Source organism: Bordetella sp. FB-8 (assembly GCF_000382185.1).
In the GTDB taxonomy this organism is placed as follows: Bacteria; Pseudomonadota; Gammaproteobacteria; order Burkholderiales; family Burkholderiaceae_B; genus Bordetella.
Genome location: NZ_KB907784.1, coordinates 1,085,367 through 1,141,751, shown reverse-complemented (window position 1 = coordinate 1,141,751; position 56,385 = coordinate 1,085,367). Strand labels below are relative to the sequence as shown.

Annotated in this window: 51 protein-coding genes, 1 pseudogene and 1 riboswitch (2 of these 53 running past the window's edge); of the genes and pseudogenes, 15 read left to right on the top strand and 37 right to left on the bottom strand. The window is 66.2% G+C overall.

From position 1 onward, the window contains the following. A protein-coding gene (cas9, locus tag H143_RS0105385; protein WP_019937213.1) for a type II CRISPR RNA-guided endonuclease Cas9 crosses the window boundary here: on the bottom strand, nt 1-1,406 show its 5' end (the start). Its footprint begins 1,927 nt before the window's first position; the window shows 1,406 of its 3,333 coding nt (coding positions 1-1,406); its start codon is at nt 1,404-1,406; the stop codon falls past the left edge of the window. Nucleotides 1,407-1,672: 266 nt separating this feature from the next. Next, nucleotides 1,673-1,793: riboswitch (S-adenosyl-L-homocysteine riboswitch) on the top strand. Nucleotides 1,794-1,889: 96 nt separating this feature from the next. On the opposite strand from cas9, the gene ahcY reads away from it, so the two are divergent. From ahcY to metF, 3 genes are all read left to right on the top strand, one after another. Then, entirely contained in the window at nt 1,890-3,290 is a 1,401-nt protein-coding gene (gene ahcY / locus H143_RS0105380) for an adenosylhomocysteinase (protein ID WP_019937212.1), read from the top strand. Nucleotides 3,291-3,486: 196 nt separating this feature from the next. Further along, nucleotides 3,487-3,822 (top strand): phage holin family protein, encoded by a 336-nt coding sequence (locus tag H143_RS0105375; RefSeq protein WP_019937211.1) that lies wholly within the window; start codon nt 3,487-3,489, stop codon nt 3,820-3,822. A gap of 8 nt (nt 3,823-3,830) precedes the next feature. Continuing rightward, entirely contained in the window at nt 3,831-4,727 is an 897-nt protein-coding gene (gene metF / locus H143_RS0105370; RefSeq protein WP_019937210.1) for a methylenetetrahydrofolate reductase [NAD(P)H], read from the top strand. On the opposite strand, the gene H143_RS0105365 is transcribed toward metF, so the two are convergent. The 11 genes from H143_RS0105365 to H143_RS0105315 all read right to left on the bottom strand — a co-directional run bounded on the left by H143_RS0105365 (nt 4,705) and on the right by H143_RS0105315 (nt 19,038). Next, nucleotides 4,705-5,469 (bottom strand): GGDEF domain-containing protein, encoded by a 765-nt coding sequence (locus H143_RS0105365; RefSeq protein ID WP_026349752.1) that lies wholly within the window; start codon nt 5,467-5,469, stop codon nt 4,705-4,707. The genes metF and H143_RS0105365 overlap by 23 nt on opposite strands. A 6-nt stretch (nt 5,470-5,475) precedes the next feature. After that, nucleotides 5,476-5,865, bottom strand: a complete 390-nt coding sequence (locus H143_RS0105360) for a DUF1987 domain-containing protein (RefSeq protein WP_019937208.1) — start codon at nt 5,863-5,865, stop codon at nt 5,476-5,478. Nucleotides 5,866-5,879: 14 nt separating this feature from the next. After that, nucleotides 5,880-6,452 (bottom strand): SiaB family protein kinase, encoded by a 573-nt coding sequence (locus tag H143_RS0105355; RefSeq protein WP_019937207.1) that lies wholly within the window; start codon nt 6,450-6,452, stop codon nt 5,880-5,882. 50 nt (nt 6,453-6,502) lie between these two features. Beyond that, nucleotides 6,503-7,630 (bottom strand): SpoIIE family protein phosphatase, encoded by a 1,128-nt coding sequence (locus H143_RS0105350; RefSeq protein WP_019937206.1) that lies wholly within the window; start codon nt 7,628-7,630, stop codon nt 6,503-6,505. 245 nt (nt 7,631-7,875) lie between these two features. Continuing rightward, complete coding sequence (locus H143_RS20010; protein ID WP_019937205.1) at nt 7,876-8,814, bottom strand: transglutaminase family protein; 939 nt, start codon at nt 8,812-8,814, stop codon at nt 7,876-7,878. An 8-nt stretch (nt 8,815-8,822) separates the two neighbouring features. After that, nucleotides 8,823-11,456, bottom strand: coding sequence for a circularly permuted type 2 ATP-grasp protein (locus tag H143_RS0105340; RefSeq protein ID WP_019937204.1), 2,634 nt, complete (start codon nt 11,454-11,456; stop codon nt 8,823-8,825). Between the two features lie 17 nt (nt 11,457-11,473). Further along, the gene (locus H143_RS0105335) at nt 11,474-14,809 is read right to left on the bottom strand and encodes a DUF2126 domain-containing protein (protein ID WP_019937203.1); all 3,336 of its coding nucleotides are present in this window, start codon (nt 14,807-14,809) and stop codon (nt 11,474-11,476) included. Nucleotides 14,810-14,819: 10 nt separating this feature from the next. Further along, entirely contained in the window at nt 14,820-15,629 is an 810-nt protein-coding gene (locus H143_RS0105330) for a transglutaminase family protein (protein ID WP_019937202.1), read from the bottom strand. Nucleotides 15,630-15,648: 19 nt separating this feature from the next. Further along, a complete protein-coding gene (locus H143_RS0105325) occupies nt 15,649-16,611 on the bottom strand; it encodes an alpha-E domain-containing protein (RefSeq protein ID WP_019937201.1) in 963 nt (320 codons plus the stop codon). A gap of 66 nt (nt 16,612-16,677) precedes the next feature. After that, complete coding sequence (locus H143_RS0105320) at nt 16,678-18,108, bottom strand: circularly permuted type 2 ATP-grasp protein (protein ID WP_026349750.1); 1,431 nt, start codon at nt 18,106-18,108, stop codon at nt 16,678-16,680. Nucleotides 18,109-18,366: 258 nt separating this feature from the next. Further along, a complete protein-coding gene (locus tag H143_RS0105315) occupies nt 18,367-19,038 on the bottom strand; it encodes a 5-formyltetrahydrofolate cyclo-ligase (protein WP_019937199.1) in 672 nt (223 codons plus the stop codon). A 9-nt stretch (nt 19,039-19,047) separates the two neighbouring features. Here H143_RS0105315 and H143_RS0105310 point away from each other — a divergent pair, with 9 nt between their 5' ends. Then, nucleotides 19,048-21,276 carry a lytic transglycosylase domain-containing protein gene (locus H143_RS0105310; protein WP_019937198.1) on the top strand — a complete coding sequence of 743 codons (2,229 nt, stop codon included), beginning with the start codon at nt 19,048-19,050 and terminating at the stop codon, nt 21,274-21,276. Then, nucleotides 21,273-22,376: a hypothetical protein gene (locus H143_RS0105305; RefSeq protein WP_019937197.1), complete on the top strand. Its 1,104-nt coding sequence runs from the start codon at nt 21,273-21,275 to the stop codon at nt 22,374-22,376. The genes H143_RS0105310 and H143_RS0105305 overlap by 4 nt, the downstream gene beginning before the upstream one ends. Nucleotides 22,377-22,381: 5 nt before the next feature. Here H143_RS0105305 and H143_RS0105300 read toward each other — a convergent pair whose 3' ends face one another. Further along, nucleotides 22,382-23,578 carry a class I SAM-dependent methyltransferase gene (locus H143_RS0105300; protein WP_019937196.1) on the bottom strand — a complete coding sequence of 399 codons (1,197 nt, stop codon included), beginning with the start codon at nt 23,576-23,578 and terminating at the stop codon, nt 22,382-22,384. 198 nt (nt 23,579-23,776) lie between these two features. On the opposite strand from H143_RS0105300, the gene H143_RS0105295 reads away from it, so the two are divergent. After that, nucleotides 23,777-24,805, top strand: coding sequence for a hypothetical protein (locus H143_RS0105295; RefSeq protein WP_019937195.1), 1,029 nt, complete (start codon nt 23,777-23,779; stop codon nt 24,803-24,805). Nucleotides 24,806-24,946: 141 nt separating this feature from the next. On the opposite strand, the gene H143_RS0105290 is transcribed toward H143_RS0105295, so the two are convergent. From H143_RS0105290 to H143_RS0105245, 10 genes are all read right to left on the bottom strand, one after another. Continuing rightward, the gene (locus tag H143_RS0105290; RefSeq protein WP_019937194.1) at nt 24,947-26,833 is read right to left on the bottom strand and encodes a DEAD/DEAH box helicase; all 1,887 of its coding nucleotides are present in this window, start codon (nt 26,831-26,833) and stop codon (nt 24,947-24,949) included. 443 nt (nt 26,834-27,276) lie between these two features. After that, nucleotides 27,277-28,284 (bottom strand): peptide ABC transporter ATP-binding protein, encoded by a 1,008-nt coding sequence (locus H143_RS0105285; protein WP_019937193.1) that lies wholly within the window; start codon nt 28,282-28,284, stop codon nt 27,277-27,279. After that, nucleotides 28,281-29,267 (bottom strand): ABC transporter ATP-binding protein, encoded by a 987-nt coding sequence (locus tag H143_RS0105280; protein ID WP_026349748.1) that lies wholly within the window; start codon nt 29,265-29,267, stop codon nt 28,281-28,283. Before H143_RS0105280 ends, H143_RS0105285 begins: the two co-directional genes overlap by 4 nt. Before the next feature lies 1 nt (nt 29,268). Next, nucleotides 29,269-30,120, bottom strand: a complete 852-nt coding sequence (locus H143_RS20005; RefSeq protein ID WP_019937191.1) for an ABC transporter permease subunit — start codon at nt 30,118-30,120, stop codon at nt 29,269-29,271. Between the two features lie 8 nt (nt 30,121-30,128). Next, entirely contained in the window at nt 30,129-31,142 is a 1,014-nt protein-coding gene (locus tag H143_RS0105270; protein WP_019937190.1) for an ABC transporter permease subunit, read from the bottom strand. Between the two features lie 131 nt (nt 31,143-31,273). After that, nucleotides 31,274-32,905: an ABC transporter substrate-binding protein gene (locus tag H143_RS0105265; RefSeq protein ID WP_019937189.1), complete on the bottom strand. Its 1,632-nt coding sequence runs from the start codon at nt 32,903-32,905 to the stop codon at nt 31,274-31,276. A gap of 150 nt (nt 32,906-33,055) precedes the next feature. After that, on the bottom strand, nt 33,056-33,820 hold the full coding sequence (locus H143_RS0105260) for a uracil-DNA glycosylase (RefSeq protein WP_231378458.1): 765 nt from the start codon (nt 33,818-33,820) through the stop codon (nt 33,056-33,058). 15 nt (nt 33,821-33,835) lie between these two features. Further along, nucleotides 33,836-34,597, bottom strand: a complete 762-nt coding sequence (locus H143_RS20000; protein ID WP_033365382.1) for a 5'-methylthioadenosine/adenosylhomocysteine nucleosidase — start codon at nt 34,595-34,597, stop codon at nt 33,836-33,838. Nucleotides 34,598-34,641: 44 nt separating this feature from the next. Then, nucleotides 34,642-36,114, bottom strand: a complete 1,473-nt coding sequence (gene pap / locus H143_RS0105250) for a polyphosphate:AMP phosphotransferase (protein WP_019937186.1) — start codon at nt 36,112-36,114, stop codon at nt 34,642-34,644. Nucleotides 36,115-36,186: 72 nt separating this feature from the next. Then, entirely contained in the window at nt 36,187-36,921 is a 735-nt protein-coding gene (locus H143_RS0105245; RefSeq protein WP_019937185.1) for a YggS family pyridoxal phosphate-dependent enzyme, read from the bottom strand. A gap of 111 nt (nt 36,922-37,032) precedes the next feature. Between H143_RS0105245 and H143_RS0105240 the strand changes: the two genes are divergently transcribed. Further along, on the top strand, nt 37,033-38,271 hold the full coding sequence (locus H143_RS0105240) for a PLP-dependent aminotransferase family protein (RefSeq protein WP_019937184.1): 1,239 nt from the start codon (nt 37,033-37,035) through the stop codon (nt 38,269-38,271). 73 nt (nt 38,272-38,344) lie between these two features. Here H143_RS0105240 and H143_RS0105235 read toward each other — a convergent pair whose 3' ends face one another. Both H143_RS0105235 and dprA read right to left on the bottom strand, forming a co-directional pair. Beyond that, on the bottom strand, nt 38,345-39,253 hold the full coding sequence (locus tag H143_RS0105235; protein WP_019937183.1) for a hydroxymethylglutaryl-CoA lyase: 909 nt from the start codon (nt 39,251-39,253) through the stop codon (nt 38,345-38,347). An 86-nt stretch (nt 39,254-39,339) separates the two neighbouring features. Next, the gene (gene dprA / locus H143_RS0105230) at nt 39,340-40,476 is read right to left on the bottom strand and encodes a DNA-processing protein DprA (protein ID WP_026349747.1); all 1,137 of its coding nucleotides are present in this window, start codon (nt 40,474-40,476) and stop codon (nt 39,340-39,342) included. 225 nt (nt 40,477-40,701) lie between these two features. Here dprA and def point away from each other — a divergent pair, with 225 nt between their 5' ends. After that, nucleotides 40,702-41,214, top strand: a complete 513-nt coding sequence (def, locus tag H143_RS0105225; RefSeq protein ID WP_019937181.1) for a peptide deformylase — start codon at nt 40,702-40,704, stop codon at nt 41,212-41,214. Nucleotides 41,215-41,295: 81 nt separating this feature from the next. Here def and H143_RS0105220 read toward each other — a convergent pair whose 3' ends face one another. From H143_RS0105220 to H143_RS0105205, 5 genes and pseudogenes are all read right to left on the bottom strand, one after another. Further along, the gene (locus H143_RS0105220) at nt 41,296-41,667 is read right to left on the bottom strand and encodes a VOC family protein (protein ID WP_019937180.1); all 372 of its coding nucleotides are present in this window, start codon (nt 41,665-41,667) and stop codon (nt 41,296-41,298) included. 65 nt (nt 41,668-41,732) lie between these two features. Next, nucleotides 41,733-42,146, bottom strand: coding sequence for a YafY family protein (locus H143_RS0105215; RefSeq protein WP_019937179.1), 414 nt, complete (start codon nt 42,144-42,146; stop codon nt 41,733-41,735). Between the two features lie 7 nt (nt 42,147-42,153). Then, nucleotides 42,154-42,288: a hypothetical protein gene (locus tag H143_RS23120; RefSeq protein ID WP_019937178.1), complete on the bottom strand. Its 135-nt coding sequence runs from the start codon at nt 42,286-42,288 to the stop codon at nt 42,154-42,156. Nucleotides 42,289-42,325: 37 nt separating this feature from the next. Further along, nucleotides 42,326-42,415, bottom strand: a pseudogene (locus H143_RS22875) (AraC family transcriptional regulator); the annotation flags it as partial. 7 nt (nt 42,416-42,422) lie between these two features. Beyond that, the gene (locus H143_RS0105205) at nt 42,423-43,274 is read right to left on the bottom strand and encodes a GyrI-like domain-containing protein (protein WP_019937177.1); all 852 of its coding nucleotides are present in this window, start codon (nt 43,272-43,274) and stop codon (nt 42,423-42,425) included. 112 nt (nt 43,275-43,386) lie between these two features. Here H143_RS0105205 and fmt point away from each other — a divergent pair, with 112 nt between their 5' ends. Further along, the gene (gene fmt / locus H143_RS0105200; RefSeq protein ID WP_019937176.1) at nt 43,387-44,316 is read left to right on the top strand and encodes a methionyl-tRNA formyltransferase; all 930 of its coding nucleotides are present in this window, start codon (nt 43,387-43,389) and stop codon (nt 44,314-44,316) included. Nucleotides 44,317-44,322: 6 nt separating this feature from the next. Here fmt and H143_RS0105195 read toward each other — a convergent pair whose 3' ends face one another. From H143_RS0105195 to H143_RS22640, 5 genes are all read right to left on the bottom strand, one after another. Beyond that, complete coding sequence (locus H143_RS0105195) at nt 44,323-44,949, bottom strand: pyridoxamine 5'-phosphate oxidase family protein (RefSeq protein WP_019937175.1); 627 nt, start codon at nt 44,947-44,949, stop codon at nt 44,323-44,325. A 22-nt stretch (nt 44,950-44,971) separates the two neighbouring features. Next, nucleotides 44,972-45,547, bottom strand: a complete 576-nt coding sequence (locus tag H143_RS0105190) for a hypothetical protein (RefSeq protein WP_019937174.1) — start codon at nt 45,545-45,547, stop codon at nt 44,972-44,974. 2 nt (nt 45,548-45,549) lie between these two features. After that, complete coding sequence (locus H143_RS0105185) at nt 45,550-46,134, bottom strand: TIGR00730 family Rossman fold protein (RefSeq protein WP_019937173.1); 585 nt, start codon at nt 46,132-46,134, stop codon at nt 45,550-45,552. Nucleotides 46,135-46,139: 5 nt separating this feature from the next. Then, nucleotides 46,140-47,468, bottom strand: a complete 1,329-nt coding sequence (rimO, locus tag H143_RS0105180) for a 30S ribosomal protein S12 methylthiotransferase RimO (protein WP_019937172.1) — start codon at nt 47,466-47,468, stop codon at nt 46,140-46,142. 69 nt (nt 47,469-47,537) lie between these two features. Then, nucleotides 47,538-47,732, bottom strand: coding sequence for a hypothetical protein (locus H143_RS22640; protein WP_019937171.1), 195 nt, complete (start codon nt 47,730-47,732; stop codon nt 47,538-47,540). Here H143_RS22640 and rsmB point away from each other — a divergent pair. The 5 genes from rsmB (at nt 47,731) to H143_RS0105155 (ending at nt 54,189) form a co-directional block, all read left to right on the top strand. Continuing rightward, nucleotides 47,731-49,065, top strand: a complete 1,335-nt coding sequence (gene rsmB, locus H143_RS0105175) for a 16S rRNA (cytosine(967)-C(5))-methyltransferase RsmB (protein ID WP_026349745.1) — start codon at nt 47,731-47,733, stop codon at nt 49,063-49,065. The genes H143_RS22640 and rsmB overlap by 2 nt on opposite strands. Before the next feature lie 19 nt (nt 49,066-49,084). Next, complete coding sequence (locus H143_RS0105170; protein WP_019937169.1) at nt 49,085-49,696, top strand: DUF4390 domain-containing protein; 612 nt, start codon at nt 49,085-49,087, stop codon at nt 49,694-49,696. Next, nucleotides 49,693-51,936, top strand: coding sequence for an ATP-binding protein (locus H143_RS19995; RefSeq protein WP_019937168.1), 2,244 nt, complete (start codon nt 49,693-49,695; stop codon nt 51,934-51,936). The genes H143_RS0105170 and H143_RS19995 overlap by 4 nt, the downstream gene beginning before the upstream one ends. Before the next feature lie 112 nt (nt 51,937-52,048). Next, nucleotides 52,049-52,735 (top strand): response regulator, encoded by a 687-nt coding sequence (locus H143_RS0105160; RefSeq protein WP_019937167.1) that lies wholly within the window; start codon nt 52,049-52,051, stop codon nt 52,733-52,735. 260 nt (nt 52,736-52,995) lie between these two features. Further along, nucleotides 52,996-54,189, top strand: a complete 1,194-nt coding sequence (locus H143_RS0105155) for a YbdK family carboxylate-amine ligase (RefSeq protein ID WP_026349744.1) — start codon at nt 52,996-52,998, stop codon at nt 54,187-54,189. A 24-nt stretch (nt 54,190-54,213) separates the two neighbouring features. Here H143_RS0105155 and H143_RS0105150 read toward each other — a convergent pair whose 3' ends face one another. Both H143_RS0105150 and H143_RS0105145 read right to left on the bottom strand, forming a co-directional pair. Further along, entirely contained in the window at nt 54,214-54,801 is a 588-nt protein-coding gene (locus H143_RS0105150; protein WP_019937165.1) for a hypothetical protein, read from the bottom strand. A 153-nt stretch (nt 54,802-54,954) separates the two neighbouring features. Then, nucleotides 54,955-55,881 (bottom strand): methyltransferase domain-containing protein, encoded by a 927-nt coding sequence (locus H143_RS0105145; protein WP_019937164.1) that lies wholly within the window; start codon nt 55,879-55,881, stop codon nt 54,955-54,957. Between the two features lie 79 nt (nt 55,882-55,960). On the opposite strand from H143_RS0105145, the gene H143_RS0105140 reads away from it, so the two are divergent. Further along, nucleotides 55,961-56,385: the start of a ComF family protein gene (locus H143_RS0105140; protein ID WP_019937163.1), read on the top strand. Its footprint extends 448 nt past the window's final position; 425 of the gene's 873 nt are visible here — the first part of the coding sequence; its start codon is at nt 55,961-55,963; its stop codon lies beyond the right edge, outside the window.

Here is a 56,385-nt window from a genome sequence, read left to right as displayed (position 1 = left end):
AACAGTTGACTATGGTGGTAGCCAGCCTGTACGCAGGCTTCGTCGTAACGCAAACCTGCTTCCATATGCGGAACGATCTTGCGCAAGGCCTTGAACGACAGGTTGTGGAATTTGTCGAAGCTGATTCCACTCAATGCTTCGATCATGCGCTCTGCGCCGGGTAAGGGCAGTTTGCGTAACTCTCGCTCCACCTCATCACCGTCTTTGAATACGCTGAGCGTCCAGGCAATCTGATCGAGCAGGTCTGGTTGACTGGCAATGCTTTGCCACTCGGTTTCCAGCGCTGCGTCTTTGAGGACCTTGCGCAGCTCTTGCCAAGCGGGAAGCCTGATTAGGCGTTCGGATTCAGGGTCTTTTGTTTTGCTTTCGCCTTGTTGTATGGGATAGGACAGGCCGGCGAACTTCGTGTCGTCTGGAATCAGCCCGTGCTTGATCAAAGCGGACTTCAACTGCTTGTACGTAAAATCGCCAACTTGTTTATAAGGCAGGGGCAACGCGGCTTGTCTTTCCGCTTCATTCAGAGGGCGTGCGTTGCCATCGATGATGATGCGCAGATTGTTCAGCCGTGTCAGCCAGACATGGCGTTCTGCCGCGTAGCTGGCCTTGGGGGCGCGGTATTCGGATTTTTCGAAGGTGCAGTGCCCCAGCATTTTGAGCAGGTCGTTGCCGGATAGGGGCGGTTTTTGTTCCCAGAACAAGCCGCTCTTGCGGTCGCCATTGCCAGCGATGCGCGCTTCGAGGTCCGGCGTCGCATGTGGATTGCCGTATTCACGCTGGCGCTCGAAAAGCAAGATAAGCTCATCTCCGAGCAGCAATCGGGATAACGCCTTGTTGTATTCGCCCTGCTTATTGCGCTGCGCTTCGGGGAATTCGGTCAGCACCATTTCGGCTGCGCTGCGATAGTTCTTTTCAGACATGCGGTGCTTGGTATCGGCGAGGCCTTGCTTGACTCGGCCACCTTCGGCGCTGTCCGACTCTGCTTTCTTTTGCTCCGCTTTGCTGATCCAGTGAAATCCACGGTGTTTGCAAAGGTGGTACAGCACACGCGCCCATTCATTCGGATCAAGCTTTCGGTCGAGACCCTCCACGCGCAACTGCCATGGGGAGGTTTCCGCGGGGCGTTGCAATGCCTGGGTATCGTCGATTAGCCCTGCCTGGTTCAAGAGGCGGACGAGCTTGGTCAGGCGCCATGCGCGTCGGCGCAAGCGCCGGCGCATCAGCCGCGCGGTACGACGGGCAAGATTGAGAGATTCGCCTCTGTCGGCAGTTTCCGCTTTGTCGAAACAGCGTACGCCTAGGTCGATGATTCGGCTCGTCCCGAGGACGCACCAGCCGACCGAAGCGACGCCGATGTCGAATCCGAAGGTCAGTGGCCCGAGATTTATTGTCCAAGGCTTGTCAGCCATTTATTCCTCCTCCATAATCGACCCCACTGTAGCTATCCGGGGTGAGAGCCGTTGCTACAATAAAGGTGAATAACCTGTATCCAGCCCAGCGGCGACCCCGCTGGGCTTTTCATTTGCCGGAACAGCGTGGGGGTCGTCTTTGCCTGGTTTCGCATAAAAATCTCACATGTGAAAGCAGTTTGCAAGATTTTGTCTGAGCTTGGGGTCCGTGTATACGGCAATCGACCCCAGTTTTGCGCTGTCCGAATCCCCCAGTACAATCTTTAAATCCTGAGGAGCGCTGCAACGTTTCCCACCGACGGCTCGATCCGTTCCGGGACCGCCAGGCTCAGGAAGTCTCTTTGGAACGTGGCGTCTGCCGCGTTTCAGCAACGGCGCTCACCTTTGTCGCATTGGCGTAAAGGTGGGCCTGTACATGTGTGTGCCTCCTATGCCGCCGGCGCGACGCCGAGTGTCGACTAATCTTTACCGGAGCACGAAACCATGACCAAATCCATCGACTACCTTGTTGCCGACATGGCGCTAGCCGATTGGGGCCGCAAAGAACTGGCCATCGCCGAAACCGAGATGCCCGGCTTGATGGCCATCCGCGAAGAGTTCGGACCCAAGCAGCCCCTGAAGGGCGCGCGCGTCGCCGGCAGCCTGCACATGACCATCCAGACCGGCGTGCTGATCGAGACGCTGGTGGCTCTGGGCGCCGAAGTGCGCTGGGCGTCGTGCAACATCTTCTCGACGCAGGACCATGCCGCCGCGGCCATCGCCGCCACCGGCACGCCGGTGTTCGCCGTCAAGGGCGAGACGCTGGAACAGTATTGGGAATACACCCACAAAATCTTCGAATGGCCCGGCGAGCAAGCCAACATGATCCTGGACGACGGCGGCGACGCGACGCTGCTGCTGCACCTGGGCACCAAGGCCGAGCAGGACGCCTCGGTGCTGGCCAACCCCGGCAGCGAAGAAGAACGCGTGCTGTTCGCGGCCATCAAGAAGACGCTCGAGCGCGATCCGAAGTGGTATTCCACCCGCCTGTCGCAGATCAAGGGCGTGACCGAAGAGACCACCACCGGCGTGCATCGCCTCTACCAGATGTCGCAGAAGGGCGACCTGGCCTTCGCGGCCATCAACGTCAATGACTCGGTGACCAAGTCCAAGTTCGACAACCTGTACGGCTGCCGCGAATCGCTGGTGGACGGCATCAAGCGCGCCACCGACGTGATGATCGCCGGCAAGATCGCCGTGGTGGCGGGTTTCGGCGACGTGGGCAAGGGCTGTGCCCAGGCCCTGGCCGCGCTGCGCGCGCAGGTGTGGGTGACCGAGATCGATCCGATCTGCGCCCTGCAGGCCTCGATGGAAGGCTACAAGGTCGTGACCATGGACGAGGCGGCCGCGCACGCCGACATCTTCGTCTCGGCCACCGGCAACTACAACGTCATCACCCGCAAGCACATGGACGCCATGAAGGACCAGGCCATCGTGTGCAATATCGGTCACTTCGACAACGAAATCGACGTCGCCTCGATCGAAGACCTCAAGTGGGAAGAGATCAAGCCGCAGGTCGACCACGTGATCTTCCCGGACGGCAAGCGCATCATCCTGCTGGCCAAGGGCCGCCTGGTGAACCTGGGCTGCGCCACGGGCCATCCTTCGTTCGTGATGTCCTCCTCCTTCGCCAACCAGACCATCGCGCAGATCGAGCTGTTCACGCGCAACGAGGCCTATGCCAAGGGCCAGGTCTATGTGCTGCCCAAGCACCTGGACGAGAAGGTTGCGATGCTGCATTTGAAGAAGTTGGGCGTGAAGCTGACGACACTGACCCCGCAGCAGGCCGACTACATCGGCGTGCCGGTGCAAGGTCCGTTCAAGGCCGATCACTACCGTTATTGATGCAGGCGGGGCGGTGTGCATGGCATGCCGCTTCGCAAGCCGGGGATCCCGGAGCAATCCCAAGCGTGGGGCGTGCGAACGCATCCGCTGCCAGCGGCGCGCATCGGAATTGCGCAGGGCAGCCTCGGCGCCTCAAGAAGCTTGTTTTTTTGACGCAGCCTTGTCATTCAATCAAGAACCCTGAAGGAGCATCGTTATGAATTTGATCCTGGTCTGGATACTGAACGCCGTGGCCCTGCTGGTCGTGGCCTACATATTGCCCGGCATTGCCGTCGCCAGCTTCGGCTCGGCGTTGATCGCGGCGCTCGTGCTGGGCCTGCTCAACATGCTGGTCAAGCCGGTTCTGGTGCTGCTCACCCTGCCCATCACTATCGTCACGCTCGGCCTGTTTCTGATCGTGCTCAATGCCTTGCTGTTCTGGCTCGCCGGCTCCATCTTGCGCGGCTTTCAGGTCAGCGGCTTCTGGTGGGCCGTGGGCGGCGCCTTTCTCTACAGCATTATTTCGGGCCTCCTGTCCCGCATCATTCCCTGACGGCCATCATGACCGATACGAATCCTGCCTACAGCCTTGAATTCTTTCCGCCGCGCGACCCGGCCGGGCACGAACGCCTGGTCGAGACCGCGAAGCGGCTGCTGGCGGTACAGCCCAAGTACGTCAGCGTTACCTTCGGCGCGGGCGGTTCGACCCAGGCCGGCACGGTCGAGGCCGTGCGCGCGCTGCGGGCGCTGGGCTGCGACGCGGCCCCGCATTTGTCGTGCATCGGTTCCACGCGCGCCCGGCTCAGCGAGATCCTGCAGGCCTACAAGTCCGAGGGCATCAAGCGCCTGGTGGCGCTGCGCGGCGATCTGCCTTCGGGCATGGGCGGCGACGGCGGCGACCTGCGTCATGCCAGCGACCTGGTGGCCTTCATCCGCGAACAAACCGGCGATTGGTTCCATATCGAAGTGGCGGCCTATCCCGAAATGCATCCGCAAGCGCGGGATGCCGCGAGCGATCTGAGGCACTTTGCCGCCAAGATCCAGGCGGGCGCCGACTCGGCCATCACGCAGTATTTCTTCAATGCCGACGCCTATTTCAATTTCGTCGAGCGCGCGCAGGCCGCCGGCGTGAGCGCGCCCATCGTGCCGGGCATCATGCCCATCACCAACTCCAGCCAGCTGCTGCGTTTCTCCGACGCTTGCGGCGCGGAAGTGCCGCGCTGGATACGCCTGCGCCTGGCCGAGTTCGGCGACGATAAGGCGTCCATCCGCGCCTTTGGCCACGATGTGGTGACGAGCTTGTGCGCGCGCCTGCTCGACGGCGGCGCGCCGGGCGTGCATTTCTATACCTTGAACCAGGCCGATGCCGCGCTGGGTATCTGGAAGGCGCTGACCGGCAAGGCTTCAAGCGCGCCCGGCTTGCTGACCGCTGCGCTCAGGCCAATGTCTGGAGCCTAGGGTCGAAGATTTCGACGCGGTTGCGCCCAGCCCGCTTGGCGGCATACAGGGCGGCGTCGGCCTGGTTGTAAGCCGTGTCGAAGTCGGTGCCGCGGGGATTGGCGCTCAGGCCGAAACTGGCGGTAACGGGGCGCTCGACCGGCGCGCCGAATGCGTGGCCGGTGATGGCCGTGCGCAGCGTCTGCGCGATGCCCAGCGCGTCTTCGGCGGGCACGCGTGGCAGCAGAACGGTGAATTCTTCCCCACCCACGCGGCCGACGATGCCCGTCTCGCCTATCGTGCCGCGCAGGCACTCGGTGACGCCCAGAATGACCCTGTCGCCCACGGGATGGCCGAACTCGTCGTTGATGCGCTTGAAATGGTCGATGTCCAGCACGATCATGACGGCGCTTTCCAGGGAAAAGACCTTGTTGGTCTGCTCGATGACCGCCCGGCGGTTGAAAATGCCCGTCAAAGCGTCGTGGGAGGCGTGGTATTCGAGCTTTTGGGTGAGCGTCTGCAGCTGGATGTTGAGCTCGTGCATCTCGCGCTCGGCGCGGTCGCTGTGGCCGATCATGCGCCGCGTCTGGCGCATCATGCGCTCGAAATGTCCGATCAGTTCGCCCAGCGCCTGCCGGTAGATCTGTTCGCCGGCATCGGACGCGTCGTGGATTTCGCGGGCCTTGCGCAGCACCTGCATCTCGCTTTCGAAGAGATCCGGCGGATTTCCTGCCGAGAGGTTTGAAGAGGCGCTGGATGTCATGGATGATTATTGCGCGGAAACGGGGCAATAGCTGATTTCGATCGCGGTGAAGTCGGCCTGCAGCTCCTGGCCGAACTCCAGGATCGTCTCGTCCTCGTCGTCGTGGTACCAGTTGAGCAGCACCGTGTTGCCGGCCTGTGCGGCCAGGTCCAGCGCCTCGAAGATGCTGAACAGCATCTTGGTGCTGGAGCTGTTGAAATACGACAGCGCGACATTCACGACGATTTCGGCGTTCTCGCGCAGGGCCAGGTAGGCATTCAAGGATTGGATGATCGGCGCATAGAACGCCGCGGAGTTTTCCGGATAGGATTCGCCGGTGATCGAAAGCTGGTTCTGGTCGAATCGAAAATCGATTTCGGGTGACGTTGCCGTAGCGGCGATGTAGAGGTTTTCCATGCGCGTATAACTGCCTAGATAATGGCTTTCAGGTGGAAAAGCGTCGTGTCTGGGTCGTCGTCCAGCGGGCGGAAAGCGAATTCCAGTGGCGCGCTCGCGTCGCGCGCCATGGTGAGAAAGCCCAGCCCGGCGCCTTTGCTGCTTTCCGGTGCTTCTTCGCGCAAGGATACCTTGTAGGCCTGCTTGATCTGGTCCAGCGTCATGCTGCGCAGGGGTTCGAGCTTGTCGTGCAGCGCCTCCACGCTGGCCGTCGCCATGGGGTTGATGCACAGCATCAGGTAATGTCCGTTCTCGACGCTGATGCATACGGTGCCCGCGCGCGCGATGCCTGGGGCGGTGCCCTCCGGCGGCAGGGCATCGGACGAATAATGCATGATGTTCTGCGCCAGTTCGACGAAGGACGAAAAGAGCCTGCGGCGCGTCGGCCCGGCAATGCCGGTGACTTCGAGCTGCAGCCTTACCACCTCGGCCATGGCCGCGATGATATTGTGCGAGAAATATCCCTTGTGATAGAAGAGCACATTGCGGCGCTGGGCCAATGTGAAGAATTCTTCGTTCTTGCCGAAAATGGGCTGGGGGCTCGTCATGATGCTTGATGGTCCTCGGTAATGCTAGGGCCTGTTAGTGGCGGCAGGCGCTAAATACGGGCGAAAAACAGGGTGAGGTCGTCGCGCCGGTTTTGAGGTTCTCGGCCTGTGTTCTGCCATTGCGCCAGCGCCTGCTGGAGTTTTTCGCAGATGAGCGTGGCGGGATCGGCGCGATGCGCCAGGATGATGTCGGCGGTGCGGCGCTTGCCAAAGGCGATCTGACGCGGGCCTCCGATCTGATCCGTCAATCCGTCGGTCGTGATGAAGAGCAGGCTGCCCTCGGGCAGTGCGGTGGTGCTTTGCGTCCAGACGTGATCGGCAGGGCTGTCGATATAGCCCACGCCCTTGCGCTGGCCCGGCAAGACTTCGAACTGCTCCTGGCCCGGCTTGAGGATATGCATGGCGATGCGCGCGCCGGAAAAGCACAGTTCGCGGCGTTGCGCGTCGAACCAGAAGAAGGCGGCATCCAGGCCGTCGTCCGACTGAGGGGTGCTGACGCTGTCGCGCACCTGGCTCAACAGCGTCTTGACGCTGCGGTTCACCGCGGCCAGGAGCGCCGCCGGATCGCGCGGGCCGAGCTGCTCGATGGCCTTGATCAAGGCCGACGATGCGATCAGGGTCATGAAGGCGCCGGGCACGCCGTGGCCGGTGCAGTCGGCCACGGCGCCGAACCAGCCGTTCTCGTGAGCCGAAAAATGATAGAAATCTCCGCCGACCACATCGCGCGGTTCCCAGGCCAACGCGCAATCCTTTGCCGCCGCCGCCAGGGTTTCGCTCGGCGCGCGCAGCATGGCGCGCTGGATCACGCTGGCGTATTCGATGCTCTGCATGGTCTGGCGGTTTTTCTCGGCCTGTATTCCGGCCACCGCGCGCATGAGACTCAGGCCGTTGCCCAGGCCGACGAAGCGGTTTTCGCGGGTGACGATGAAACCGTCGGTCAGCGCCTTTTCCCCGTATTCGATCGTCCTGCCGGTGAGGGTGTCGATATCCATGTCCTCATCGACGATGAGCGGTTCCTTGTCCATGAATGCGATGCAGCTTTTCTTGTCGTAGAGCTCCCGATGGAAGGGCTTGCTCATCTGCAGCAGGAAGATGTTGCGGTTGATCAGGCCGATGGGGCGCTGGTCTTCGATCACCGCCAGGCTGATCATGCCGCGATGGGCCGAAAACAGTTCCATGACCAATTCGTTGGTGCTCGACGCATCGATGGTTGGCACGGTGTCGCACAGATCGCCCGCGCGGCGGTGGCCTGTCGGTGTGATCCTGCGATGGAGAGGGGAGGGTGCTGTGCTGCGCATGCTGTGCGACGCTATCGAACCAGCCAGGAGCAGATGCTAATTCCTGGATATGTAGCAGATATGACAGTTTTGTTGTGATGCCGCCGTGCCGCCGTGCCGGCGCCCGATGCCGGTGCGGGGCGGCGCTATTGCGGCAGGCCCAACTGCGCCGGCGCGTCGTCCCAGGGCATCACGGTCACGTGCACGCTCAGCTCGTGCCCGCCGCCGCCGCGGATCACACCGCGCAGCGGCGTCACGTCGCCGTAGTCGCGCCCGTAGGCCAGGATGACGTGCTCGGTGCTTGGAATCAGGTCGTTGGTGGGGTCCAGGTCGAGCCAGCCGCCGTTGTCCGGCAATCCCGGGCAATGCACCGCCAGCCAGGCATGCGAGGCATCGGCGCCGATCAGGCGCGGCCGGCCCGCGGGCGGCTTGGACAGCAGGTAGCCGCTGACATAGCGCGCCGCCAGGCCCAGCGCGCGCAGGCAGCCCAGCATGACGTGGGCGTAGTCCTGGCAGACGCCGCGCTTTTCCTCGAAGGCTTCGATCATGGGCGTGGTGAGCTGCGTGCTGGCCGGCGCGTAGGTGAAGCGGGCGTGCAGGCGATGCATCAGATCGATGGCGGCTTGCGCGACCGGCCGGCCGGGCGTGAACGATTCCAGCGCGTAGTCGCGCAGCAGGCCGTGCAGTGGCACGTAGGGCGAGGGGAACGCGTATTCGGCTTCGGGCGCGTAGGGCGCGCCGGCACGGTAGCGCAGGCGCGCCGTGGCCGCCTCCCAGGACAGGCCGGCGGCCGGGTCCAGGTCGCGGTGGCGCCCGCGCACGAGGACGCGGCTGCATGCGCGCACGACCAGTTCTTCGTGCGGAGCCGACAGGGCGAAGATGCTGCGCCAGTTGCCCTGGGCGTCCAGGTCTTGCTGCACGCGGCCGGGCACCGGGAGGATATCCAGGGTGTGGACCTCGACCGTCTGGGCCTGGTCTTGGCGTGGACGCAGATAGCTCAGGTGATGCGCCAGTTCGACCGGTGCGTCGTATCGGTAGCGGGTCTCGTGGACCACGGCCAGGGGGCGGGATGCGGGCGTATTCATGGCAGGGCCTAGGTGGCGGCCAGGCTTTGGTCGACGTCGGCCGAGTGGCTGAAGTAGCGTCGGCTGATTTCGTCGGACAGGACGGAGGCGGCGTCTTCCAGGCGGCTCGCCAGGGCCAGCACCTGGGCGTAGCGGCCGTGTTCGTCGCGCTGGCATAGCCGTGACAAGGTCAGGCCCAGATCGGGCTCGGGCAGCAGGCCCGGCAGGTCGGCGCTGTTGCCGGGCAGGCGCGGCAGCGTGTTGCGCAGCATTTTCAGTGAACAGGCCGGCGAGCGCGGATTGTTGGCATCGAGCGCCAGCAGGTTGAGCAGCGCGGGGACTTCGTGCCGGCCCTGGTAATACGCGCGATAGGTGATGGAGCTGTCGAACAGTTGCAGCAGCAGGTTGAAGCCGCCATCGCGCAGGATGGCATTGTCCTCGAACAGGGTGGCCAGCATGCCGGCCATGGTGGCCAGGCGTTCGGTGTGGCGGCCGATAGTGAGCAGGCGCCAGCCGTCGTCGCGTGTCATGTGGTCGGTCTGCGCGCCCGTGATGGAGAGTATCTGGCGGTTGAGCCGGCGCAGGCCGCGCTGCACGTCGGCGGTGGTGCGCGGCGGTGCGTCCTGGTCCGCGTCTTCGAGTGCGGCGGCCGTGTCGCAGCGGTCGCCTGCGATCAGGCGGTGGTAGCGGTCGCCCGCCGAGACGATCAGTTGCCAGTGTTCGGGCGAGAGCCGGTCGCGGATCTGGCCGGCCGCGTGGGTAAGCGAGGACAGGTTGCGGCCGAAGCCGCGCTGCGGATCGCGGGACGCGAGCTCGGCCACCAGCGTGTGCTCGAACACGCGGATCGAGCGCGGCGGCTCGGCCGGCATCAGGCCGCTGCGCATGCACAGCCTGGCCAATGCGCCGGACAGAGGTTCGGGGTTCAGATCGCCGTTGAGCCAGCCGAGCGTCGCGTTGGCCAGGCGCGCGTCGTTTTCGATGCGTTCGGTATAACGGCCCATCCAGAACAGGTTCTCGGCGGCGCGGCTGGAAACCGGCCGGCGTACCTGGGCGATGTCTTCGGGCCGCATCGAGGCGGGCTGCATTGAGAACGGGTCGACCGGGCCGTCGGTGGTGACCCAGGTGTCCATGCTGCTGCCGCCGCGCTGCATGGACACGATGCGCTGCTGGCGGTTGGCGATGCGTGTGAGCCCGCCGGGCAGCACGTGCCAGCCGCCCTGCCCGTCGGCCAGGGCGAACAGCCGCACCATGGCCGCGCGCGGCACGATGCGGCTTTTGTGCCAGGTGGGGGCGTGCGACAGGGGCAGGTAGGCTTGCACGGTATGCGCATCGGGCGATTGCTCGATGCGCGCGCGCAATGCCCGCAATTGCTTCTCGTCGGCGCCGGCGCCGATCTGCGATTCGAAGCCCTTGCGCTGGCGGCTGCCGGGGTAGGTGGACTTGATGACCGCGCGGTCCAGCATGGGCAGCGCCTGCTCGCAGGCGGCGGCCTCGCCGCACCACCACGAATGCAGCGAAGGCAGCAGGAGGGGGGTGCCGGTCAGGCGCTTGGAGATGGCGGGCAGAAAGCCGTGCAGGGCCGGCGATTCCAGCGGCCCCGTGCCCAGCGCGTTGGCCACCAGCACGTTGCCGGCGCGCATGGCCTGCAGCAGGCCGGGGATGCCCAGCGCCGAGTCCGAGCGCAGTTCCAGCGGATCGCAGAAATCGTCGTCCAGGCGCCGCAGCAGGGCGTGCACGCGCTCCAGGCCGTGCAGGGTTTTGAGAAAGAGCTGGTCGTCGCGCACCAGCAGGTCGCTGCCTTCGACCAGGGTCAGGCCCAGATAGCGCGCGAGGTAACTCTGCTCAAAATAGGTTTCGTTGTAGGGGCCGGGGGTCAGGAGCGCGATGCGCGGGGGCGCGCCGTCGGCGCTGGCCGGGCTTAGCTGGTGCAGCATGTCGATCAGCCGGCGATAGCTGGTCGCCAGGCGCTGCACGCGCAGTTGCTTGAAGGCCTCGGGGAACATGCTGGAAATGGTGATGCGGTTCTCGAGCAGATAGCCCAGGCCGGAGGGCGCCTGGGTGCGCTGCGAGACCACGCGCCAGTTGCCGTCGCTGTTGCGCGCCAGGTCGAAGGCCACGATGTGCAGATACACCCCGCCGGGCGGGGTATAGCCGCGCAGCGGGCGCAGGTAGCCGGGGTGGCCCTGCACCAGGGCCGGCGGCAGCAGGCCCTGGGCCAGCAGGGTCTGCGGGCCGTAAATATCGGCCATGATCTGGTTGAGCAGGCTGGCCCGCTGCATCAGGCCGCGTTCGATCAGGCGCCAGTCGTCCTGGTCGATGATGAAGGGCAGCAGATCCAGCGACCAGGGGCGCGTGGGGCCGTCGGCATCGGCGTAGATGTTGTAGGTGATGCCGTTTTCCTGGATCTGCCGCGACACAGCCTCGGCATTGCGGTTCATCTCGCGCAGCCCTTTGGGGTCCAGCAGTTCGAAGAAGCGGGCCCAGGCCGGCCGCAGGGCCGCGGTGCCGGTCGTGCCGGCGGGCAGGCGCAGTTCGTCGTAGTGGCCGGCGCGCACCGGCAGGGCGGCGTGCAGCGCCAGTGAGCTGGCGTCGCGCGCGGGATCGGTCTGGAAAAGCAGTTGCGGCATGGAGTCGGGGAAGGGGCTGTTCACACCCGGCGGCATGCCGCCGGGGTGTGGGATCAGTCGTGCCGCAAATCCAGCGTGAACGGGAATTCGCGGCCGGGTACGGCGGGGGCCGCGGTCAGGCGGCCTGGTGTGTGGCCCATTTTACGGAATCGCGCCAAGCGGCGGCTTTCGGCCTCGTAGGCGTTGATCGGCAGCTTGTCGGGATTGAGCCCGCCGGGGTGGTCGACGAAGTACTGGCAGCCGCCCAGCGAATGGTGCGACCAGGTGTCGACGATGTCCAGAGTGAGGGGCGCGTGCGCGCCGATGGTCGGATGCAGCGCCGAGGGCGGCGACCAGGCCTTATAGCGCACTCCGGCCACGAACTCGCCGGCCCGGCCTGTGGGCTGCAGCGGCAGCGCGCGGCCGTTGACGGTGACGACGTAGCGGCTGTCGTTCAGGCCCGAGACCTTGACCTCGATGCGTTCCAGCGAGGCGTCGACATAGCGCACCGTGCCGCCGACGGCGCCTTCCTCGCCCATGACGTGCCAGGGTTCCAGCGCGCCGCGCACTTCCAGGCCAATGCCGCGCGCGGCGATCTCGCCATAAAGCGGGAAGCGGAACTCAAAGTGCGGCGCGAACCAGGCGGCATCGAAGGCATAGCCGGCCTTGTTCAAGTCGGCGATGACGTCCTCGAAATCCATCTTGACGAAGGTGGGCAGCAGGAAGCGGTCGTGCAGCACCGTGCCCCATCGGGTGATGGGCGCGGTATAGGGATGCTTCCAGAAGTGCGCCACCAGGCCGCGCAGCAGCAATTGCTGCGCCAGGCTCATGTGCGCGTGCGGCGGCATCTCGAAGGCCCGCAATTCCAGCAGGCCCAGGCGGCCGGTGCCGCTGTCGGGCGAATAGAGCTTGTCGATGCAGAACTCGGCGCGGTGCGTGTTGCCGGTGACGTCGACCAGAATGTTGCGCAGCGCCCGGTCGATCATCCAGGGCGGCACCTGGCCATAGGCGGCCAGCTGCTTGCGGATCTCCTGCAAGGCAATGTCCAGTTCGAAGACCTGGTCGTTGCGGGCTTCGTCCAGGCGCGGCGCCTGGCTGGTGGGGCCGATGAACAGGCCCGAGAACAGATAGGACAGCGAGGGGTGGTTGAGCCAGTAGCCCAGCAAGCTGGCGATGAGGTCGGGCCGGCGCAGGAAGGGGCTGTCGGCCGGCGTGGCGCCGCCCAGCACGAAATGGTTGCCGCCGCCGGTGCCGGTGTGGCGCCCGTCGACCATGAATTTTTCGGTACACAGGCGCGTCTGGAACGCGGCCTCATAGAGAAACTCGGTATGGTCGATCAGCGCTTCCCAGTCCGAGGCGGGATGGATGTTGACTTCGATTACGCCGGGATCGGGCGTGACCTGCAGCACCTTCAGGCGCGTATCGCGCGGGGGCGGATAGCCTTCGAGAACGATGCGCACCCCCAGCTGGGCGGCCGTGCCTTCCACGGCGGCGAGCAGTTCGAGATAATTTTCCGCATCCTGCAGGGGCGGCATGAAGATATAGAGGTTGCCGTTGCGCGCCTCGGTACACATGGCCGTGCGGGTGATCGAGGCGGCCGATTCGAAGCGCTTGGGGCGGGCTTGGGTGCCGCCTGCGTCTGGCGCATTCGCTCCGTTTGCGGCGGCGCCGGCCTGTGCGCCGCGCAGCTGGGCGCGGACTTGTGCCGGGCTGGGCAAGTCCGCGCGCGCGTCGAAGGGGTCGCGCTCGACGGTGAGCGGGCGCTCGGTTTGCGCGACCCACGGCAGCGAGTCCAGCGGCAGCCGAAAGCCCATGGGCGAGTCGCCGGGCATCAGGTACATGCGCTCGTCGCGCAGGAACCAGGGGCCGGTGACCCAGGCCGGACCGTCCAGGGCCGGACCCGGGCCGCGCTCAATGGGCAGGGCATAGCCCACGACTTTGTCCAGCTTCTGCTCGAACACTCTGCGCAGGCGGTCGCGTTCCAGCTCATCGTCCAGGCGCGCATCGAAGGGGTCGACGTTCACCGGCAGGCGCCGCTCGCGCCACAGGTAATAGAACACGTCCTCGTAGCCTGGCTGCATGTGGCGCGCATCCAGGCCGAGTTGGGCGCATAGCGCCATCATGAAGGCCTTGGCGTCGACATCGGTGTAGTGGCCGGGATGGCGTTCGTCGGCGAACAGCCTGGGGTTGTTCCAGCAGGGGTGTCCGTCTTCGCGCCAGTAGATGGACAGCGCCCAGCGCGGCAGTTGCTCGCCCGGATACCATTTGCCCTGGCCGAAATGCAGGAATCCGTTGGCGCCGTAGCGTTCGCGCAGGCGCAGCACCAGTTCGGTGGCATAGCCGCGCTTGGTGGGGCCCAGCGCCGCGGTGTTCCATTCGGGCGCATCGCGGTCGCTGGTGGCCACGAAAGTCGGCTCCCCGCCCATGGTCAGGCGCACGTCGCCGCTGCGCAAGTCCTCATCGATGACGTGGCCCAGGTCCTCGATGGCATGCCACTGCTCGTTGGTATAAGGTTTTGTGACGCGCGGCGACTCGAAGATGCGCGTCACTTCCATGGCGTGCGAGAAATCGACTTCGCATTCATCGACCGCGCCGGTGACGGGCGCGGCGCTGCCGGGCTCGGGGGTGGCCGCCAGCGGGATGTGACCCTCGCCGGCCAGCAGTCCCGACGTGGGATCCAGCCCTATCCACCCCGCGCCAGGCAAGAAGACTTCGCACCAGGCGTGCAGATCGGTGAAGTCGACCTCGGTGCCGCTGGGACCGTCCAGCGCTTTGACGTCGGGCGTGAGCTGGATAAGATAGCCCGAGACGAAGCGCGCGGCCAGGCCCAGGTGGCGCAGGGCTTGCACCAGCAGCCAACCCGAGTCGCGGCAGGAGCCCGAGCGCAGCTTCAGGGTTTGCTCCGGCGGCTGCACGCCGGGTTCCATGCGGATCAGGTAGCGGATTTCCTTGTGCAGCAGCTGGTTGATGCCGACCAGGAAGTCCACGGTGCGCTGCATGCGCTTGTCGACGCGTTCGAGGAACTGGTTCAGCAGCGGCGTGATGGGCTGCCTGGCCAGATAGGGCGCCAGTTCCCGCGCCAGGTCTTTTTCGTACCGGAAAGGATAGTGCTCGGCCGAGGCTTCCAGGAAGAAATCGAAGGGGTTGTAGACGGCCATCTCGGCGACCAGATCGACCGTGATATTGAACTCGCGCGTTTTTTCCGGGAAAGTCAGACGCGCCAGATAGTTGGCGAACGGATCTTGCTGCCAGTTGATGAAGTGCTGGCGCGGTTCGATCTGCAGCGAGTACGAGAGGATGGGCGTGCGGCAATGCGGCGCGGGCCGAAGCCGCACGACCTGCGGCGCCAGATTGACGGGCCGGTCGTACTTGTAGTGCGTGACGTGCTTGAGCGCGACGTGTATGGCCACCGGGATTCTCCTATTGCTGCTTGGCGCGTTGCACTTGCACGGTGATGGACATGGACTCTTCGCCGCCGCCGGTGCGCACCCCGCGCACCGGAGAGGCCGAGTCGTAGTCGCGTGCCGCTGCCAGCCGGCAATGGCCGTCGGAGGCGAGCATGCGGTTGGTGATGTCCACGCTGACCCAGCCCTGTTCGGGCAGCCAGACATCGGCCCAGGCATGGCTGGACGCCACGTCGTCCTCCACGTTGCCATAGTGGTAGCCGCTGACATAGCGGGCCGGCATGTTCATGCCGCGCACGCAGGCCAGGAACAGGTGCGTATGGTCTTGGCAGACGCCGTGGCCCAGTTGCAGCACCTGGCTGGCCGCGGTGGTGACATCGGTATAGCCGGGCTCGTAGGTCACGCGGTCGCAGATGGCGTTGGCCAGGACCAGCAGGTCCTGCGGCGTGCGGATCGCCTCGGGCACGGCTGTGCGCCAGAGCTGGCGGATATTGTCGTCGCACTGCGTGAGCGGCGTGGGCACGCAATAGGCCTGCAGCGGCAGACGGCTTTCGTCGCCGCGCACGATGCCCTGCACGAGCGGATCGATCTCGATCTGGCCGGTGGCGCGGATCTCGATTTCGCTGTGCGCTTGCGTGAGCGTGAGCGTATGCGTGATGTTGCCGTAGGCGTCGACCTGCTCGGTGAGCGGACCGGGGGCGGTGATCTGCCAGCGCAAAGCGCGCTGGTGATCGTCGGCGCGCGGCGTCAGGCGCAGCGTCTGGATGGTGTAGCTGGCCGGCGTACTGTAGCGGTATCGGGTGACGTGCTTGATCAGATGCTTCATGGCGATTCCTTCGGGGGGCTCAGTTCGATACCGACATCAGGAAGTCGTGGCCGATGCGGGTGCCCAGATCGTTGATGCGAGCCAGGAAGCGCTCGAGAAATCGGTGCAGGCCGCCGCGCATGATGTCTTCGATGCGGCCGTATTCGAGCTCGGCGCGCATCATGCCGGTGCGCCGCACGGTCTCGGCCGAGCGGTCGCCGGCGACGATGCTCAGGGTATGAAACAGGATCTTCACCGAGTTCAGCAGCGAGCGCGGCATGTCCTCGCGCAGGATCAGCAGTTCGGCCACGCGGTCGGGCGCGATTACGTCGCGGTAGATTTTGCGGTAGATTTCCAGGCCCGCCAGCGCGGACAGCAGCGCCGACCAGCGGTAGAACTCGCCGTAGGTGCCGGGGTCGATGCCGCGCTCGGCGGGGATGTCGTCGTCGCGTTCGTGGAACTTCACATCGAGCATGCGCGCGGTATTGTCGGCGCGCTCCAGGTTCAGGCCCAGGCGCATGAAGTACAGCTCCTCGTCGATCTGCATGGTGGCCAGCGTGACGCCGCGCGCCAGGTGGGAGCGGAATTTCACCCAGTCGAAAAATTCGACGGGATTGCGCTCGGGCAGGCCGCTTTCCAAGTGTCCCAGCAGGCCCAGCCAGGTGCTGTTGTAGGTTTCCCAGACTTCGGTGGTCAGGCTGCCGCGCACGGCGCGGGCGTTCTCGCGCGCGGCGCGCAGGCACGAGTAGATGGACGAAGGGTTCTGGGCGTCGCGCACCATGTAATGCATCACGTCGCGCGGGGTGATGGCCGGGTGGCGCGCGGCGTAGACGCTTTGCAGTTCGCAGATGCGCAGCACGGCGCGCCAGGAGTTTTCCAGCGTGTGCGCGTCCTGCGGCAGCAGCGCCATCTGCAGATTGACATTGAGCATTCGCGAGGTGTTGTCGGCGCGCTCGATGTGGCGGGTCATCCAGAAAAGATTGTCTGCGGTGCGGCTCAGCATATCAGTCTCCGAGCGGCATGCGGGCCGCGAGGTGGACAGTGAACGTAGTGAATGTGGGGCTCATATTCAGTCCTCCAATACCCAGGTGTCCTTGGTGCCGCCGCCCTGGCTGCTGTTGACGACCAGCGAGCCTTCGGTCAGCGCCACGCGGCACAGGCCGCCGGGCACGGTGCGGATGTCCTTGCCGCACAGCACGTAGGGGCGCAGATCGACGTGGCGCGGCGCCACGCCCGATTCGACAAAGGTCGGCACGGTGGAAAGGGCCAGCGTGGGCTGGGCGATGTAGTTCGTCGGATTGGCCTGCAGGCGTTCCCGGAAGTCGGCGATCTGCGCCTTGCTCGAGGTCGGGCCGACCAGCATGCCGTAGCCTCCGGCGCCGTGCACCTCCTTGACGACCAGCTCGGACAGATTGGCCAGGACGTGCGAGAGTTCCGCGGGCCTGGCGCACTGCCAGGTGGGCACATTGGACAGGATGGGATCTTCGGACAGGTAGAACTTGATCATGTCGGGCACGTATAGATACGTGGCCTTGTCGTCGGCGATGCCCGTGCCGATGGCGTTGGCCAGCGTGACGCGCCCGGCGCGATAGACCGACAGGAGTCCGGGCACACCCAGTGCCGAATCGGCGCGAAAGGACAGGGGGTCGAGAAAGTCGTCGTCGATGCGGCGGTAGATCACGTCCACGCGCTTGGGGCCGTGCGTGGTGCGCATGTAGACCGTATTGTTCTCGACGAAAAGATCCTGGCCCTCGACCAGCTCCACGCCCATCTGCTGGGCCAGGAAAGCGTGTTCGAAATAGGCCGAGTTGTACATGCCCGGCGTCATCACCACCACGGTGGGGTCCTCGATGCTGCGCGGGGCGACTTCGCGCAGATTGTCCAGCAGCAGGTCGGGGTAGTGCGCCACCGGCGCGACCTTGATTTTCGAGAACACGTCGGGCATGAGCCGCATGGACATCTTGCGGTCCTCGAGCATATAGGACACGCCCGAGGGTACGCGCAGATTGTCTTCGAGCACGTAGAACTCGCCCTGGCCGGCGCGCACCAGATCGATCCCGGCGATGTGGCTGTAGATGTTCTCGGCCACGTCGATGTCCTGCATCTCGGGGCGGTACTGCGAGTTCAGGAACACGTGCTCGGCGGGAATGATGCCGGCGCGCACGATGTCGTGCCCGTGATAGATGTCGTGGATGAACATGTTCAGCGCGCGCACGCGCTGTTTCAGGCCGGCTTCCAGGCGTTGCCACTCGTCGGCGGGAATGACGCGGGGGATGAGATCGAACGGAATGAGCCGTTCGGTGCCGGCCGCGTCGCCGGCTACCGAGAAGGTGATGCCGACGCGCCGAAAGCTCAGGTCGGCCTCGATCTGCCTGGCCGCCATGGCGTCGGACGGCTGGTCCGCCAGCCATGCCGCGTAGGCCTTGTACTGCGGTCGCACCTGACCTTGGGCATCGTACATCTCGTTGTAGGCCGCGGGACGGGGTAATGCGTCAGACATGGATCCTCCTTCTTCTATGCGCACTTTTTGCCGCCGGACGCCCCAGGGCGCAACAGGCCTTGGGGGAGCATTGAACAGAAGTCCGGCATGGGAACCCTTCCCTACAGGCAGCTTGAAGCGGCCCGGGTAGGTGCGTCAAACAGGGCTTACACCTATGAGCAAGCGCCATGCCAGGCAACTGGGCATGGATATTGATGAAAAAAGGGAGCGGATGCTTCGGGGTGAGGCATCATGGCACCGAAGTGGTGCAAAAGGGAATCAGCCGCCGAGTATGAAGCGCATGATGCGCGACTTGGGCGCGGCCGAGTCCGGCAGCAACGGCGCGCGCGGCACCCAGCCGTCGGGCGTGAGGATGGCGTCCAGGCGCCGGTCGTGCGCGGCCGGCTCGTAGTCGTCGGGCAGGCGGCATTCGGTCCAGGCGATGCCGATGGCGATGCAGTCGCGGCCGGCCTGCTCCAGCGCGGCCAGCGTGCGGTCGTAGTAGCCCCCGCCATAACCCAGGCGATCGGCGCGGTCGGTATAGCCCAATGTGGGAACGAGGATCACGTCAGGCAGGCACTCCGGGCCTTCGGCGGGTTCGGCGATGCCGTAGGCGCCGACTGCCATGGGGGCCTCGGGCGTCCACGCGCGAAACGCCAGAGGCTGGCCAGGACTCTTCACGCAGGGCAGGCAGACCTGCATTCCGTTTTCGGACCATTGTTCCAGCAAGGGCCGCAGATCGGGTTCATCGTCCAGGGGCCAGAAAGCCGCCACGCGGGAAAGCGCGCGGCCCGAGGGGGCCAGTGCGTCGCGGGCCGCGTTGCACCAACTGAACAGGCGCGCGCGCATCAGCAGCGCGCCGCGGTCGCGGTCGGATTCGTCCAGGGCGGCGCGTGTTTCTTTGAGTCGCGCGCGCAGCTCGGCTGCGGTATTCTGTGCGGAATTATTCAAGGAAAGGCAATGAAGCAGGATCTCGAAACGGCACAGTATCAGAAATCCGCTTCGACGGTCCGGGCCTCATCGACATGGGCAGTCAAGTATGTGCGCCCCTGGCTGCCGTTTCTGGCCGTTTTCATTTCCTCCTGCGCATCGGTCGATGCCCAGCAAAGCGGGGCGCGGGCCGGCCCGGGACAGGCCCACGCCAGCGCGTCCGCCGCAGCGACGGCTGCCGCAGCAACGGCTGCCGCAGCAACGGCTGGCGCAGCAACGGCTGCCGCAGCGACGGCTGGCACCGCGCTTGGAGCGCCGCGGATCTTTCATGCCGCGATCCAGCCGCCTGCCGTGCAGGCGGGTTTGCCGCCGTCGCCCGACACGCCGGCGCGCGAGGCCCTGGTGGCCGCGCACGATGCCAAGGGCAGCCCGCAATGGCCCAGCCTGCTGCAGGCCGCGGCGACGCAGGCGGGCGGCGATCCGCTGGGCATGTATGCCAAATATTGGTTTTTGCTTTACGGCCTGGCCAATCCGCAGTCGAACCCGAACGCATTTGACAATGCGCGACGCTTTATGGGCGCCTATCCCGATACGTATCTGGCCAACCGCATGCGCGGGGACCTGATTCTCGATGCGGATGCGCGTGGCGATTTCCAGGCGGTGATGAGTCTGGGCGAGCCGGTCCATCCCAGTGCGGCCGTGGCTTGCGCCCGGCTCGATGCCCAGCATATGACGGGCCAGCGCGCCACGGCCGCGCAGGCGCTGGCGATCTTTCGGCCCGTGCACAGCTGCTGGCAGCTGTACGATCAACTGGTGGCCGACCGCGTGCTGGGCTGGGACCCGATCATGCCGCAGGTGCGCGATGCCATCGAGGAAAACCGCATTCCCGAGGCCAGGCATCTGGCGCGCTATATTTTCGATGCGCGGGACGCCAGGACGCTGGACGTGCTGCTCAAGGATCCCCTCAAATGGCTCGCTCACCGCAGCAAGTCGGTGGTGGGCCGCAACGAGAAGGCGCTGGTCTCGATCGCGCTGGCGCGGCTCGGTCGCCAGAACCTGGACACGGCGGATGCGTATTTCCGCGCGCAATGGCAGCCGTACATGGCCAAGAACGAGGTGGCCTGGGTGCGCAGCCAGTATGCCTTGATGGCCGCCTATGCGCAGGACGACCGTGCCGACCGCTGGTACCACGCATTGGGCAATGCGCCCTTGACCGAAAACGGCCAGGCCTGGCGCGTGCGCAGCGCCTTGCGCGAGCCCGACATCGATTGGAAGTGGGTGGTCGACTGCATAAACCGGATGCCGGCCCAACAGCGCGCCCAGCCGGACTGGGTGTATTGGCGGGCCCGCGGCCTGGCCGCGCTGGGCCAGGCTGAAGCGGCCAGGCAGGCCTATGCCAGCATCGCCGACAAATTCGATTTCTACGGTCAGCTGGCGACCGAAGCCTTGGGCCGCGCCATCGTCCTGCCCCCCGAGGCGGCCCCGGTGAATGCGCAGGAGATGGCCCAGGCGCGCCGCAATCCCGGCCTGATACGCGCCGTGCAGCTGTTCCGCCTGGGGTGGCGCCGCGAAGCCGTGCCGGAATGGAACTACGCGCTGCGCGGCATGGACGACCGCCAGCTGCTGGCCGCTGCCGAATTGGCGCGCGCCGAAGGCATCTACGACCGGGTGGTCAACACCTCCGACCTGACCCGCTCCCAATTCGACTTCAATCAGCGCTATATCGCACCCTTTGACAGCAAGGTAGCCGCCAAGGCCCTGGCGATTTCGCTGGATCCGGCCTGGGTCTATGGCCTGATCCGCCAGGAATCCCGCTTCGTGACGGACGCGCGTTCGCACGTGGGCGCAGCGGGCCTGATGCAGATCATGCCCGCCACCGCCCGCTGGGTAGCCAAGAAGATCGGCATGACCGATTTCGATCCCTCCAGCGTCCACGACTTCGATGTGAATACCGAACTGGGCACGCAATACCTGAGCATGGTGCTGCAGAAGCTGGATGGTTCGGAACTGCTGGCCTCGGCCGGCTACAACGCCGGTCCCGGCCGGCCGCGCAACTGGCGCGCCGCCTTGACCCATCCGGTCGAGGGCGCCATCTTCGCCGAGACCATTCCTTTCAACGAAACGCGCGACTACGTGCAAAGGGTCATGGCCAACGCCACCTATTACGCGTTGCTCTTTACCGGACGGCCGCAGTCGCTCCAGGCGCGCCTGGGCCGGATCGCCCCCCTGCAGGTGCTGGCCAAGTCAGACCCGCAATGATCTGCGGCGATGCTTTCCCCGATCCGGCCACCGCGGGCCTGCAGGCCTATGTGGTGGGTGGGGCCGTGCGCGACGCCTTGCTGGGCCTGCCTGCCGGCGATCGCGACTGGGTGGTGGTGGGTGCGACGCCCGAGGACATGGTGCGCCGCGGCTTCGTGCCGGTGGGCGGGGATTTTCCCGTGTTCCTGCATCCGGCCACCAAGGAGGAATATGCGCTGGCGCGCACCGAGCGCAAATCGGGACGAGGGTATCAAGGCTTCACTTTCTATACGGGCGCCGACGTCACGCTCGAGCAGGACCTGCGCCGCCGCGACTTCACCGTCAATGCCATGGCGCGCACGCGCGCCGGAGAATTGATCGATCCGCTGCACGGGCAGGCCGATGTGCGCGCACGGATTTTTCGTCATGTGGGCGAGGCCTTTGCCGAAGACCCGGTTCGCATTCTGCGGCTGGCGCGGTTCATGGCGCGGTTCGTCGACTTTGCGGTGGCCGACGAAACCATGGGGCTGTGCCGGCGCATGGTCGAGGCCGGTGAGGCCGATGCCCTGGTACCCGAGCGAGTGTGGAAGGAAATGTCGCGCGGATTGATGTCGGCCAGGCCGTCGCGCATGTTGGACGTGCTGGCGGGGTCGCAGGCACTGGCCCGGGTGATGCCCGAGCTGCAGGCTTGGGGGCCGGCCGGCGCGGACGTGGATCGCGCCGCGGCGCAGGACTTGTCCTTACCCGTGCGCTACGCCCTGCTGTGCCGCCGGAGCGGGCAGCGCGAGGCATTGGGCAGGCGCTTGCGGGTACCGGCCGAATGCGCCGATCACGCAAGGCTGCTGCCGCTATTGTGCGATGGCTTGCCGCGCGCGGGGGAGGCGCAAGGCCGGCTGGATTTGATCGAACGGTGCGATGCCTTGCGTAAGCCGGATCGCTTCACGGCGCTGTTGCGAGCCGCTTCAGTGGCCGGCGCGGCGGTGGACCAGACCGCCTGGCAGCATTGGGTGCATGCCGTGCGCGGCATCGACGCCGGTGCCATCGCGCAAGCCTGCGCGGCAGACCCGGCGCGCATCAAGGCGGCACTGCGCCAGGCGCGGCTGCAGGCGCTGCTCGCGTAGGCAATTCAAAGGCCGCTGCGCCGGTCGCCGCGCGCGAAACCCATGAGCGGCGTATCGAGGCCGCGTCCCACCGCCAGCACCTTGAAGAGTTCGCCCATCTCGGCTTCGGACAGCAGTTTTTGCACCGGCGCGGCCAGCCGCGCATAGGCCTGGGCATCGCCGGCGTCCTGTCGGCCCAGGATCTGCAACAGGCCTGCGTTCATCAGGAAGCGCGCCTGCGAGGTATAGCCCAGCACATCCAGGCCGCTGGCCAGTGCCGCGTCGGCCATGGCGGTGAAATCGACGTGGGCGGTAATGTCCTGCAGGCCCGGGGCCGCGAAGGGGTCGGCGTGGGCATGGTGGCGCAGGTGGCACATGAGGGTGCCGCCCATGCGCTGCGGATGGTAGTACTCGGATTGCGGAAAACCGTAGTCCACCAGCAGCGCCGCGCCGCGCGCAAGCCATTGGCCCAGGGCGCGTACCCAGGCTTGGGCCTGCAGGTTGATCTCGGAGGCATAGCCGGGCAGGGGCGGCATGCGGGCGGCGACGGCTTGCGCGAGTTCGGCATCGGCGGGCCTGTCGGCCCAGACGAAGCCGCCGTCCTCATCCAGCGATACGCCGCGTTGCATCAGGCGCCCCTGTGCATCCCAGGTAAACAGCGTGACGGGCATGGCATCGAGCACCTCGTTGGCGAGCACGCAGCCTTCGAAGTGTTCGGGCAGCGCGTCGAGCCACTGTACGCGCGCGCCGTGGGCGGCCAGGCGCCGCTGCTGGCGCTCGCGCAGGTCGGCCGACACTTCGAGGATGCGGTATTGGACCTGCAGTCCCAGGCGATCGAGTTCCTCGATCACGCCCTCGGCCAGCGCGCCGCTGCCGGCGCCAAACTCCAGCACGGTATGCGTTCCCGTGTCCCGCAGGATCTGCGCAGCCTGCTGCGCCAAAGTGTGGGCGAACAGCGGCGTGAGTTCCGGTGCGGTGACGAAGTCGCCGGGCGGCAATTGCCTGCCTTGCGCGTCCCGCGGCGAGGCCAGCTTGAGGGCACCGGCCGCGTAGTAGCCCAGTCCGGGGGCATAGAGGGCCGCGGCCATCCAGCGTTCGAAGGACAGCCAGCCGCCGGCCTGTTCAATGGCTTGCGCGAGGTGCCTTGCCACCTGGTCGCTGTGTTCAGCGCAGGCCGCGTCCAGGCAAGGGAGCGAGTCCGATTCGGTGCGTTGTGGATACATGTTTCGATTGACCACGGTTCAGCTGCGCTGCGTGACGAAGTCGACAAGGGCAGCCGGGCGTTATTTTACATTTCGCACGGCCGCACCTACGATTGCCAGAAGTGTCAATTCAAGGAGACAGCCGTGAAGCGGCAAGGCTTTCCAGCCCGTCTTGCGGGGACCGCCCGGCGATGCGCGGCGGCGGTTTGGAGCGCCGCTTTGCTGCTTGCGGCCGCGGCGCCTGGCGCGGCATGGGCCGCGCACGCCTATGCGCCGCATCTGCACCCGGTCGCCGCGCTCGCCCCGGCGCGACTGCCGCTTTCCACGCCCGCAGGCGTGTTTCAGGCGCCGCTCTACCTGTCGGCGCATTGGAATGTGCCGCAGCCGCGCATCGAGCGCGCCGTGGTCGTCATACACGGCAAGTTGCGCAATGCCGATGCCTACTATCGCACGGCGCGGCGCGCGCGCGCCGCAGCCGGCGCAGCCCCCGGCACGGTGCTGCTGGTCGCGCCGCAGTTTCTTGCGACGATAGACGCGCAGGCGCTGCATCTGCCGGCCGACCTGCTGCGCTGGAAGGGCAATGCGTGGATGGGCGGCGAGCCGTCGGCCGATGGCGCGTCCTTGAGTTCCTACGCGGTGCTCGATGCGATTGCCCGGCACCTGGCGGACCGGCGCCTGTTTCCGAATCTCAAGCGCGTGGTTTTCGTCGGACATTCGGGCGGCGCACAGGTCGTGCAGCGTTATGCGGTGGCCGCGCGCGGCCTGCATGCGCTGGCGCGGGCGGGAATCGCGGTGAGCTTCCTGGTGGCCAACCCTTCTTCCTATGTGTATTTCGACGCGCAACGCCCGACCGCGGCCGGCGGCTTTGCGCCCTACGACGCGGCGGTCTGTCCGGCTTTCGACGACTGGAAGTATGGGATGCAGGCTCGTGCGCCTTATCTGGATAACCGCAGCCCCGCGCAACTCGAAGCCGGCTATGCAAGGCGCGATGTGACGTACCTGATCGGCGGCCGGGACACCGATCCCAGGCAGGCCGCGCTGGACCGCAGCTGCCCGGCCCAGGCGCAGGGCAGCAATCGTCTTGCGCGGGGGCGGGCCTATTTCCATTACCTGCAGGCGCGGCATCCGCAGGGTCTGAACCAGCAGTTTCATGTCGTGCCCGGCGTCGGGCACGATGGCGCGCACATGCTGACCTCGCCGTGCGCGCTGGCGATCATGTTTGGCGTGAAGGCATGCCAGAAACCGTGAACAGGTCCGGTGCCGGCACGTTCATCTTGCCGCCGGGTATGGCACCACTGTTCGGCGGCGCAGATATCGCCGCCGAATGAGACAGGGCGGCCAGCGCTCTGTCATCGAGCCCTGGCCGCCCCGGCCGATCAACCGCGCTGCTTAGCTGCGGCGTTCGAAGCGCTTGGGTGCGCTGGCGCGCTTTTCAAAGGGCTTGCCGCTGCGCGGCTTGTCGCCCAAGCCGGTGCGCTGGGGGCGGTCGCCCGCGTCGCGCTGCGGACGGTCGCCGAACTCGCGGCGTTGGCCGAAGGCCGGCTTGTCGCCGAAACTGCGCTGCGGGCGATCACCGAATTCGCGGCGCTGGGCGAAACCACCTTCACGCTGCGGGCGGTCGCCGCTGAACGCAGGCTTGTCGCCAAGATCGCGGCGGGGCTTGAAACCGGCCTTCTCGCCCAAGCCGGTGCGCTGGGGGCGGTCGCCCGCGTCGCGCTGCGGACGGTCGCCGAACTCGCGGCGTTGGCCGAAAGCGGGCTTGTCGCCGAAACTGCGCTGCGGGCGATCACCGAATTCGCGGCGCTGGGCGAAGCCGCCTTCGCGGGGCGCGCGGTCGCCGGACGCCGGCTTGTCGCCGAAATCGCGGCGGGGCTTGAAGCCGGTCTTCTCGCCCATGCTGCTGGGGCGCTGGGGACGATCGCCGAAGTCGCGCTGCGGACGGTCGCCGAATTCGCGGCGCTGGCCGAAAGCGGGCTTGTCGCCAAATTCACGCTTGACGAAATCGCGCTGCTCGCCACTGGCTTCGCGGCGTTCCTCGAACTTGCGCGGACCGCGATCGAAGCTGCCGGCGCGCTTTTCGTGATGGAATTTGCCGCCGCCGGGCTTGCCTGAGTGGGGGCGTTCAGGGCGCGCGGCGCGCTGGGGTTCCAGGCCGGCGATGATCTCGGGCGTGATGGTCTGGCTGATGTAGCTTTCAATGCGGCGCACCTTGTGGCGCTCGCCGTGCAGGGCCAGGGTGTAGGCCAGGCCGTCGCGGCCGGCGCGGCCGGTGCGACCAATGCGGTGCACGTAATCCTCGGCCTGCAGGGGCAGGTCGAAGTTGATGGCGTGGCTGATGCCTTGCACGTCGATGCCGCGGGCGGCCACGTCGGTGGCCACCAGCACGCGCGCTTGGCCGCGCTGCAGTTGGGTCAGGGTGCGGGTGCGCTGGCGCTGGTTCATGTCGCCATGCAGGGCGACGGCGGCAAAGCCTTGCTCGCTCAGTTTGTCGGCCAGGTCATCGGCGCCGCGCTTGGTGGCGGTGAAGATGATGGCCTGGTCCAGGTTGGTGCCGCGCAGCAGGTGATCGAGCAGGCGCAGTTTGTGGGACTGGTCGTCGGCGTACAGCAGGGTCTGCGTGATGTTGGCGTGCTTGTCGTGGCGGCCGGCGACTTCGATGCGCTGCGGTTCGCGCATCATCTTCCCGGCCAGTTTGGCCACGGTGCCGTCCAGAGTGGCCGAGAACAGCAGGGTCTGGCGGTCGGCGGGCGTGCGCTCGATGATGGCTTCGATGTCTTCGATAAAGCCCATATCGAGCATGCGGTCGGCTTCGTCCAGCACCAGAGTGTGGACGGAGTTGAGCTTGACGCGACCGGCCTTCAGGTGATCGATGAGGCGGCCGGGCGTGGCCACCAGTACGTCGACGCGGCGCGACAAGGCCTTGATCTGCGCGCCGTAGGGCACCCCGCCGACCACGGTCGACACGCGCAGGCCGGGCAGCTTGGCGCCATAGGCCTGCGCGGCATCGGCCACTTGCATGGCCAGTTCGCGCGTGGGGGCCAGCACCAGCATTTGCACACCAACGCCGCCGTTGCCGGTGTGCTTGGCCATGCGATGCAGCGCCGGCAGCATGAAGGCGGCGGTCTTGCCGCTCCCCGTTTGCGAGGAGACCATCAGGTCCTTGCCTTGCAGGGCAAGCGGGATCGCCTGTTCCTGGACGGTAGTGGGGGTTTCGATACCCGCTTCGGTGAGGGCCGAGACCAGTTCGGGCGCGAGGCCCAGTTCTGCGAAAGACATGACTTTCCCTTGCCGCGATCAAGCGGCGTTGTACGCAAGCACGGCAAGAGAAGGTGGGCCGGTCCCGCGACGGTTGATGAGCATCGTGCCGACCAAATCAACCGTACGCGTTGGACAGCGTTCAAAAGGGCGAACGCAAAGACGCCAGGAAAGAGGTCAGGAGGCGATGAGTTTCGGCATCGGACCGGTTTGACCGGTAGTGCGCTGGCGCGTGTTGCAATGCCAGGCGGAGGGCCAAGTAACGGGACGGACTGCGGCGGGCCTAATTATTGGAACAGCGTTGCTTCAAAATAGAGGCCCAGAAAGGAATATGCCGAATCTGGTTAGGTGCAGTGCCGAGATCATAACCGGGTCGGCCGGCAATGTCTAGGGTTAACCCGAAAATATTCCGCCTTGCTCCGCGGCGGCGTTCCGGGGGGCGCCGCCGCGGGGTGCCATCCGCCCTAGGCGAGCTCTTCCGCGCGGTGGCATGCGACCTGCCTGCCGTCCACGGGCCGCAGATGCGGAACCTCACTGCGGCAACGCTCGGCCGCATAGGGGCAGCGCTGGTGGAAGGTGCAGCCCGGCGGCGGATTGAGCGGGGAGGGCAGCTCGCCCTCGAGCTTGATCTTGACGTGCCGGTCGGCCTCGAAGATGGCCGGGGTGGCCGAGAGCAGGGCGCGGGTATAGGGGTGGCGCGGGCGCTCGATGACGGCGTTTTTCTCGCCCAGCTCGGCGATGGCGCCCAGGTACATGACCATCACGTCGTCGGCCACGTGCTCGACCACGGCCAGGTTGTGCGAAATGAAGACGTAGCTGGTGCGGAACTGCTCCTGCAGGTCCATGAACAGGTTCAGGATCTGTGCCTGGATCGAGACGTCCAGCGCCGAGACCGGTTCGTCGGCCACCACGATCTGCGGGTCGAGGATCATGGCGCGGGCGATCGCCACGCGCTGGCGCTGCCCGCCGGAGAACATGTGCGGATAGCGCCGGGCGTGTTCGGGACGCAGGCCTACGATCTTCATCATGTGCGCGATGCGCTCGGCGCGCTCGCTGGCTGTGAGCGGCGTGTTGATCGCCAAGGGCTCGCCCAGGGTCTGGGCGACGGTCTTGCGCGGGTTGAGCGAGGCGTACGGATTCTGGAAGACCATCTGCACGCGCCGGCGCAGGGCCGCGATCTGCGCCTTGTCCGCGTGCGCGGCGTCCTGGCCGTCGACCGTCAGGCGCCCGGCGGTGGGCGGCTCGATCAGCGTGAGCTGGCGCGCCAGCGTGGACTTGCCGCAGCCGGACTCCCCGACCACGGCCAGCGTGCGTCCGCGCGTGAGCGCAAAGGAAACGCCGTTCAACGCCCTGACGGTGCCCGTTTTGCCCAGGCCGAGCTTGACGGTGTAGTGCTTGGTCAGGTCCTGGGCCAGCAGGACGGTCTGCGGGCCGTCGACGTCCTGGGGCGCCTGTTGTGCGAGAGCGTTCATTGGGCACCTGCGTGAGTCGGGTTGAGCGGATGGATGCAGCGCACCAGGGTGGCGTCGGAGAAGCCCGGCAGGGACTCCAGCGCCGGGCGCGCCGCATCGCATTCGCCGGTGCGGTACGTGCAGCGCGGGGCGAACAGGCAGCCGGGGGGGCGGTCGTCGCGCCCCGGCACCATGCCCGCCAGCGCCGATAGCCGCCGGGCCCCCTTGTTGTGCTCGGGGATGGCCGCCAGCAGCGCCTCGGTGTAGGGGTGGTGGGGCGCGGCGAAGATGTCGGGCACGCGGTTGGTTTCGATGATCTGGCCCGCATACATCACGGCCACGCGCTGCGCGACCTCCGCGACCACCGCCAGGTCGTGCGAGATCAGCACCAGCGCCATGCCGCGTTCCTTTTGCAGGCGCATCAGCAGTTCCATGATCTGCGCCTGGATCGTGACATCGAGCGCGGTGGTCGGCTCGTCTGCGATCAGCAGCTTGGGGTTGCAGGCCACCGCCATGGCGATCATCACGCGCTGGTTCATGCCCCCGGACATCTGGTGCGGGAAGTTCTCGATGCGGTTCTTCGCATCGGGTATCCCGACCTGGTCCAGCAGCTCGAGCGTGCGCGCATGCAGAGCCGCTCCGCGCAGGCCCTCGTGCAGGCGCAGCACTTCCTTGATCTGATAGCCCACGGTGTAGCTCGGGTTCAGGCTGGTGAGCGCGTCCTGGAACACCATGGCGATGTCCTTGCCCACGATGCGGCGCCGCGCGCGGCCCGTGGCGTTGAGCAGGTCGCGCCCGTCGAAGGTGATCGAATCGGCGCTCACCTTGCCCGGTGCGTCGATCAGGCCCATCAGCGCCATCATCGTCACGCTCTTGCCCGAGCCCGATTCGCCCACGATGCCCAGCACCTCGCCCGGCGCTACCGAGAGATCGACTCCCTCCACCGCGGGCAGGCCGTTGAAGTCCACCGCCAGGTTGCGCAGGGTCAGCAAATCATTTTTCATGTCAGGTCATCCGCTTGAGCTTGGGATCGAGCGCGTCGCGCAGCCCGTCGCCCAGGAGGTTGATCGCCAGCACCGAGATCAGGATGGCCAGACCCGGCATGGTGACGATCCACCATGCGCTGTCGATGTAGTCGCGCGCCGAGGCGAGCATGGTGCCCCATTCGGCTGTCGGCGGCTGCACGCCCAGGCCCAGGAAGCCCAGCGCGGCCGCATCCAGGATGGCCGAGGAAAAGCCCAGCGTGGCCTGCACGATCAGGGGTGCGGCGCAGTTGGGCAGCACTTGCGAGAACATCAGGCGCAAGGTGCCGGCGCCGGCCACGCGCGAGGCGGTGACGTACTCTTTTTGCAGCTCGCCCATGGCCGAGCCGCGCGTCAGGCGCACGTAGCCGGGCAGGGCGACGGTGGCGATGGCGAGCATGGTGTTGACCAGGCCCGGGCCGATGATGGCGACGATGGCCACGGCCAGAAGCAGCGAGGGCAGCGCCATCAGCACATCCATGAGCCGCATGATGGGCGTGTCGGCCCAGCGGAAGAAGGCGGCCACCAGGCCGAGCACGACGCCGGGGATGAGCGCGAGCATGACCGAGACGCAGCCGATCCACAGCGACAGGCGCGCGCCGTACATCAGGCGCGACAGGATGTCGCGCCCGGCCTCGTCGGTGCCCAGGATGAATCGCCACTGCCCGCCCTCGAGCCAGGCAGGCGGGGCCTGCAGGGCGCTGCGGTACTGGCGGATGGGATCGTGCGGCACGATCCAGGGCGCGAAGACGGCCACCAGGATCAACGCCAGCACCACGGCGCCGGCGGCCACGGCGCCCTTGTTGCGTGAGAAATTGGACCAGAATTCTTTCATGACGCGCTTTACCTCGTGTGGCGGATGCGGGGGTTGAGCACGCCGTAGAGCAGATCGACGAACAGGTTCACCATAACCACCAGGGTGGCGATCATGAGAATGCCGCCCTGCACGACCGGGTAGTCGCGGCGGTTGATCGCATCGATCAGCCACTTGCCGATGCCGGGCCAGGAGAAGATGGTCTCGGTCAGGACGGCGCCGGCCAGCAGGGTGCCGACCTGCAGGCCGATGACGGTGACCACCGGGATCAGTGCGTTGCGCAGCGCGTGCGCGACGATCACGCGCAGAGGCGAGAGGCCCTTGGCGCGGGCGGTGCGGATGTAGTCCTCGCGCAGCACCTCGAGCATGGCCGAACGGGTCATGCGCGCGATCACCGCCAGCGGGATGGTGCCCAGCACGATGGTGGGCAGGATCAGGTGCGAGACCGCGGACTTGAACGAACCCGGATCGGTGCCGGGCAATAGCGAGTCGATCAGCATGAAGCCGGTGACGTGCGGAATGTCGTACTGGACGGAGATGCGGCCCGAGACGGGGGTCCAGCCCAGCTTGGAGGAAAAGAGCATGATCAGGATCAGGCCCCACCAGAAGATAGGCATGGAATAGCCCGTCAGGGCCGAACCCATCACGCCGTGGTCCACGGCGGTGCCGCGCTTGAGCGCGGCAAAGACGCCGGCGGGCAGGCCCACCACCAGCGCGAAGATGAGCGCGCACAGTGAGAGTTCGATGGTGGCGGGAAAGCGCGCCATGAATTCGCTCATCACGCTGGTGTTGGTGATGATGGACGTGCCCAGGTCGCCGTGCAGCGCGTGTTCGACGTAGTGCAGGTACTGCATCGGCAGCGGCTCGTCCAGGCCCAGGCGGTGCATGGCGGCCGCGTGCATGGCCGGATCGACGCCGCGCTCGCCCATCATCACTTCGATGGGGTCGCCCGGAATCAGGTGTATGAGTGAGAACGCCAGGAGCGTGATACCGATGAATGTGGGTATCACCATGCCAATACGGCGCAATACGAAGCGGAACATGCTTTGTTCCCCCTAAAACAAGACAATGAAACATAACCGGCGACCGAGGCGCAGGGCCTCGGTCGCCGGACCTGGCTCGGCGGGTCTTGCGACGGGCGCTCGACCGGCCGGCAGGAACTACGCGCGCGGCATTACTTCATGCTGACGCCATCAAAGCGCAGGTAGCCGAGCGATTCGACGCGCATGCCGACCACTTTCTTGCTGATGGGCAGGTACACGATCGAATTGGCGATCGGCGAGTAGGGCAGCTGCTGCGCGAAGATCTGCTGCGCTTGTGTGTAGATCTGGGTGCGCTGCGCCGGGTCGGCCGTGGTGCGGCCCTTCTGGATCAGGTCGTCGAAAGGCTTGTAGCACCACTTGCCGAAGTTGCTGCCGTTCACGGCGTCGCAGCCCAGCAGCGTGCCCAGCCAGTTGTCCGGATCGCCGTTGTCGCCGGTCCAGCCGATCAGCATGGAATCGTCTTCGCCTGCGTGGGCGCGCTTGATGTACTCGCCCCATTCATACGAGACGATCTTGGCCTTGACGCCGATCTTGGCCCAGTCGGACTGGATCATCTCGGCCATCAGACGCGCGTTCGGGTTGTACGGGCGCTGTACCGGCATGGCCCAGAGCGTGAGATTGAAGCCGTTGGGCAGGCCCGCCTTGGCCAGCAGCGCCTTGGCCTTGGCCGGATCGTACGGGTTGCCCTTCAGATTCGGATCGTAGGACCACTGCGTCGGCGGCATCGGATTGGCCGCGAGCTGGCCCGCGCCTTGATACACCGCCTTGATGATCGCCTTCTTGTTGATCGCCATGTCCAGCGCCTCGCGCACCTGGACGTTGTCCAGCGGCTTGTGCGTGGTGTTGTACGAGAGGTAGCCCAGATTGAAGCCCGGCTTGGACAGCATCTCGATTTTCGGGTCGGCCTTGAGCGGTGCGACGTCCGCGGGGAGCGGATAGACCATGACCTGGCATTCGTTGGCCTTGAGCTTTTGCACGCGCACATTGGCGTCCGGCGTGATCGAGAAGATCAGCTTGGACAGCTTGACCGCGCCGGGCTTCCAGTAGTCGGGGTTGCCGTCAAAGCGGATCGTGGCGTCCTTGGTGTAGCTCTTGAAGATGAAGGGGCCTGTGCCCAGCGGATACTGGTTGATGTCCGAGGCCTTGCCGATTTTGAGCAGGTGGTCGGCGTATTCGGCCGAGAGGATCGAGGCGAATTCCATCGCCATGTTCTGGATGAACGGCGCGTTCGGCTCGTTCAGCACGAACTGGACGGTGTACGGATCGACCTTGACGACCTTGGCGATCAGCTTGTCCATGCCCATGTCGGTGAAGTACGGGAACGAAACCGGATAGGCCTTGTTGAACGCGTTGTTCGGGTCGAGCATGCGATCGAACGTGAACACCACGTCGTCGGCGTCGAAGTCGCGCGTGGGCTTGAAGAACGCGGTGGTCTGGAACTTCACGCCGTGGCGCAGGTGGAAGGTGTAGGTCTTGCCGTCGGGCGAGACGTCCCACGAGGTGGCCAGACCCGGCTCGACCTTGGTGCCGCCGCGTTCGAATTCGACCAGGCGGTTGTAGACGGTGAACGTGTTGGCGGTGAAGTCCGTGCCGGTGGTGTACTGGGCCGGGTCAAAGCCGGCCGGGCTGCCTTCCGAGCAATAGACCAGCGTCTTGTTCGGAATGCTGGACGCGTGCGCGAGCGAAACGCCGGCTATGGATACCACTGCCGCGGCAGCGAGCGAAGTCAGTCGCGCAGCGCGCAACGGCTTGTTTTCCCTCATGTTTCTTCTCCTGTTCGGTCCCGGGCAGCGCCGGGAATGGGCGCGATTTTACAGGAGCTCAACTCGCCGGCACAGGTGGTTAATCCTAGTGTTCCGTCCCATGATTTCGTGAGTAAAAACCGGTGGGGGACGGAACGGTGTCGACAGGCGCTACCGCGCTCCCGTCGACCAGTCGATCGCCGGCAGCCCCTGGGCCTGCAGCCAGACGTTTACTTGGCTGAAATGGCCGCAACCCAGGAAGGGAATAGGCGGCCGGCTGGCCGACAGGGGCGAGGGATGATTGGCCTTGAGCACCAGGCGCGGCCCCCCCGCGGGCAACTGTTCATGCTTGGCTTGGGCATGGCCGCCCCACAGCAGGAAGACCGTGGGGTGCGGTTCGGCCGCGACCGCGTTCATCAGTGCGTCGGTCACAGCCTCCCAGCCGCGCCGGGAGTGCGAGCCGGCCTGGCCGTCCTCGACGGTAAGCGACGTGTTCAGCAGCAGCACGCCCTGGGCCGTCCAGGGCGCCAGATCGTTGCCGGCGATGCGCGCCTGCGGCGTATCGCGGGCGATTTCCTTCTGAATATTGCGCAGGCTGCGCGGCGTGGGACAGGCGTCGGGCACGGAAAAGGCCAATCCCTGGGCCTGGCCGGGACCGTGATAGGGGTCCTGTCCCAGGATCACCACGCGCACCTGCGACGGCAGCAGCGCCTGCAGGGCGCGGAAAGGGTGCGACGGATAGATCGTCGCGCCTTCAGCCAGGCGTCCTTCGACGAAGGCGGTGATGGTTTGCAGCGCCAGCGCGGCGCCAGCCGCTTGCAGGCAGATGCGCCAGGCTGAAGGCAGGTTCGCGGCTTCGGCGGCCAGGGTGCCGGGTCGCAGGCGATTGCTGGAAATTTCGTCGTCGGTAAAGAGGCGCATGGATGGGAGGCGCATGGATGGGCAGCGTGTTCAGGCCAGCGGGGTATCGAAGGATTCTTCGGCCTGGGTCAGTCTGGGCAGCGCGGCCAGGAAGCGGCGCAGGATGCCCGCCGAGTACACGCTGGCGACCTCACGCAGGAAGAGGGGAAAGTCGATGTGCGAATCGTCGTCGGCCCGGTCCGAGACGGTGCGCATCACGGCGCAGGGCACGCGGAACTCGTGGCAGACCTGGGCCACGGCCGCGCCTTCCATTTCCACGCACAGGGCTTCGGGCACGGCGCTACGCAGCTGCGCCACGGCGTCGGTGCTGTTGAGGAACTGGTCGCCGGTGGCGATCAGGCCCAGGTGCGCGGCGGGCGCGGCGGGTTGTTCGGCCAGGAACTCGGCGGCGCAGCGCAGCAGCAGCGCCGATAGCGCGTCCGACGTGGCGAAGCGGCTGGTGTGCAGCAGCGGCACCTCGAAACGCGGAAAGAACGGCCGCGCGTCCAGGTCGTGCTGTACCAGCGCGCTGCCGATCACCACGTCGCCTACTTTCACGTTCTCGGCGATTCCGCCCGCCACGCCGGTGAACACCACGCGCTCGACATTGAACTCGCGCAGCAGTGTGGCGGTGGTGGTGGCCGCCGCCACCTTGCCCACCCGGGTGAGCACGATCACGCAAGGCTGGCCGTACAGCACGCCTTGATGATAGTCACGCATGCCGATGCGCTGTGTGTGGGCGCTGGGACCCATCTCTTGCAGCAGCGCGCTGACTTCTTCGGCAAGGGCCGCGAGGATGCCTAGGGTTTTGATGAGGGACTCCCGGGCAAGGTAAGGCGGGTTGCCGCGCTAAAAAATTAAAGGCGCGTCTCTATCGCATGGACGATTTGGCGCAATACCTGCAGCCGAGCATAGCGCTTGTCGTTGGCCGATATCAAATTCCAGGGCGCAGCCGGGGTGTCGGTGCGGGCCAGCATCTCGTTGGCGGCCCGCGCGTAGTCGTTCCAGCGCTTGCGGTTGCGCCAGTCGTCGGGCGTGATCTTGAAGTTCTTGAAGGGCGAGTGCTCGCGCTCCTTGAATCGTGCGAGCTGCACGTCCTGCGTCACGGCCAGCCAGAACTTCAAGACGATTGCGCCCTTGTCGGCCAGCTGCGCCTCGAAGTCGTTGATCTCGCCATAGGCGCGGCGCCAGTCGCTCGGCGCCGCGTAGCCTTCCACGCGTTCGACCAGCACCCGGCCGTACCAGCTGCGGTCGAAGATGGCGATGCGGCCGGGCCGGGGTACATGGCGCCAGAACCGCCATAGGTAGGGATGCGCCAGGTCGTCGGAGTTGGGCGCCGAAACGGGTGTGATCTCGAACTGCCGCGCATCCAGCGCATGGGTGACCCGCCGGATGGCGCCGCCTTTGCCCGCGGCGTCCTGGCCCTCGAAGACCAACACCAGGGAGTGGTCTTTATGGAATCTGGGCGAGCGTGTGGCCCGCGCCAGCCGGCCCTGCAGCAAGCCCAGCTCGATCTCGTAATCGTTCTTGTCCACCAGCGCCTCGTAGTCGACTTCGCCCAGCCGATCGCGTATGCGCCGCGTGGATTTGCCTGCCGCGGCTTGGGCGCGCGCGGGACGAGGCGCCTGCTGGCGGCGCAGCGCCGCCAGCAGGATCTGCGCCGTGCGCAGGTGGCGCAGCGGCGTGTCGGCGGCGGGCACGACGGTCCAGGGCGCGGCAGGCATGTCGGTGCGCTCGATCGCGGCCAGCCCGGCATTGCGCAGGCGCTCGAATTGTTTGGGCACCTTGAGGTCCTCGGGCATTACCTTCCAGGCGGTCTCCGGGCTGGACAGCAAGGCTTGGGTGCGCGCGCACTGGGCTTGCGCGGACATGTGATACCAGAGTTTGACGATCTGCACGCCGTTGGCCGAGAGCGTGGCCTCCAGGCGGCGTATGCGTTCGGCCTCCCGTTCGATGAAGTCGGCATCGGGGCGCTTGCGCGCGGCCTCTTTCAGCAAGGGCACATACCAGGAGCCGAACACGATGCCGATGCGGCCTTTCGCGGTCAGCGCGTTCCAGTAGCGCCAAAAGGGCGGGTACTGCGACTGTGCCGGCGAGGGCGTGTCGAAGGCCAGGGTGTGGATGTGGCGCGGATCCATCCATGCGTTCATGAGATTGACGGCGTCGCCCTTGCCCGAGCCGGCGATGCCGGCGATGACCACGAGCAGCGTCCGATCCGCGCGACTCAGCAGACTGTATTGCGCGTTCAGCAGCGCGGTGCGCAGGCGCAGCTCCCGGCGATCGAAGATTTTTTTGGCCAGACTTGGGTCTGCTTCTGCTTCTTCGAACATGGCCTGCGTCCTGGTAGTGGCGATGCGCGATGTTGCGGGATTGCGCGTTGGCGCGCAAGCGGGCGCGATGGCCTACGCGGGATAGTGGCGCGCGCCGAACAGGGCGCTGCCTATCCTGACTTCGGTCGATCCTTCTTCGATGGCCAGTTCGAAATCGCCGCTCATGCCCATGGAGAGACGGTCCAGTTCGATGCCGGCGATGTCCGCGCCGCGCATCGTGTCGCGCAATTGGCGCAGCTGGCGAAAACAGGCGCGCACCGCGTGCGGGTCGTCGGAGTTGACTGCCAGGGTCATCAATCCCTTGACGCGCAAGGTCGGATAGTCGCGCGCCACGGTGCGCAGGAAGCCGGCCAGATCGGCGGGCGGCAGGCCGGATTTGCTGTCTTCGGACGAGGTCTTGACCTGCACCAGCACGTCGATGGCGCGGCCTTCCAGGTCCAGGCGCCGCTGCAGGGCCTGGGCCAGGTCCAGGCGATCCAGCGATTGCACTTCGGCCGCATCGCGCGCGGCTTCCTTGGCTTTGTTGGTCTGCAGGTGGCCGATCAACACCCATTGCAGGCCCAGGTCGGCCAAGGGATCGGCTTTCTGGCGGATTTCCTGGGTCTTGTTTTCGCCGAAGCGGGTCAGGCCCAGGCCGGCCGCTTGGCGGATCAGATCGACGCCGAAGGTTTTGCTCACAGGCAGCAGCGCCACACTGTCGGCCGGCCGGCCGGCGCGCGCGCAGGCGGCGGCCATGCGCGCGCGGATGGCCGCCAGGCGCGCGGCCAGCGTGTCGTCGGAGCAGGGCAAAAGCGTGGCGTCGGTCATGGCGTGAAAGCGGGTGTGGAAAACGGATGTGCAACGCCGCCGTGCGAGGTGTTGCGGGTAATTGGGAACGCGATCATTATCCTACGCGTTTATCCCACCGTGCCCATCCTCATGTCCGCTCCCGCGCCGCATTACGCCTTTGCCGATGCATTCAAGGAAATCTACGTCCCACCCATCCGGTCGCTGGCGCCCTACGCATCGCGGCCCGGCACGGTATCGCTTGCGGGCGGCTATCCGGCGCCGGAGCTTTTCGATGTCGAGGGTCTGCAGGAAGCCTGCGACCGGATCATGCCGAATCTGCGCGGCTTTCTGCAGTACGCCAATGTCGAGGGTCAGCCCAGCCTGCTGGCCGCGCTCATCGGGCTGTGCGGCGAGCGCGGCATCGCCTGCGCGCCCGACCAGATCATGGTCACGGGCGGAGCGCAGCATGGCATGGCGCTCCTGTCGCGCGTGCTGCTGCAGCGGGGCGACAATGTCATCGTCGAGGACCCGGCCTTTCCCAATACGGTCCAGGCCTTTCGCTATACCGGCGCCGCGGTGCACGGCGTGGCCGCCACGTCGGCCGGCGTGGACGTCGATGCGCTCGACGAGATGGCCGCGCGCCTCAAGCCCAAGATCGTTTCGGTGGTGGCTTCGTTCTCCAACCCGGGCGGCGCCACCGTCAGCCGCGAGCGCCGCCTGAAATTGCTGCAGCTGGCGGTCAAACATCGTTTTCTGCTGATCGAGGACGACCCCTACGGCGAACTGCGCTATAGCGGCGAGAAAGTGCCGCCCATCATGGCCCTGGCCGACGCCCAGTCGCGTCCGTGGGTGGCCTATACGTCCACCCTGTCCAAGACCATGGCGCCGGGCATGCGCGTGGGCTGGCTGATCGCGCCGGCCCAGATCCGCCGCCGCTGCGTCAGCGCCAAGGCGGCGGACGACATGTCCAACCCGGTGTGGATCCAGGAAATCGCCGCGCAGTACATCGCGGGTGGCCGCTATCACCAGCACGTGCCCCGCATCCGCGCCGCCTACGGCGCCCGTTGCGAGGCGCTTGACAGTGCGCTGTCGGGCATCCTGGGAGATCGGGTCAGCTACGTCAAACCCGAAGGCGGCATGTTCTTCTGGGTGCGCCTGACCGGCGACATCGACGCCACGCGCCTTTTGCCCCATGCCATCGAGAAGGAAGTGGTCTATGTGCCGGGCAGGGGTTTTTATCTCGATCCGTCCAGGCATGCGGACTTGCACGCCATGCGTCTGTCCTTCGTCACGGTCGACCAGGCGCTGCTGAAGCTGGGCGTGCAGCGCCTGGCCCGGGCGCTTCAAGCCTGCGAAGCCAACGAGCCGGTGTCGGTGTCGCTCGCCTGAGTCCGTGCGCAAAGGCCGCGCACTGCGCGGCCTTTGTCTGCCGCGGCCCGCTTTCCCGGCCGGGACGCGCGGCTCAAGCCGCCCGTTTGGCCGCCGTCGCGTTGCCCGCCCGGCTGCCGCCTTTGCGGTCCAGGTGGCCAGAGATCCATTGGCCGATGTCGACCAGCGCGTCGAAGTCCACGCCGGTGTCGATGCCCAGGCCGCGCAGCATGTAGACCACGTCCTCGGTGGCCACGTTGCCGGTGGCGCCCTTGGCGTAGGGGCAGCCGCCCAGGCCCGAGACCGAGGCATGGAAGATCGAGATGCCCGTCTCCAGCGTGGCCAGAATGTTGGCCAGCGCCTGGCCGTAGGTGTCGTGGAAATGGCCCGAGACGCGCGCAGGATCGATCTTGGCCGTGACGGCGCTCATGACCTTGCGCGTGAGCAACGGGGTGCCCACGCCTATGGTGTCGGCCACGTCGATCTCGTCGCAGCCCAGCGCCAGCAAGCGCTGCGCCACATCCACCACCGACGCGATGGGTACTTCGCCCTGGTACGGGCAGCCCAGCGCGCAGCTGATGCTGCCGCGCAGGCGCATGCCGGCGGCCTTGGCCGCCTGCGCCACGGGTTCGAAGCGTGCGATGGATTCGGCGATCGAACAGTTGATGTTGCGCTGCGAGAAGGCTTCGCTGGCCGCGCCGAAGATCACCACTTCGTCGGCCCGCGCGGCCAGGGCGCCTTCGAAGCCCCGCATATTGGGCGTGAGCACCGAATAGATCGTGCCCGGCTTGCGGCGTATGCCTGCCATGACTTGCGCGCCGTCGGCCATCTGCGGCACCCACTTGGGCGACACGAAGGACGCTGCCTCGACATTGGGAAAGCCGGCATTGGCCAGCCTTTCCACCAATTCGACCTTGACCTCAGTGGCGATGAAGTTCTTCTCGTTCTGCAAGCCGTCGCGCGGTGCGACCTCGACAAGTTTTACGCGGGCAGGCAGGGACATTTTCGGCTCCGGGGCGGATGATTGGTCGTTGGGCCAACGATAGCGCAAAGCGACCGCAGCCGCATTGGGCCATGGGACTGAATGCTTCAGGCCTTTCCCGACGCCCGCTGTTGAAACCGCCCGTCGTCCAGCCGAACGATATGCCCGGCCAGCTCCAGTTCCAGCAGTTGCGCCTGCAGCGTGGCGGTGTCCAGTCCCGTGCGGGTTTGCAGGGCATCCAGGTGTAGGGGGTCGTGACCCAGGGCGTGGAGCAGGGGGTGCTCTGGCGCGGCGGGGGTGGCGGCCGGCGCCGCCTTTGCCGGCACAGGCCTGGCGCCGGGGGCGGGCAGGCCCAGTTCGTCCGTGATGTCCTGCGCCGTCTCGACCAGCTTGGCGCCCTGCCGGATCAGGGCATGGCAACCGCGCGACAAGGGAGAGTGGATCGAACCGGGGATGGCGAAAACTTCGCGGCCGCTTTCAGCAGCCAGGCGGGCCGTGATGAGCGAACCACTCTGCCGGGCGGCTTCCACCACCAGCACGCCGCGCGACAAGCCGGCCACCAGACGATTGCGGCGCGGAAAGTGGAACGGCCGCACCGGGGTGCCCAATGCAAACTCGCTGACCAGCGCGCCTTGCGCCGCGATGCGGTACGCCAGATCGCGATGCGCGGCCGGATAGATGCGGTCGATGCCGGTGCCCATCACCGCTGTGGTTCCCGCGCCCTGAGGGCCGGCGGCCAGGGCGCCCTCGTGCGCGGCGCCGTCTATGCCCAGCGCCAGCCCGCTGACCACGCTCCAGCCTTGCGCGGCCAGGTGGCGCGAGAAGGCGCGGGCGTTTTCCGCACCCCCGGGCGTGGCGTTGCGCGTACCCACCACGGCCAGGCCGGGTTTGGACAGTTGCGCGGGGTCCCCCGCCACATAGAGCAGCAGCGGCGGGTCGGCGATGGTGAGCAGCTGCTTGGGGTAAGCGGAATCGGCCAGCGTGAGGATGTGCCGGCCCGGTTCGTCCACCCAGCGCAGCGTGGCCTCGATCTGGGCGCCGATCTCGGCCGGCGGTCCGGCTGCGAGCTGCAGGGCCAGGCTCTGCGGGACGTGCCGCATCAGCTCGGTGGACCGGCGGGCGTAGATCTGCGCGGGTTCGCCCAGGGCGGACAGCAGGGCGTAGGCCAGCGACGGACCCAGATCGGGTTCGAGCGACAGGCGCAGCCAGGCGGAAAGTTCGTCGTGGGTGTGCGTGAGCGGCATGGGCGCGCCGGCGGGAATGTGGGAGCGGAACAGCACGCTAGTGTCGCATGGGCGGGCCGTGCCCAGGGTCGCCAGCGTGACGGGTTTGCGGCACGATTTGCGGCGCCCGCGCCACCCGGCTGTTGTCCCGCTCTATCCTGGAATTAGGAAAAAGCGATTAGAAATCAATGGGCTAATCGATTATCATAGTGCCATTGAAATTTTCAACGTTTTCCGTTTTTCATCATGGCCTTGCTTACCATCCTGCGCTATCCCGATGCCCGCTTGCACAAGAAAGCCAAGCCGGTCGCGGTGGTGGACGAGCGCATCCGCAAGCTGGTGCGCGATATGGCCGACACCATGTACGAAGCGCCCGGCGTGGGCCTGGCGGCGACGCAGGTCGACGTGCATGAGCGCGTCATCGTCATCGACGTGTCGGACGAGGGCCGCGACCTGCTGGTGCTGATCAACCCCGAGATCACCTGGAAGAGCGAGACCGTCAAGGCGGTCGAGGAAGGCTGCCTGTCGGTGCCCGGCATTTACGACGAGGTCGAGCGCGCCGAGCGCATCCGCTTCACGGCGCTGGACGAGGAAGGCCGCCCCTACGAAATGCAAGCCGAAGGCCTTCTGGCCGTCTGCGTGCAGCACGAGATGGACCACCTGGAAGGCAAGGTCTTCGTCGAATACCTGTCTGCGCTCAAGCGCAACCGCATCAAGACCAAGATGAAAAAGGCCGAGCGTGAGCTGGTCAAGGCTTGAGGCGGGCGTCCGCTCTATCCAGGCTGTCAAGGCCGTCCCGCGCGGCTGTAAAGATGCTTTAGGCAACAGGCCGGCCTGGGCTTATTGCGGCGCAGGCGAGAAAACGCGCAGGCGATGCCCATCGGGGTCCGTGGCGACGAAGGTGTAGCCGAAATCCATGCGGGTCGGCGCTTGGGCGATGGCCAGGCGCCGGGCGCGCCAGTCCGCATAGACGGTGTCGACCTCGGCATCGCTGTCGACCGGAAAAGCCAGTTCTGCGCCGCCGCCCGAGGCGCTTGCCGCGGGCTCGACCGCATGGCGGGACCACAGCCCCAGCATGATGCCCGATCCGAGGACAAACAGCGCGAAGGTCGGCGAGGCTTCGACCGGGCGCTTGCCCAGCAGGCCCGCATAGAAGGCCGTGCTGGCGGCCGGGTCGTTCACATACAGAAGGCAGTAGTTCGGGTCGCGCATGCGTGTGCTCCGGAAAGAGGCGAGGCGGTCAATTGCCTCGGAATGCATGCTAGACCGCACTGCTGTCAATTTTTGTCAGCAGTGGGATTACGCCGCAAGAGGCCTTCCTGCTCGCGCCATGCCTTGAGCAAAGCCTGCCGGCGCCGAGGGTAGCGCTGCGGCAAGGTTTCCATCGCGCTGATGTGGTCCGTGCGGAAATGGCGGAACCCCTGGCGCAGCTCGCACCAGGCCACGAGTACCAGGGCCTCGATCTCCTCTTCCGAGAACATCAGGGGCGGCAACATGAAGCCGGGACGCAGGAGATAGCCCAGCCCGGGCGCGCCGTCGATGTGGGCGCCTTGTTCCTGCAGGCTGCGGATATCCCGGTACAGCGTGCGAAGGCTGATGCCAAGCTGCTCGGCCAGTCGCTCGCCGGCAATGGGAAACCGGTGGCCGCGCAGGATCTGGATCAGGTCGAGCAGGCGCCGTGTGCGGGACATGTCTGTTCTACGCCTTGCGTGCCTGGATCAACTTCCACCCCTGGCCGGCCGGATCGCGCAATTGCCGCGTGTCCATGCAGAATGCGCGCGCCGCGTCCAGGTCGTCGCCATACCGGCCCACGATATCGAAACCTTCGTTCATGACAGCTCCTTGGCTGGGGGGGCCGCAATGTATCCGCGGCCGGGCGCCTGGCGGGCCGGGCCTCGTGCGAGGCGGCGTCCATGGGTTCTTTGGCGCGAAGCAGCCGGCGTATGAGGGCGGGATACTGCAATGATCTAAGCCAGGGGAAGGTGGATGTCGGTTTGCCACCGGTCCTGCGGGGTTTCGGGGCAGACGTTCACATAATGGAAGAACAAGGGGTGATCGCGCAATTCCTCGCCGCTCGAAGGCAGCCAGTTGCGGTAGATCGGGTAGATCGTTTCGCCGATATGGTCGGTCGATCCCGTATGCCGGACCACGGCGCACCGGCCGCCGGGGATGACGATCTCGCGCACGCCATAGGCATTGGGCGCGACCGGATCGGCGACTTCCCCGCAGATGTCGAAGCGGAATTCGTCTTCGGGTGTCGTGTCCGGGTTGTTGTACGGAATGCCGAAGATGCGGTTCGAGGACAGGGAAGAGTGTCCGCTGTGTTTGCGCCAGGCTATGAATTTTTGCACGCTCGCGTTGACCAGGCCAGGCGGCCCGATATGTTCGAGCGCGGCGACGCGGGTCTGGGCGAAGTCGACGATTTGCACTTGCATGGTGAGTTTCCTGGAAAGGTAGGGAACGACGAAATTCGCGCTCCAGATATGCCAGCTCGGACGCCGCCGAAACGCGCTGGGCGACAGGCCGAACGCGCGCTTGAACGCGCGGCTGAAGGCCTCCGGGCTGTCGAAGCCCGCGTCGAACGCCGCCTCGAGAACCGGATAGGGTTCGCGCGAGGCCAGGCGGCGGGCGGACACTTGCAAACGCATGAGTTGCACGTAGCGCGAAACCGGCATGCCGATGTAGGCGGCGAACTGCCTATGAAAATGAAACTTCGAGAAGTTCGCGAGGCGAGCCAGCGTTTCAACCGATAGGTCGCCCGCAAGGTTTTCGACGATATGGGCCAGGACGGCTTCGAAGCGTTTCGCGTAGTCGTGCATGATTCTCGTGAGTTGTGCGAGCTGCGCCATGGTCGCCGACGGCACGGGCGCGCGCCTAGCCGTTCTTGCTCGATGAGTGACAATAGCGTTTTCACGGTTTCTTTTTTGTGCCATGCGCCTTGTCTTTGCCGGAACTCCCGACTTCGCCCGTGTCGCTCTGCAGGCCCTGCGGGCCGCCGGGCATGAGATTGCGCTGGTGCTCACGCAGCCCGATCGTCCCGCCGGCCGCGGACTCAAGCTCACGCCCAGTCCGGTCAAGCAGGCCGCGCTCGATGCCGGCATCGAGGTGGCGCAGCCGCGCAGCCTGAGGCTGGAGGGCAAGTATCCCGACGAAGCCGCATCTGCGCGCGCGCTGCTCGAGCGCGTGGCGCCGGACGTGATGGTGGTGGCCGCCTACGGTCTGATCCTGCCGGTGTGGACGCTGCGATTGCCGCGGCTGGGCTGCCTGAACATTCATGCCAGCCTGCTGCCGCGCTGGCGCGGCGCGGCGCCGATCCAGCGCGCCATCGAGGCGGGCGACGCCCGGACGGGCGTGACCATCATGCAGATGGACGAGGGCCTGGATACGGGCGACATGCTGCTCGAACGCACAGTGCCCATAGGCCAGACGCTGACGGCGGCCGAATTGCACGACGCGCTGGCCCAGGAGGGCGGCCGCGCCATCGTCCAGACGCTGGCCACGCTGGCGCAGCTGACACCGCGCCCCCAGCCCGAGGACGGCGTGACCTACGCCGCCAAGCTGGACAAGGCCGAAGCCGCGCTCGATTGCACGCAGGCCGCCGAACTGCTGGTGCGCCGCGTGCGCGCGTTCAATCCCGTGCCGGGGGCGACGATACGCTTGCCGGGCCTGGCTGATCCGGTCAAGGTGTGGAAGGCGCAGGCCTTGCCGGGGGTGGGGGAGCCGGGCCGCGTGCTGAACGCCACGGCCCAGGGCATAGACATTGCCACGGGCGAGGGCTTGCTACGCTTATTGGAACTGCAGAAGGCGGGCGGAAAGCGTCAGCCGGTGGATGTGTTCGTGCGCGGTTGGCAGCCTGATTGAGGCACCTCAATACAGCGTGCTTTTCACCCGTGATTCCAACTCGCGGTCGTACGTCTGGCCGTCGAACGTCCCTTTGCTGAAATCGGCCAGCATGCCGCCGGTGCTGGGCAGTTCGCTACGCGCCGTGTGCTTGGACACATCCCACAGGCCCGCGCGCACGATGGCGCGCGAGCATTGGAAGAACACCGTCTCCACGTGGATGACGAGCACCGAGCGCGGCCGCTTGCCATCCATGGCGAAGCGTTCGAGCAGGGCGGGCTCCACGCGGATCTCGGCGCGGCCGTTCACGCGCAGCGTCTCGCTCACGCCCGGTATCAGGAACAGCAGCGCCACGCGCGGATCGGCCAGCACGTTGCGCAGGCTATCGATGCGGTTGTTGCCGCGCCGGTCCGGGATCATCAGCGTCCTGGCGTCCTCGATGTGTACGAAGCCGGCCGGATCGCCGCGCGGCGAGACGTCCAGTCCTTCAGGCGAACAGGTGGCCAGCGCCGCGAAGGGAGCGGCCTGGATGAAGGCCCGGTAATGCGGGTGGATGTGATCCAACTCTTTCACGAGAGACGCGGTGCTCGGTTCGCCGTATAACCGGGTCAGCATCTCCAGGTCGGTGATGCGCTGCGGATCTTGGTCGCACATGGTCTTTGCCGCAGTGGGAGGATCAGGCCGTCAGCGAAGGGTGTGGCGCGTTGCGCCGTATCCATTGGAGGACCGGCGCGAGGGCCTCGATGGCCGGCGCGGTAGAGACGATGCGCTGGGCGTCGGCCCAAGGATAGGGCAGGCGGGTGATCCAATCGAGAATGGCGTCGGCCTCGTCGGCCGGCAAGGTCAGCATGTTCTCGATGGTGATGACCAGGCTGGCGGCCTGGTGCGGCTCGCGGTGGAAGGTCCATTCGTAGAGGCCGCAGCCGACGCGCGCCTGGCCCGTCGTTTTCTCGGTCATGGCCACGACCCAGTCGCAGCGGTAGGCATCGAGCATGGCGCCGTCCGCGGGGCGCGACAGATAGAAGGTAAAGACGTTGTCGTAGGTCTGGCCGAAGCGGCGCGCCAGCGTGTCGGCGATGGCCTGCACCCCGCGCGATTCGGGGGGGAAGGCAATGGCCTGTGTGCGCAGCGCGACCTTGAGCACCGCATCGGGTGCAAAGGCGCGGGCCATATACCAGGGGCGGTTCTCGTCCTTGGCATGGAAATAATCGCGCAGGACGGCGGCGGTATCGCGCGGAATCTGATCCTGCATGATCACTTTCCCTCGGTGATCCATTTCGAGACGGTGGGCGCCTGGTAGGCCGCATAGCGGTCCAGGAGCGCCGCCGGGCTGGACTCGACCATCAGCATGGCTCGATGCTCTTGGCGCATGAACCGTTCCTGCGCGGCGTGATCGAGGAAGTCGGCCAGCTTGTCGTAATAGCCGGCAATATTGAGCAGACCGCAAGGCTTGCTGTGGAATCCCAGTTGCGCCCAGGTCCAGGTCTCGAAGATTTCATCGAGGGTGCCGGCGCCGCCTGGCAGGGCGATAAAGCCGTCGGAGATTTCGGCCATCCTGTGCTTGCGCTCGTGCATGGTGGCGACGATGTGCAGTTCGGTCAGGCCCAGGTGCGCCACTTCCTTGGCTTTGAGGCGCTCGGGGAGGATGCCGACGACGCGGCCGCCCGCTTCCAGTGCGGCGTCCGCCAGCACGCCCATGAGTCCGACGTTGGAGCCGCCGTAGACCAGGCCGATGCCGCGCCCCGCCAGCTCGCGGCCCAGCACCTGCGCCTGCTCGAGGTAGACGGGCGTGCGGCCGGTGTTGGAACCCAGGTAGACGCAGATGTTCTTCAAGGCCATGTTGACTAAACGGTTTCGCCCCAGAGATCGTATTCGTCGGCGTCCGTGACGCGCACGCGCACCAGATCGCCGGCCTTCAGGGTTCTGCCGCTTTCCACATACACCACGCCGTCGATCTCGGGCGCATCGGCGCTGGAGCGGCCGACGATGTCGCCGTCCTCGTCGGGGCCGTCGATCAGCACGTCGATCTCGCGGTCCACCTTGGCCGAAAGACGCGCGGCCGAGATCGCCTGCTGGTGTTCCATGAAGCGCTCCCAGCGCGCCTGCTTGACCTCGTCGGGCACATGCCCGCCCAGCGCGTTGGCCGGTGCCCCTTGCACGGGCGAATACTGGAAGCAGCCCACGCGGTCGAGCTGGGCTTCGGTCATCCAGTCCAGCAGGTATTGGAAATCTTCTTCGGTCTCGCCGGGAAAGCCGACGATGAAGGTCGAGCGAATGGTCAGGTCCGGGCAAGCCTGGCGCCACTGCTTGATGCGTGCCATGGTCTTGTCTTCGAACGCAGGACGCTTCATGGCCTTTAGCACGCGCGGGCTGGCGTGCTGGAAGGGGATGTCCAGGTAGGGCAGGATCTTGCCCTCGGCCATCATGGGGATGACTTCGTCGACGTGCGGATAGGGGTAGACGTAATGCAGGCGCGTCCACACGCCCAACTCCGACAGCGCGCCGCAGAGTTCGGTCATGCGGGTCTTGACGGGGCGGCCGTTCCAGAAACCGCTGCGGTACTTGAGGTCGACGCCGTAGGCGCTGGTGTCTTGCGAGATCACCAGCAGTTCCTTCACGCCGGCTTTGACCAGGCGCTCGGCTTCGTTCAGCACATCGCCCACCGGCCGGCTGACCAGATCGCCGCGCATCGACGGGATAATGCAGAAGCTGCAGCGGTGATTGCAGCCTTCTGAAATCTTCAGATAGGCATAGTGGCGCGGCGTGAGCTTGACGCCCTGCGGCGGCACCAGGTCGATCAGCGGGTTATGGTCCTGCCTGGGCGGGGCGGCATCGTGCACGGCGCGCACGACCTGCTCGTACTGTTGCGGGCCGGTCACGGCCAGCACGCTGGGGTGCACGCCGCGGATGACGGATTCTTCCACGCCCATGCAGCCGGTGACGATGACCTTGCCGTTCTCGGCGATGGCCTCGCCGATGGCGTCGAGCGATTCGGCCTTGGCGCTGTCGATGAAGCCGCAGGTGTTGACCACGACGACGTCGGCGTCGTCGTAGCTGGGACTGATCTGGTAGCCCTCGGTGCGCAGTTGCGTGAGAATGCGTTCGGAGTCGACCAGGGCTTTGGGACAGCCCAGGGAGACGAAGCCCACTTTGGGCGCGGTGGCGTTGGACATAAAAACCCGGTTTTCTGGCAAGCCCCCATTGTACTCGCGGGCCTGTGCCGGACCGGCTGCGGCAGGCGATCATCGGATGCAACGGCAAACCGCGAGCGCGGCAAACGCCTTGTGGGCGTCGAACCCGCGGCCCGCGCACGCGTCCGACGTGGCCGTCTGCTCGCCTTGCCTGCGCGCGCCGGCATCAGGCTGCGCCATTGCGCGCTGCCGATGCGCGCGGCATTCGATGCATCGACACGCGCGCGCATGGTTCAATGCCGTCATGCCACAAGCCGCTAAATCCGTTTCCTGCGCTCTTCAACCGCCCTTGTCGCTGCTGCTTCTGGCCGCGGCCGACGCTGTCCTGGCCGTCCAGCAGGGCCGTTCGCTGACCGAGGTCCTGGCCCGCACCGATGCCGCCTTGCGGCCGGGCACGCAAGCCCTGGGTTTTCATGCCATGCGCCAACTGGGCTGGGCCGACGAGATCGCCGGCCTGCTGCTCAAGAAATCGCCCGGCGCGCGCATGGCGGCGCTGTTGCGCGTGGCGCTCACGCTGCTCAAGCCGTGCGCCGATCCGCTGCCCGGCATGCCGTCCTATGCATCGCATACGGTGGTGAACCAGGCTGTGCAGGCCGCCGCCGGCGAATGCAAGCTGGCGCCGTACAAGGGTCTGCTCAACGCCTGCCTGCGCCGCTTCCTGCGCGAGCATGCGGCCCTGGATCAGGCGGTGGCCGACGCACCGCGCGCGCGATGGAACCACCCGTCCTGGTGGGTGGACCGCCTGCGGGCCGACTATCCTGATCATTGGGCCGAGTTGCTCGAGGCCGCCAACGTGCCCGCGCCGCTCATGCTGCGGGTCAACCGCCGCCGCGCGACGCGCGATCAGGTGCTGGACGCTTTGCGCGCCGAAGGCGTCGCGGCCGACGTCTTCGGGCAGGCGGGACTGGTCCTGGCGGTGCCCAGGCCGGTGACGCAGTTGCCGGGATATGCGCAGGGCTGGTGGTCGGTGCAGGATGCCGGCGCGCAATTGGCCGCGCCGCTGCTCGCGCCGCGCGACGGCATGCGGGTGCTGGACGCCTGCGCCGCGCCGGGGGGCAAGACGGCGCATCTGCTGGAGCTGGCCGACCTGGACCTTCTGGCGCTGGATGTGGATGCCGCCCGCCTTGAGCGGGTGGAGCAGAATCTGGAACGCCTGCACCTGGGAACTTTGCGCGCGGCGCTGCGCCAGGCCGACGCGGCTGACCTGGACGCGTGGTGGGACGGCCGCCCTTTCGATGCCGTGCTGGCCGATGTTCCTTGTACGGCATCGGGCATCGTGCGCCGCCACCCCGACATACGCTGGCTGCGCCGCGCCGAGGACGTGGCGCGCACGGCCAGGCTGCAGGCCGGCATCGCCGATGCCCTGTGGCGCACGGTGGCGCCGGGCGGCAAGCTGCTCTATGTCACCTGCTCGGTTTTCCCCGCCGAGGGCCAGGCTCAGGCGGGGGCCTTCCAGGCCCGCCATCCCGAGGCCCGGCGCCTGCCCGCGCCGGGCCAACTGCTGCCCGTTGCTATCGACGCAACACCGGCGGCCCAGCACGACGGTTTTTTCTATGCCTTGTTTGCCAAGCAGGGATGAATCGCCAAAAATAGTTGACATGACATTACGCGCCTGCCTTTCTTTGGCGATCTCACGTGGTTTTCTGGCTTTTCTGTTGGCAACCTCCCTGTTCGGCGCATGGAACGGGCGGGCCGCCCAGGCCGCCCAGACCGCCGATCCGCGCGTCGAACGCATCGATCCGGTCTTGCGCGACGGCCGTCTCGAGCTCGACGCGGACGTGAGTTTTGTCCTCAACGATCAACTGCGCGACGCCGCGCAACGCGGGGTGCCGCTGTACTTCACCGCGGATCTGGTCATCAAGCGTTCGCGCTGGTGGTGGTTCGATCGCACCGTAGTCAACACCTCGCTGACCTGGCGCATCGTCTACAACGCGCTCACGCGTCAATGGCGGGCAGGTACGGGCGCGCTGTCCTTGCCGGTGACTTCGCTCGACCAGGCCATGGAACAGGTGCGGCGCATCCGCAACTGGCAGGTCGGCGCCGCCGATCAGTTTGAGTCGGGCGTGAAGTATTCCGGCCAGCTGCGCGTGCGGCTGGACACATCCATGCTGACGCGGCCGCTGCAGGTCAATGCCCTGAACAGCAGGTCCTGGTCGCCCACCACGCCCTGGACTGCCTTTACCTTCGCCGTGGCACGGCCGGCCCGATGATACGGTTCTCGCGCGTTGTCCTGATTATCGGCGCCCTGAGCGGTTTGTCGCTGCTGGGCCTGCTTGCCTGGTCCACCGGCAACGCATCGCGCTTCGCGCATTATTACGATGCGCTGCTGCTGCTCAACGGCATCTTCGCCCTGGCCCTGTTGGTCTGGGTCATCGGCCTGACCAGCAAGCTGGTGCGCCAGATCCGCCGCCGCCAGTTCGGCGCCCGGCTCACGGCGCGCTTCTCGCTGGCCTTCGCCCTGATCGGCGTGGTGCCGGGAGCGCTGATCTACACCTTGTCGGTACAGTTCTTGTCGCGCTCGATCGAGTCCTGGTTCAACGTGCGGGTCGACACCGCGCTGGATGCCGGCCTGAACCTGGGCCGTGCGGTACTCGATACGCAGCTGGCCGAGCTGAATGCGCGCGCGCGCACCATGGCCAGCGGGCTGAACAACCTTAGCGACAACGACATCGCGCGGACCCTGATCCGCTTGCGCGAGAACAGCGGCGTGCAGGAGGCCGCGGTGTTCACCAGCAGCGGCAGGCTGGTGGCCTTCTCCACCAACCAATACGGCCAGATGATGCCGTCCATGCCGCCGTCGACCGTGATGAACCAGCTCAAGCTGGCGGGCGGTTATTCGGCCGCCGAGGCTTCCGATCCGACCTCACCGGGGGTGGACAGCACGCTGACGCTGCGGGTCGTGGTTCCGTTGATCTCGCCCGAGCGCTTTGACGGCAGTCTGCTGGGCGCGGCGTCCGAGACGCGCTGGCTGCAGCTGGTGCAGCCGGTACCCGACCAGCTCGCCCGCAACGCCAACCGCGTGCAGCGCGGTTTCAGCGATTATCAGGAGCTGGCCTTGTCGCGGCTGGGCCTGCGCAAGCTCTATGGCATCACGCTGACGCTGGCGCTGTTGTTGGCCATGCTGGCCTCCATCGCAGTGGCGCTATCGCTATCCAAGCGCCTGGTGCGCCCCCTCTTGCGCCTGGCGGCAGGCACGCAGGCGGTGAGCGTGGGCGATTTTCGTCCCTTGCCCGAGCCGCCCGAGCGCGACGAGGTCGGCCAGCTCACGCGTTCGTTCAACGCCATGACGCGCCAGCTCGACGAGGCCCGCCGCATGGTCGAGAGCAACCGCTTGCAGCTCGAGCGCTCCAACGTCTATCTGGAAAACGTGCTGGCCAACCTGTCTTCCGGCGTGCTGGCCTTTGATGAAGGCTTTCGCGTGACGACCATCAACCAGGGGGCGCAGACCATTCTGCAGGCCGACCTGCGTTCAGTCATAGGCCGGCCGCTCGAAACCGTCGATGCAATGCTCGAGTTCGCCAATCTGATACGCCAGGCGTTTTCCGAGCACGATGCCGTAGGATCGGATCGCACCCACTGGCAGCAGCAGTTCGAACTCAAGCGCTCGGGGCCGGGCGAGGCGACAATACTGCTGGCGCGCGGTACGCATTTACACGTGGACGAGCGAGGCAACGGTTACCTGGTGGTGTTCGACGACATCACCGAAGTCATTTCGGCCAGCCGCACCGTGGCTTGGGGCGAGGTGGCGCGGCGCCTGGCTCACGAGATCAAGAATCCGCTCACCCCCATCCAGCTTTCGGCCGAACGGCTGGCCATGAAGCTGGCCGACAAGCTTGCGCCGTCGGACGCACAGATGCTCGCGCGGTCGACCAACACCATCGTCAATCAGGTGGGGTCGCTCAAGAAGATGGTGGATGATTTCCGCGAGTATGCCCGCACGCCGCCCGCGGTGATGCAGCGCATCGCCTTCAATGGTTTGGTGGCCGACGTGCTGGCGCTATACGGATGGGAGGCGGGCGGCGGCGAAGGCCCGCGCGCGCTCAACCTGGACGTGCATCTGCAACCGGACCTGCCCGATATCGAGGGCGATCCGACGCAACTGCGCCAGGTCATCCACAACCTGTTGTCCAATGCCCGCGACGCGGTGGCCGAACGGGGCGATGCCGGGCGGGTGAAGGTATCGACGCAATTGGTCGAAAGCGCCCGGCCGGATGGCGAGCGTGCCGTGCGTTTCGTCGTGGCCGACAACGGGCCGGGCTTCGCGGCCCAGGTGGCGCAACGGGCTTTCGAACCCTATGTCACGACCAAGGCGCACGGAACTGGGTTAGGATTGGCCATCGTGCGCAAGATCATCGACGAGCACGGCGGCCGCATCGACCTTGCCAATCGCAAGGAAGGCGGAGCCCGAGTGTCGATACTGCTGACCCGCTTGGCCGCAAGCACCGCTTGAACCATGGCGCCGCGCCGCGGCCCGGGCCGGCTTGCAATAGCGCGTTTTGCCGTCAAGCCGGCTCTGCGGCAAAAAAGAGCGATAATGCGGCCACGCAATAGGTGAGAGGTTTATGGCCAGGATTCTGGTGGTCGACGACGAAGTGGGCATACGCGAACTTTTGTCCGAGATTCTTTACGACGAAGGGCACACGGTCGAGCTCGCGGAGAACGCCGCGCAAGCGCGCGCCGCGCGGCTGCGCATGCGTCCCGACCTGGTCCTGCTCGACATCTGGATGCCCGACACTGACGGCGTAAGCCTGCTCAAGGAGTGGGGTTCGCAAGGTCTGCTGGACATGCCCGTCATCATGATGAGCGGCCACGCCACCATCGACACCGCTGTCGAGGCTACGCGCATCGGCGCGATCGATTTTCTCGAAAAACCCATCACGCTGCAGCGTCTGCTCAAGACCATCGAGGCGGGCTTGACGCGCAGCCGGGCTCCGGCCTATTCGGGTTCGGCCGGCCAGGCCCAGGCGTCGGTCGTGGTGCCGCTCGAAGACGAACTCGATCCGCCGTCGGCCATGCTCGTGGCCGAGGCGCAGGCGCCGGCGGGCAACGGCCTGCTGGGCAACATCTCGCTGGACCAGCCGCTGCGCGAAGCGCGCGATGCCTTCGAACGCATCTACTTCGAATACCACCTGGTTCGCGAGAACCACAGCATGACCCGCGTTTCCGAGCGCACCGGTCTGGAACGCACCCATCTCTACCGCAAGCTCAAGCAGCTCGGTATCGAATCCTCGCGCAAGCGCAGCACCTGAGATACCCCTTGCGGGGCACCCGCCTGGTGGGTTGAATCATCTCGATCCCGGAAGTTAGTATTTGCTCACCGGCCCGCGGGGGGAAGAATCGTGTTCTTCGTATTCTGCATATAAATGTCACGATTCCAGGCTGTTTTGTAATCATTTTGCACCGTACTATCGAGCGGCAAGTCGGTTCACCGGGCACCCTGCAAGCATGAATTCCCAGGCATCAAGCTCCCGGTAGGCCATTCCCCATACGCTTCATGAAGGAGACCGAGATGGATCAACTGTCCTTTACCTCGTCGGCCCCCAATACCCTTGGGATCGAACTGGAGCTGCAGCTCATCGATCCGGCCAGTTTTGACCTGACCGCGGCGTCGGACGACCTGCTGGCTCAGTTGGCCGGCCATCCGATGGCCGATCGGATCAAGCCCGAAATCACCCGCTCGATGATCGAGCTCAACTCCTCGGTGCAGGAGCACCCTGTCGGCCTGCTGGCCGAGATGCGCGAGATGCGCAATGCCGTGGTTCAAGCGGCCGATGCGCTGGGCATCGCCATCTCGGGCGGTGGCGTCCATCCTTTCATGCGCTGGCAGGACCGCAGCATCCACGACAGTCCGCGCTTTCAGTACATCGCCGATACCTACGGCTATCTGGCGCGCCAATTCACGGTATTCGGCCAGCATATCCATCTGGGCACGACTTCGGGCGACGAGGCGATCCGGCTGGTGCGGGGTCTGTCGCCCTATGTGCCGCACTTTATCGCCCTGTCGGCCGCTTCGCCGTATTTCGAGGGCGTGGACACCCAATACGCCTGCTGCCGCCTGAATGCGGTCAACAATTTCCCTTTGTCCGGCCACATGCCCGAAGGCGTGCGGGACTGGTACGGATTCGAGGCGCACATCGCGCAGCTGCGCGCCTCGGGTCTGGCCGAAAGCATCAAGGATCTGTACTGGGATATCCGCCCCAAGCCCGAATTCGGCACGGTGGAGATCCGCGTCTGCGATACGCCGCTGACGGTGGAGCGCGCATGCCAGCTGGCGGCTTTCGCACAAGTCCTGGCGGAGTTGGTCGCGCGCGAGGGCGAACCGGCCGAGATGGCCTGGGTGGCCTATCGCAGTAATCATTTCCAGGCCTGCCGCTACGGCATGCACGGCGCCTACGTGACGCCGAAAGGCGAACGCGTGCGCTTGGGCGATCACCTTCGCGCGCTGCTGCAGCGCCTCATGCCGGTGGCCGAGGAGCTGGGTACGGCGGACATGCTGCAGACGTTGCGCGACCAGCTTCAGCATGGCGGCAACGATGCCCGTTGGCTGCGCTCCGAGTTTCATCGCCTGCGCGACCTGCCTGTGGTGGTGGAAGGCATGACGCGCCGCTGGCGCGGCGATGGCGTGGCGCCGGGCGAGATATTGACCGACAAGGCGCACGGACGGCGTCGGATACGGGCTCACACCGAACCCATGCTGCATTGAAGCGGGGCTTGTCGCGCAGGTCCTTCATGCCCCGCGGCGTGATTGCACGCCCACCGACCTGATCTTGCAGGTGTTTGTCTCCATGTCGAAGGCCAGGCGCCGGTCGAGCTTTTCGAGCGCCAGTCCGTACATATGCAAGTGGCGGATGCTGGCGTCCTCGATGTGCACGGCGTGGATATCGTCGGCCATCAGCGCGATGCCTTCGCCGGGGCGTACCGCCTTCACGCCGGTCTGCTTGATGGTGGCGTGGCCCGGCTTGCCGCCATCGTCGGTGCGCTCATAGAGATAGTTGCTCTCGGAGCCCTCGACCGCTGCGATGCAGGCCCAGGTGGTGTGGTTGTGCGGTTCGGACTTCTTGCCCGGCCTCATGACGTTCAGATACAGCGCGTAGGTGCTGTCGGCTTCTTCATGAATTAGGTAGCGCGCCTGCAGCCCCTCGCCGGTGGGGGCGGGGTATTCCCGGGCTGCCCACCAGTTCGTGTGGCGGGCGATGGCGATGAGTTCGTTCAACACCGCGTCCAGGTCATGGCGCGTGATGGTGCCGGCGGTGTGGCGTTTGGCCGTTTCGATAAAGGCGGAAATGGCTTGCGATTTCTCCTGTGCCTGGTCCATGGCGGCTTCCTTGCAAGTGTTTGACGAGGGGGTAAATGCTGGCGGCGGGCAAGATCGTCCTGTCGATCTTGACGTGCATGGTCTTCGATATGCAAGGCTTTCCGGTTCGCACGCGCTGTCGTGCAGGCCTATGCGCTCGGCAAGGACTGCTGCCTACTTCGCCCGCCGCCCGCCGATGGCATCGAGCGATATGTGCGTCTCGCCGCCCGCGCTGCGCCGCGCCGCGGCGCGCCAGGCGTGGCCGTAGGCCACTTCGATGCTCAGCGCGATGCGCCCGTCCGGGCCGCGTTGGGCGTTCAGCGCCGCGCATAGGCGATCGCGCCAGGCGCGGCCGGTCAGGCCGGCGCGCCGGCCGGTGGCGGGGTTGCCGCCCAATGCCCATACATCGGCCAGCAGCTTGCCGGGCGTTTCATAGGTCAGTGTGAGTGTTTCCTGGTCCATCACCGGATCGGTATAGCCGTTCTCGATCAGCAAGTCGCCGAAATCGTGCATGTCCACAAAGCCGGGCGTGGCGGTGCGCAGGCCTGCGTTGTCCAGCGCCTGGCGCAATTCGCGCAGCGTGCCCGGACCCAGGCAGGAGAACATGGCCAGTCCGTTCACGCGCAGCACGCGGCGCCATTCGGCCAGGGCGGCGTGCGGCTCGGGGTGCCAATGCAGGGCCAGATTGGACCAGACCAGATCCAGCGACTCGGGTTCCAGGCCGGTGTCGGCCAGGTCGGCCTGGACGTACCGCAGCGAGGCCTTTTTTTCCCTTCCGATCAATTGACCCAGCCAGGCGCTCATGCCGTTCGGCTGGAAGCGGCGGCGCGCATGCGCCAGCAAGGGTTCGCAGTGATCCAGGCCGATGTAGCCGGCTTGCGGATAGCGTTCGCGCAGCAGTGCGAGGTTGTCGCCCGCGCCGCAGCCCGCATCGAGCATCAGCGCGGGGTCCAGGCGGATATAGGCCAGCCGCCCCAGCATGCGTCGGGCGACCTCGCCGTAGATGAACTGCGCCTCGGACAGGTCGCCGCGGCGGGCGAACTGGCGCCGCACGTGCGCGGGAGAAAGAGGCAGGGTGGGCGGTGTATCGGGCAGGGACATTTCTATCGCGCCTGGCCTGGCGGTTCGGCGATGGACATGGTGTGATGCGGGCCGGGTGACTTCAGGGGGGGGCCGGCTCATGGCGTGCGGCAAGGTCTGCGCGGCGCTTGCCCGCATTATCCCGCATTCGTGCGTTGCAGCCTGGGCGGCCGTGCGGCGCGGCTTGCCTCGTTTCGTGCGCAGCTTGCTGGCGGGCGTGGGTTCGAGCTGCCCCGCTTGCGACGGCGCGGCCCGCGCGGGCCTGCTCTGCGCCGCCTGCGCGCAGGCCGTACTCGAACAGGCGACGGCGCGGCGATGCCCGCGCTGCGCGCTGCGCCTGGGTGCGACGCAGGCCGGCCGGCGCGGCGGCCTGTGCGTCGAGTGCGCCCTACACCCGCCAGCCTTCGCGCATGCCGTGGCCGCATTCGATTATGCGGACCCTTTCGATGCGCTGATCAAGCGCTATAAGGGGGCGCGTCGCCATATCGTATCCAGCGCCCTGGCGCAGTCGCTGGTCCAGGCCGT

Excerpts from the sequence above, each read along its gene's own strand:
- ahcY (WP_019937212.1), top strand. The coding sequence starts at position 1,890 with ATGACCAAATCCATCGACTACCTTGTTGCCGACATGGCGCTAGCCGAT.
- H143_RS0105375 (WP_019937211.1), top strand. The coding sequence starts at position 3,487 with ATGAATTTGATCCTGGTCTGGATACTGAACGCCGTGGCCCTGCTGGTC.
- metF (WP_019937210.1), top strand. The coding sequence starts at position 3,831 with ATGACCGATACGAATCCTGCCTACAGCCTTGAATTCTTTCCGCCGCGC.
- H143_RS0105365 (WP_026349752.1), bottom strand. The coding sequence starts at position 5,469 with ATGACATCCAGCGCCTCTTCAAACCTCTCGGCAGGAAATCCGCCGGAT.
- H143_RS0105360 (WP_019937208.1), bottom strand. The coding sequence starts at position 5,865 with ATGGAAAACCTCTACATCGCCGCTACGGCAACGTCACCCGAAATCGAT.
- H143_RS0105355 (WP_019937207.1), bottom strand. The coding sequence starts at position 6,452 with ATGACGAGCCCCCAGCCCATTTTCGGCAAGAACGAAGAATTCTTCACA.
- H143_RS0105350 (WP_019937206.1), bottom strand. The coding sequence starts at position 7,630 with ATGGAACTGTTTTCGGCCCATCGCGGCATGATCAGCCTGGCGGTGATC.
- H143_RS20010 (WP_019937205.1), bottom strand. The coding sequence starts at position 8,814 with ATGAATACGCCCGCATCCCGCCCCCTGGCCGTGGTCCACGAGACCCGC.
- H143_RS0105340 (WP_019937204.1), bottom strand. The coding sequence starts at position 11,456 with ATGCCGCCGGGTGTGAACAGCCCCTTCCCCGACTCCATGCCGCAACTG.
- H143_RS0105330 (WP_019937202.1), bottom strand. The coding sequence starts at position 15,629 with ATGAAGCATCTGATCAAGCACGTCACCCGATACCGCTACAGTACGCCG.
- H143_RS0105325 (WP_019937201.1), bottom strand. The coding sequence starts at position 16,611 with ATGCTGAGCCGCACCGCAGACAATCTTTTCTGGATGACCCGCCACATC.
- H143_RS0105320 (WP_026349750.1), bottom strand. The coding sequence starts at position 18,108 with ATGTCTGACGCATTACCCCGTCCCGCGGCCTACAACGAGATGTACGAT.
- H143_RS0105310 (WP_019937198.1), top strand. The coding sequence starts at position 19,048 with ATGAAGCAGGATCTCGAAACGGCACAGTATCAGAAATCCGCTTCGACG.
- H143_RS0105305 (WP_019937197.1), top strand. The coding sequence starts at position 21,273 with ATGATCTGCGGCGATGCTTTCCCCGATCCGGCCACCGCGGGCCTGCAG.
- H143_RS0105300 (WP_019937196.1), bottom strand. The coding sequence starts at position 23,578 with ATGTATCCACAACGCACCGAATCGGACTCGCTCCCTTGCCTGGACGCG.
- H143_RS0105290 (WP_019937194.1), bottom strand. The coding sequence starts at position 26,833 with ATGTCTTTCGCAGAACTGGGCCTCGCGCCCGAACTGGTCTCGGCCCTC.
- H143_RS0105285 (WP_019937193.1), bottom strand. The coding sequence starts at position 28,284 with ATGAACGCTCTCGCACAACAGGCGCCCCAGGACGTCGACGGCCCGCAG.
- H143_RS0105280 (WP_026349748.1), bottom strand. The coding sequence starts at position 29,267 with ATGAAAAATGATTTGCTGACCCTGCGCAACCTGGCGGTGGACTTCAAC.
- H143_RS20005 (WP_019937191.1), bottom strand. The coding sequence starts at position 30,120 with ATGAAAGAATTCTGGTCCAATTTCTCACGCAACAAGGGCGCCGTGGCC.
- H143_RS0105270 (WP_019937190.1), bottom strand. The coding sequence starts at position 31,142 with ATGTTCCGCTTCGTATTGCGCCGTATTGGCATGGTGATACCCACATTC.
- H143_RS0105265 (WP_019937189.1), bottom strand. The coding sequence starts at position 32,905 with ATGAGGGAAAACAAGCCGTTGCGCGCTGCGCGACTGACTTCGCTCGCT.
- H143_RS0105260 (WP_231378458.1), bottom strand. The coding sequence starts at position 33,820 with ATGCGCCTCCCATCCATGCGCCTCTTTACCGACGACGAAATTTCCAGC.
- pap (WP_019937186.1), bottom strand. The coding sequence starts at position 36,114 with ATGTTCGAAGAAGCAGAAGCAGACCCAAGTCTGGCCAAAAAAATCTTC.
- H143_RS0105245 (WP_019937185.1), bottom strand. The coding sequence starts at position 36,921 with ATGACCGACGCCACGCTTTTGCCCTGCTCCGACGACACGCTGGCCGCG.
- H143_RS0105240 (WP_019937184.1), top strand. The coding sequence starts at position 37,033 with ATGTCCGCTCCCGCGCCGCATTACGCCTTTGCCGATGCATTCAAGGAA.
- H143_RS0105235 (WP_019937183.1), bottom strand. The coding sequence starts at position 39,253 with ATGTCCCTGCCTGCCCGCGTAAAACTTGTCGAGGTCGCACCGCGCGAC.
- dprA (WP_026349747.1), bottom strand. The coding sequence starts at position 40,476 with ATGCCGCTCACGCACACCCACGACGAACTTTCCGCCTGGCTGCGCCTG.
- def (WP_019937181.1), top strand. The coding sequence starts at position 40,702 with ATGGCCTTGCTTACCATCCTGCGCTATCCCGATGCCCGCTTGCACAAG.
- H143_RS0105220 (WP_019937180.1), bottom strand. The coding sequence starts at position 41,667 with ATGCGCGACCCGAACTACTGCCTTCTGTATGTGAACGACCCGGCCGCC.
- H143_RS0105215 (WP_019937179.1), bottom strand. The coding sequence starts at position 42,146 with ATGTCCCGCACACGGCGCCTGCTCGACCTGATCCAGATCCTGCGCGGC.
- H143_RS23120 (WP_019937178.1), bottom strand. The coding sequence starts at position 42,288 with ATGAACGAAGGTTTCGATATCGTGGGCCGGTATGGCGACGACCTGGAC.
- H143_RS0105205 (WP_019937177.1), bottom strand. The coding sequence starts at position 43,274 with ATGCACGACTACGCGAAACGCTTCGAAGCCGTCCTGGCCCATATCGTC.
- fmt (WP_019937176.1), top strand. The coding sequence starts at position 43,387 with ATGCGCCTTGTCTTTGCCGGAACTCCCGACTTCGCCCGTGTCGCTCTG.
- H143_RS0105195 (WP_019937175.1), bottom strand. The coding sequence starts at position 44,949 with ATGTGCGACCAAGATCCGCAGCGCATCACCGACCTGGAGATGCTGACC.
- H143_RS0105190 (WP_019937174.1), bottom strand. The coding sequence starts at position 45,547 with ATGCAGGATCAGATTCCGCGCGATACCGCCGCCGTCCTGCGCGATTAT.
- H143_RS0105185 (WP_019937173.1), bottom strand. The coding sequence starts at position 46,134 with ATGGCCTTGAAGAACATCTGCGTCTACCTGGGTTCCAACACCGGCCGC.
- rimO (WP_019937172.1), bottom strand. The coding sequence starts at position 47,468 with ATGTCCAACGCCACCGCGCCCAAAGTGGGCTTCGTCTCCCTGGGCTGT.
- rsmB (WP_026349745.1), top strand. The coding sequence starts at position 47,731 with ATGCCACAAGCCGCTAAATCCGTTTCCTGCGCTCTTCAACCGCCCTTG.
- H143_RS22640 (WP_019937171.1), bottom strand. The coding sequence starts at position 47,732 with ATGACGGCATTGAACCATGCGCGCGCGTGTCGATGCATCGAATGCCGC.
- H143_RS0105170 (WP_019937169.1), top strand. The coding sequence starts at position 49,085 with ATGACATTACGCGCCTGCCTTTCTTTGGCGATCTCACGTGGTTTTCTG.
- H143_RS19995 (WP_019937168.1), top strand. The coding sequence starts at position 49,693 with ATGATACGGTTCTCGCGCGTTGTCCTGATTATCGGCGCCCTGAGCGGT.
- H143_RS0105160 (WP_019937167.1), top strand. The coding sequence starts at position 52,049 with ATGGCCAGGATTCTGGTGGTCGACGACGAAGTGGGCATACGCGAACTT.
- H143_RS0105155 (WP_026349744.1), top strand. The coding sequence starts at position 52,996 with ATGGATCAACTGTCCTTTACCTCGTCGGCCCCCAATACCCTTGGGATC.
- H143_RS0105150 (WP_019937165.1), bottom strand. The coding sequence starts at position 54,801 with ATGGACCAGGCACAGGAGAAATCGCAAGCCATTTCCGCCTTTATCGAA.
- H143_RS0105145 (WP_019937164.1), bottom strand. The coding sequence starts at position 55,881 with ATGTCCCTGCCCGATACACCGCCCACCCTGCCTCTTTCTCCCGCGCAC.